Origin of the sequence: Ralstonia insidiosa (assembly GCF_008801405.1) — a bacterium.
In the GTDB taxonomy this organism is placed as follows: Bacteria; Pseudomonadota; Gammaproteobacteria; order Burkholderiales; family Burkholderiaceae; genus Ralstonia; species Ralstonia insidiosa.
In genome coordinates, this window is the sequence record NZ_VZPV01000005.1 from 1 (window position 1) to 57,671 (window position 57,671).

The window sequence follows — 57,671 nt, forward strand, 5'->3', positions numbered from 1 at the left end:
GGCAACGAGATCGCGCACGATGTCCTGCCTTCACAACTCGTCAAGCGTAGCGGCGAGCCGATCCTGGGGCGGGTCTATGGCCTCCTGCTCAAGACCGGCGAGTTGGTCTGGATTCGCGAGAACATCATTCCGATCCGCCGCCATGGCGAGCCGGTGCCCAGCAGCATCATGCTGTCGTTCGCCGATATCACCGACATCAAGCGCGCCGAGCAGCGCCTGCGCCATCTTGCTGCGCACGATGCGCTCACCGGCCTGACCAACCGCAGCTTTTTCATCGCCCACCTGGATGCCGCCATCGAGCGGGCGCGTGACGAAAGCCGCGAGCTTGGGTTGTTCTTCCTGGATCTGGACCGCTTCAAGAGCGTGAACGACACCGCCGGCCATGCCTGCGGCGACACGCTGCTGCAGAGCGCCGCCGCGCGGTTGACGGACTGCATTGGCCCCGGCGACGTGATCGCCCGCCTGGGCGGCGACGAGTTTGTGATCCTGATTGAGCAGCGCGTTGAGGGTAAGCGCATCGCGCTGCTGGCCGAACGTTTGCTGCTGACCATGCGCGAGCCGTTTGATACCGTCAACGGGCGCTACTACCTGGGCGTGTCGATTGGTGTGGCGCTGTATCCGCACGATGGGATTTCGGGCTCCGACCTGCTGCGTTCGGCCGATGCTGCCATGTACCGCGCCAAGCAGAATGGCCGCAACCGTGCGCAGTTCTACACGGCCGAGCTCAACGCCCGCTTGCAGCGCCGTTACCTGCTGGAAAACGCGCTGCGCGACGCGCTCGAGAACAACGAGTTGCAGCTCGTCTACCAGCCCAAGTACGACCTGGCCAGCCACCGCATCGTTGGTGCAGAGGCGCTGCTGCGCTGGAACAGCACCAAGCTGGGCGCCATCTCGCCGGTCGAGTTCATTCCGGTGGCCGAGGAAACTGGCCTGATCGTGCCGATCGGCGAATGGGTGCTACGCCGCGCGTGCGAACAGGCGGTGACGTGGTACGAGGCACTGGGTTATGACTTCCGTATGGCGGTCAACTTGTCAGCGCGCCAGTTCCAGGCCGGTGATGTGGTGCCGATGATCGAGCAGACGCTGGCTGAGGTCGGCTTGCCGCCCACTGCGCTGGAAGTGGAAATTACCGAAAGCCTGCTGATGGGAGGCGCCGATGAAGTCCGCCCGATGTTCGACGCGCTCACCGCGCAGGGCATCCGTATTTCCATCGACGATTTCGGCACGGGGTATTCGTCGCTGTCGTATCTGCAGCGCTTCCCGATCAGCAACGTGAAGATCGACCGCTCGTTCATCACGGGCATTCCGCATGACCCGGATTCGGTGGCGCTGACCGAGGCCATCGTCGCCATGGCGCGCGCCCTGGGCATGACCGTCACGGCCGAAGGTGTGGAAGATGCCGACCAGGTGGAGTTTCTCGCCAAGGCCGGCTGCCAGGAAATCCAGGGCTACTACATCGGCAAGCCCGTGACGGCGGAAGGCTTCGACCGGCTGCTGCGGGCACACCTCTCGGTGGTGGATGCCGGGGTGCGCGCGGCCCGTGGCTGAGTACGCGGTCGACGGTTCGGGCTGACTGTTCGCGCCAGCCTTCCTGCCATTCGTCGCAAACCGCTCCCGTGTGCGGAATGCGGCGCCTAAGCTGGCGTCATTCCAACAGGGAGACCGCCATGCTCGAATCGATCACCTCCATCGTGTCGCATACGCCCACCTGGGTGTTCGTGGTGTTTGCCTTGCTGATTGCGCTTGGCCTGCGCCAGACGCAGCCACGCGTGGTGTCGCGCCGGCGGCTAATCGTGCTGCCGCTGGTGGTGGCTGCGTACTCGTTCTACGGTGTGGTGATGGCGAGCCACGGCAGCGCGCTCGCGCTGGCGGCATGGCTGGCCGCGATTGCAGCGGCCTTCCTGTTGACGCGCGTGATGCCGCCCAGCGGCGCCGTCTCCGAATCAGCTGCCACCGTGCGCGTGCCCGGTAGCTGGGTGCCAATGGTGGTGATCCTGGGCCTGTTCACTGCGCGTTACGCTTACAACGTGATGCTGGCGATGCATCCGGATGTGCTGCAATCGGCCAGCTTCATGGCGCTGTTCAGCGCGCTGTTCGGATTTCTGGGTGGGCTGCTGCTCTCGCGCTCGGTGCTGATGCATGTACGTACGCCGCGATTGATGGCGGCTTGAGCTCGCCTTGCCTGACGATGCGCCGATCGACCCCTGATCGGCGTGACCCGAGCCCAATCGGCGTTAACATCCGCATGTTGCAATCTCCATCCAATACGAGACGACATGCTGGAACTCGACGGCACCATCTGGCTGCGCGCCGGTGAAGACAACTGGGGCGGACACGGCCGCATCGAACTGCTGTCCGCCATTGGGCAGACAGGTTCCATCACGGCGGGTGCCAAGGCCGTGGGCCTTTCCTACAAGGCTGCCTGGGACGCCATCGACACCATGAACAACCTGGCCGGCGAGCCGCTGGTGGTGCGTACCACGGGCGGCAAGGGCGGTGGCGGCAGCGTGCTGACGCCGCGTGCGCAACGGCTGATCGATAGCTTCCGCGTGCTGGAAGCGGAGCACCGCCGCTTTGTCGAGCGCCTGGATGCTGCCGCCCATGCCGCCAGCGAAGACCTGAACGTGCTACGCCGCCTGATGCTGCGCACGAGTGCGCGCAATACGCTGTTCGGCACGGTGGAGTCCGTGGCCTCCGGTGCCGTCAATGATGCCGTCACGCTGCGCTTGCCCGGCGGTCAGGCCGTGGTGGCCACCATCACGCAGGAAAGCACGCAAACGCTGGGGCTGGCCCCGGGCGTGCAGGCTGTTGCGCTCATCAAGGCACCGGCCGTGATGCTGTTGCGCCGAATGGGCGATAGAACGGGCGACGGTATGGGCGAGTGGCGGCTCTCTGCAGAAAACCAGTTGCCGTGCGTGGTGACGGAAATCCGTGATGGCGCGGTGCAGGCTGAGGTGCGCTTGCGCCTGCTGGATGCGAACGCGACGTCTGCGGGGGAAACCGTGCTGGTGGCCATGCTGTCGCGCACCGCTGTTGAAACGCTGGCCCTGGCTGAAGGTGTGGAAGCCGTGGCCGTGTTCGAGGCGTCAAGCGTGATCCTGGGCTTGGCTTGAGCCAGAGTCTGAACCCCATGGCCGCGCCCAAAACACTGCTGATCGTCTATCACTCGATGACGGGCGGCACGCGGCAGATGGCCGAAGCCGCACAGGCCGGCGCCGCCGCAGAGGGCAGCGTTGCCGTGCGCCTGCTCCAAGCCGCGCAGGCGGGCCCCGGCGACGTGCTGGCCGCCGATGGCTACCTGTTCGCGACGCCGGAAAACCTGGCCGCCATTGGCGGGCAGCTCAAGGATTTCTTCGACCGCAGCTACTACCCCGCGCTCGACCGCATCAACGGTCGCCCTTACGCCTGCCTCGTTTGTGCTGGCAGCGATGGGCAGAATGCCGTGCGGCAGATCGAACGCATCGCCACGGGCTGGCGGCTGCGGTCTGTGGCTGAGCCGATCATTGTCTGCACCCATGCGCAGACGCCAGAGGCCATCCTGGCGCTCAAGCAGATCGGTGAGGAAGACCTGGAGCGTTGCCGCGCACTGGGTGAAGCCCTTGCGACAGGGCTGGCGCTGGGCGTGTTCTAGGCCAGGCGGTTCGCAACCGCCGTCAGGTGCGGGTGCGGTGACAGTGGCGCCGCCTCGGGCGTACGTACCGCATCGGCCACGACACGGCCATCGCGCAGTTCGAACACGTGGTCACCGAAGATCTCCACGTCCGCCGGATCGTGCGTGATCATCAGCATCGGTACATCCAGCCGCCGCTGCAATGCCGACAATTCCGAGCGCATGCGTGTGCGCAATGCCGGGTCCAGTGCGGCAAAGGGCTCGTCGAGCAACAGCATGGAGGGCTCGGCGATCAGCGCCCGGGCAAGCGCCACGCGTTGCCGCTGTCCACCGGAGATCTGCGTTGGGTAGTTGGCGGCCACCGCGTCCAGTTCGAAGGTGTCGATCCACTGCTGCACGCGTGCGTCGTGTTGTCCGTTCAGACGACGAGGTGGATTGAACCACCCGCGCTTGAGCCCAAAGCCGATGTTCTGCGCCACCGTCAGGTAGTTGAAGAGGGCGTAGTCCTGGAAAAGGTAACCGACGCGGCGCTCCTGCGTGCTGAGGTTGACGCCATCTGCATGGTTGAACAGCGTGCGGCCATTCAGCACGATGCGGCCCCGGTCGGGCGTCATCAGGCCGGCGATGGCGCGCATGGCGAGGCTTTTGCCGGCGCCAGACGGGCCGTAGAGCACCACGCGTCGGCTATCGGAGCGCACGGCAATGTCCAGCGAGAACACGCGCGCAGCGCTCGTCAGCGTTTTCTGTACGACGAGATCCACCATCGCAGCGGGATGGGCGCTCATGCCGGTTGCTCCTGCAGGTTGGGTGCGCGCCCTTGCAGCAGGCGGCTAGCCACCACCAGCACCACGATGCACGTGAGCGAGGTGATCAGCACCAGCGTGTTGGCCGTGGCGTCGTCACCGGCCTGCACAGCTTCGTAGATGGCGACGGACAGCGTCTGCGTGCGGCCGGGCAGGTTGCCGGCAATCATGAGCGTGGCACCAAATTCACCCAGTGCGCGTGCAAACGCCAGGAGCACCCCGGCGGCGATGCCTCGCGCAGCCAGCGGCAGGGTCACGCGAAAGAAGACGGCGGCTTCCGGCAGGCCGAGCACACGCGCAGCGTTTTCCAACTGGTGATCCACACCTTCAAATGCGGCGCGCGCTGACTTCATGACCAGCGGAAACGCCACGACGGTCGAGGCAACGACCGCCCCTTGCCAGGTGAAGACAAGCTGGATGCCCATGCTGTCCAGCCACCCGCCGATCGTGCCGCGCCGGCCCAGCAACACCAGCAGGTAGTAGCCCAGCACCGTGGGCGGCAGCACCAGCGGCAGGGTCAGGGCGGCATCGATCAGGTCACGCAGGCGGCTGCGCGTGCGCGCCAGCCCGTAGGCTGCGCCTACACCCAGGATGAGGTTGAGGGCGGTCGCCCAGCCGGCCACTTTGAGCGAGAGCAGCAGGGGCGTCCAAACGGAATCGGTCATGCGGATGCGTGGTGTGCCAGCGGGCGCCCACTGGCGGGCGAAGGGGCAAGCGTGTGCTTCTAGCGCAATATAGGGTTGGTTATAACGGATGGTCAATCCGTTGCGCTTGATACCGCACATGAAACCCGAGAAATGCGCCTGGCCAGAGCTGTGGGTGGGGCGAAGGCGCGCGGGTTGGCGTCAGATAGACAGATGCGCCCTCGTCCATGCGGCTCTGGCCGGGCTGTGACCGAATGGAATGTCGTATTGGGGTTGTCCGGGGTTGCGTGGCGCCCCGGTATACGGGTGGCTTATCAGCGTATTGCTCTGCAGCTGCGGTTTGCCAGCGCGAGATGACGTTCTATCAAAACAAATTGTCGTTCAATCAAAGGTATTTGAATTGGGACCCCCCGAACGGGTGGGGGTGACAGGCTGATATCGCTTTTGCATTCCTGTAAAATTCAATCGGTACAACTGCATTTGAAATCGAAAAAGAATGCGCGTGGGCCTTCTTTGGTAGTGCTGTGTGAGCCACTTCGCTAATCCTGCTGTGGCAAGAAATTCAGATGCATTCGCCGTTTTATGATGGATGAATTTTTTTAAATATTAAATGCGCTTCGTGAAGCAGGCTAGGTAGTCCTTCGGGGCGCTCTATTTGAAAAAGAGCATGGTGGTGGGGCGTAATTCCGTACCACGATAATTGGCGCTGTTTTCCGATAGTGGATGATGAAGGTGCCGGTATTGACCGGGCTGAGCGCGCATGCGGGTTGCCTCAAGGCGCTGGAGGTGGCGCGCAGTCAGGAATGGCGCGCGGTGCTGTCGCTGTTTTGCCGGGTATTCGGCGTGTATTGCGTCAAAATGCCGCGCATGACGGCCGGGGGCGTAAGAACGCAGCGGTGCATAGGGTTGTGCTTCATTGGTCGTTGCTTTCAAACAGATATTTCTGGTGGGTGCTCAAGGCGTGCTCATTTCATGATCGGACCAGTATCCAGAGGCTGTGAAGCAGTGCTGGTTGAATAATCAACAATTGTTGGAAAACCAATGTTCCCTGCCGGTTGGCGAAGACGTGGCGGGAAATCTTGGGCTAGTATGCGCATCGCTGTACTCACCGAGACGCGCTGGTGCGCGGGCATCGGGGGGTATGAAAACAAGAAAGATAAGTAATCCAATAAATAAAAAGGTTTAAGCCTTGAGTTGGTGGTCGGACGATGTTGGTCTGGATCTATTGGTGACGGGGAAGGTTATGAAACAACGCACGACGGTGATGCGCCGCGAATCCCAGCAAGGGATTGCGGCGCTCACTTCCATCACACGGAAAGGGACGACGTCCCATTTACCGACACACCCGTGCCGCTACGGCACGCGGGTCGACTTTCTGTTCGGCCCGAGCTGATTCTCCGCTGACGTTTTCCTGGCCCCGGGCGTGCTGTGCTCCCGGGTTGACTTGACGCGTGTCGCTGCGCGCCCGGTGTGGTGTTGCTGCTCCGGGGCGTCGTACGGCGGGCTGTACGTGAACAAGTCAACCGATCGATTGGCGATTGGGCCAAGCGCGATTGGGCCAAGCATTTCGGATAGGTGTTTAGCGCTAAATGCGCTCGCGGATGAGTTCTGCACGCCCGCGCTCAACCTTTCTGCTGAAGTCGTCGTGAGCCGGGTGATGGCCGCTGGCGTTGCATACGAACGCTGGTGCCCTGTAATGTCGCGCCCCGCTTGGATTGAGAACCGTGTCTGTTTCGCTTCGTGGCCAATGTCGGCCGCAGCGACGCATTTGTAAGAGAACGAATCCTGATGCCAACCAAGATCCTTTCCATCTTCGGTACGCGGCCCGAGGCCATCAAGATGGCGCCGGTCGTCAAGCAACTTGAGCTGACGCCGGGCGTGGAGTCCATCGTCTGCGTGACGGGGCAACACCGCACCATGCTGTCGCAAGTGCTCGACCTGTTCGGTGTTCGGCCGCATCACGACCTCGCGCTGATGACCGGCAACCAGACACTCAACGGGCTGGCGTCACGGCTGATTGCTTCGATTGATGAAGTACTCGCCATTGAGAAGCCGGACCGCGTGCTGGTGCACGGCGATACCACCACGGCCTGCGCCGCCGCGCTGGCTGCGTTCCATCGGCAAATCCCGATCGGGCACGTGGAAGCCGGCCTGCGCACCGGAAACCTCGCGCAGCCGTGGCCCGAAGAGATGAACCGCCGCGTGATCGACGTGATGAGCGACCTGATGTTCGCGCCAACGGAGAGCTCCCGGATCAACCTGCTGGCCGAGTCGCTGGGGGGGCGCATCATCGTGACGGGCAACACCGTGATCGACGCGCTCTATCTGAGTGCCGCGCGCATCGACACCGATGCCGCGCTGCGCGTGCAGTTGGATCAGACGCTGGCGTTTCTCGATCCGCAGCAACCCGTGGTGCTGGTGACCGGTCACCGTCGCGAGAACTTCGGTGCGGGCTTTGCCGAGATCATCGCCGCGCTGGGCGATCTTGCACGCAGCAACGTCGCGCAGATCGTCTATCCGGTGCACCTCAACCCCAACGTCAGCGGGCCGGTGCGGCAGGCGCTCAGCAGCGAGCCCAACGTGCACCTGATCGAGCCGCTGGACTACCTGACCTTTGTGCGCCTGATGCAGCGATCTGCCGTCATCCTGACCGACTCGGGTGGCATCCAGGAAGAGGCCCCGGCGCTGGGCAAACCGGTACTGGTGATGCGCGACGTGACCGAGCGCCCCGAGGCGATCGCAGCCGGCACGGTGCGCCTGGTCGGCACCCAGCGCGAAACGATCGTGCGGGAGACGCGCACGGTGCTGGAGTACCTGGCAATCGGCGAGACCTTCGCTGGCCGCTCCAACCCGTACGGCGACGGCCAGGCATCGGCCCGCATCGTAGCGGCGCTGATGGGGCAGCCGTTCAATGAGTTCAATCCTGACGGGCCCGGCCGCACCTCTGTTGGTGCCGCCGTCCGCGAGCCTTTGCTGCGGTAAGGCGCTCTCCATCATTGCGAGACTATCGACGTGAATTCTGAACGTTCTCCTCGCCGCATGACACGCGCTTGCGTCGCGACGTTTGCGGTTGCCCTGCTGGTTGCGGGCCGTGTCCAGGCGGCTCCCGATGAGCTTGGTGCGGCATTGGCCCAGCTTTCGCAAGGGCGTGTCGTGACGCGCAGCTTGTCGCTGGCAGACGTGGGCGTGCGCGAACCGCTGGTGCTGCAGGCGCCGGATGCCATTCGCGAGCTGTACCTGCCGGTGCCCGCCAACCTGCCGATCTCCGATGCGACGCTCCAGTTGGATGGCGGCTACATGCGTGCAGACGGTGGCCGCACCACCATGCTGGTGTCGCTGGATGGGGCGCCGGTGCTGGCGCGCGGCTTTACCCAGTTTCAGGGCGATGCTGCGGCCAGCCTGGGTGTGGACGGCGGCCCGCGCCCCACAGGTTTTGTCCGTCTGGGGCTGCAGTGGTCGTCCATCATCAACGACACCATCTGCACCGACCAGACGGCCATTGGCAACGTGCTGCGTATCGCGCCCACGTCGCGGCTGACGTACCGCTTCGATCCGGCTGCGGTCAAGGACCTGCGCACCGCGTGGAGTGCATTGCCGACGGCACCGACGGTGGCGCTGAGCGCAAACAAGGTCGGTGCCCCTGCGTATGACGTGAGCTGGCGGACGATCGCGCTGCTCCAGGCGGAGAACAAGCGCCCCGCAGTGCGTGCATGGCCCGTTGTGGGCGATACGGTTGACCTGACCGGCGTGAGCGTGCCCAAGGCACTGCAGGCCGCGCCTGCATTTGCGGCGCTGGCGGCTGGCGGTCAGCGCAAGCTGGCCAACCCGGCGGAGGTGGGCGCGTTCGTGCTGCTGGCCTCGCGCTCGGCATTCGCACCCGACATCGTGGTGGCGGATGACGCGTTGCGCGGGAGCCTGAAGGCATCGCTGGATGCACTGCGCGCGCAGGTTGCCGCGGTCTCCACGTCGGGTGCGGAGGCCTTTGACCAATGGCGTGCACAGACTTGGGCACCCATCACCGAGCCGCTGGCAGCAGGTGAGGTTCGGCTTGCGCATCTGCCCGGGCAGGTCGTGATCGTGACGGGCGACGTAGGCGGGGTGGCGGCGCTGGCGGCGGCATGGCGTCCGATCGATGCGTCCAACCAGATCGTGGTGCACCAGTTGGAGGGCGCACCGCATGCCTACGGTGACAAGGTTGCGCTGGCGCTGCTGGGCGGCGAGCCGCGGACGATGGAGGTGCTGGGCCGTGCAACGTGGGATGCCAGCTTTGACCTGAGCACCGTCTCCGGCCAGGGCAAGCTGCCGGGCGAAGTGGTGCTCGACGTTGCGGCGGCACCGTCGGCCAGCGTGAGCGGCCAGGTGGCGTCGGTCTATTTCAACGGCATGCTGATCGGCTCGGAGCTGCTCAAGCAGGATGGCCGCGTACAGCGCATCACGGCGCGCATTCCGCGCTACGCGCTGGGCGCATCCAACCTGCTGCGCGTGCTGTTCCAGCGCCCGCCCGAAGACGGCTGCCGTGCGCGTCTGCAAGGCTATCCGGTGGCCGTGCTGCCGAGCAGCCACGTGACGCTGGAAACCGCCAGCCTCGACCCCGATTTCACCGGCATGGTGGCGCGCTTTGCCTCGCAGGCCAACGTGATCGTGCCGACGGCCTATCTGGGCGATGCAGCGGCGACGCTGCCGCGTGTCGCACGCCTGGCCAACGCCGCTGGGATCGCGCCCACGCGCAGCCAGCTCACCGCCGTGGCGGATAACGAGGCGGCTGCGCCCAAAGACACCTTCCTGGCAATCGACGTGCCCCTGCGCGACGAGACCGGCCGCGCCGTGCTGTCGAAAGACCGCCTGACACTGACGACGGCCTCCGACAAGCTGTTGGCCGATGTTTCGGGCCTGACCAATCTCGGCATCGTTCAGGTGGCGAAGGCGGGCAGTGCGACGGGGGTGGTCTACCGCACGGTGGGGCCGGTGGCGCCGGTATTGCCGGCCACGCTGCGCCTGTCGCGCGGCGACGTGGCGGTGGTGGCCAGCGACGGCATCGCCCGCGTGTTCGACACGCTGCACCCCGGTGAAGTGCTGCCCAGCGATGTCGACCGTCCGCGCCTGACCAAGAGCTTCTGGTCGTGGGCAGGGCCGGGCATCGTGGTGGTGGTGTTCCTGATCCTGTTGGCGGTGGCGGGCTACGCACGCCGGCGTCGTCAGTCCAAGTCGTGACGTTCGACGTTATCCAATGGTATGCGGGCCACTTGCTGGCCCAGTACTACCACGGGCTGGAGTTGCTGGCCATCGTGGTGGCGGTGCTCATCCTGATTTCGAGCCTCGACGATCTGTTCATCGACGTGTGGTACTGGGTGCGCGAGGTCTACCGCTTCTTCACGGTCAAGCGCGTGTACACGCCGCTGACGGCTGAGCAGCTCAAGGCCCGCGCCGAACAGCCGATCGCCATCATGGTGCCGGCATGGCTGGAGTACGACGTGATCGCGGCCATGATCGAGAACATGGTCAGCGTGATGGACTACCGCAGCTACATGGTGTTTGTCGGCACGTATCAGAACGATGCGCAAACGATCAATGAAGTGGAGCGCATGCGCCGCCGCTACAAGCAGTTGCGCCGCGTGGAAGTGCCGCACGATGGCCCGACCTGCAAGGCCGACTGCCTGAACTGGGTCATCCAGGCCATCTTCAAGCACGAGCGCGATCACAACATCGAGTTTGCCGGCGTGGTGCTGCACGACAGCGAGGATGTGCTGCATCCCCTGGAGCTGCGTTTCTATAACTACCTGCTGCCGCGCAAGGACATGATCCAGCTGCCGGTGGCCTCGCTCGAGCGCAACTGGTTCGAGCTGGTAGCCGGCACCTACATGGACGAGTTTGCCGAGTGGCATGGCAAGGACCTCGTCGTGCGCGAAAGCCTGGCCGGCACGGTGCCGTCGGCCGGTGTCGGGACGTGCTTCTCGCGACGTGCGCTGCTGGCGCTTGCGGCTGAGACCGACAACCAGCCCTTCAATACCGAAAGTCTGACCGAGGACTACGACGTGGGTGCGCGGCTGGGCAAGATGGGCATGCAGTCCATCTTTGCGCGCTTTCCCGTGCAGTTCAGCATGCGGCGCAAATCGTGGTTCGGGCTCGGGCCGGAGCGTGACTTCACGCTCACCATGCCGCTGTGCGTGCGCGAGTTCTTCCCGGATACCTTCCGCACGGCTTACCGCCAGCGGGCGCGCTGGGCACTGGGCATCGGGCTGCAAGGCTGGAAGCAGACCGGCTGGACCGGCGGCCCGGCCAACCGTTATCTGCTCGCGCGTGATCGCAAGGGCATCGTCACCGCGTTCGTCGGCATTCTGGCGTATGTGCTGATCGTGCAGTTTCTGCTGTTTGCGCTGGTTGACCAGTTTGGATGGATGCCCGAGCTGATCGCCTCGCCGCTGTCGAAGTACGAATGGCTGGGCACGCTGCTGTGGTTCAACGCCATCGCGCTGACGCTGCGCGTGGTGCAGCGGGTGTACTTCGTCACCCAGCTGTATGGGTGGGAGCACGGGGTGCTGTCGGTGCCGCGCATGATCGTCGGCAACTTCATCAACTTCATGGCGGTATCGCGGGCGTGGAAGATGTTCCTCACCCACCTCATTACCGGCAAGCGGCTGGCATGGGACAAGACCATGCACGACTTCCCTTCGGAGGACGGCTTTACCGGCGAGCGCCCCCGGTTGGGCGAGCTGCTGGTGACGTGGCAGGCGATCGGGCAGGAGACCCTGGACCAAGCGCTGCAAGATGCGCATGCCCGTCAGGCGCCCCTGGGCCGTGTGCTGATGGCCAAAGGCTGGCTGGACGACGAAACGTTGGCCGAGGCGATCGCCTTCCAGGCCGATCTTGAGCGCGGTGCGCTCGACCTGGCGCAGCTGCGCGCGCATGCAGACCTGCTGCCGCTTGACACCGTGATCCGCCACCGCGTGCTGCCGCAAGGTGAAGACGCTGCGGGGCACGTGGTGCTGTTGGTGGCCAGCCCACTGCCGGACGCGGAGCTTGCGCAGGTGTCTGCCGAACTGCAGCGCGATGTGGTGCAGCGGATCGTGCGGGAAGGTGAAATTGCCATGGGCCTGCGCCAGTTGCGCGGTATGACCGTGGCCGACGTTGGCGCATTGGCGGCCAATGCACCGCAGGTGGGCCACGTGGACGGCCCGACTGCTGCGCGTGGCGTGCCATTGCTGGGCGATCTGCTGATCGAGCGCGGCCATGTTCTGCGCGAAACATTTGACGCCACGCTGCGCGACTACAGCCCCCACCGCGATGGCCGCATTGGCGACTACATGGTGAGCCGCGGCGTGATCTCGCACGAGGCACTGGATGACGTGATCAAGGAGCAGCACCGCCTGGGCGGCGTGCTGGCGGCAGCGGCATGAAGCAACGGAAGACAACCCTCGCACGCCCTGCACGCAACTTGCGGCCGCGCTGGTCGGCACGACTGGCCATGACCGCACTGGCGGGCGCACTGTGTGCGCCGGCACTGCTGCATGCGCAGACGAACGGCACCAAGCCGCTGCCATTGGCCGGTGCTGCCTACCGCGTCGCGCAGCAGGCCTACGATGCGTGCAAGCGCCATGCGTATTCCAGTTGCGTTGCACTGGCGCGCGAGGCGATTCGCCAGCGGCCCGACGTCATGTCGCTCCATCTGCTGCTGGCGGATGCGCTGGCGGCGCAACGGCAGTATGCGGAGGCAGGGCGCGTACTCAATGGCGCCACCGCACGTTTTGGCCCGGACCGGCAGCTTGCCGAACAGCGCAGGCGCGTTGCAGCCTTGCGGGCGCCCGCCAATGCGGCCGGGCACGTGCAGGCCAAGGACGAGGAGGGCGGCGCCCTGCTGACAGGCGCAGCACTGGACGCCGCCCAGAACGCCTACAAGGCGTACAACGCCAAGGATTTTGCCGGCGCCGCGCGCTACGCCAACGAGGTGATTGCGCTGCGCCCCGACCTGAAGCGTTTTCGCCTGTTGCTGATCGACGCCTCCAGCGCCGCCGGCGATGACGCCGCCGCCTGGGACGCCGACATGGCCACCGTCCAGCAATTTGGCGACAGCGAACCACTGCGCATCCGCCGCGAGTTCATCGGCGTCGGCCTGGGCATGAAGGTGGCGGAGGACGCGCTCAACGCGCGTCAGTCGGGCGACACAACGCGCGCCATCGCGCTGGCACGCCAGGCAGTGGTCTATGCACCGGCGCGTTTCGACTACCGCTTGCAACTCATCGACGGGCTGCTCGCCACGGGCGATCTGGCGGGCGTCGAGCGCGCCATGGACGATGCCATCGCCTACGACGATACCGAGATCATGGCGTGGACGTTGCGCGGCTACGCGCGCGCGGCACAAGGCAAGTCGGAGGCAGCAAACACCGACCTGGCACAGGCGCTCAAGCAGGCCGATGCCACGGCTGCGGTGCGGCGTTCGATGCAAACCATTGCTGCCGACATCTGGCTGGCCCAGGGCGAGCCGCAGCGCGTGATTGACGTGCTTGGCGATCTCAAGCCGATCGACGACGACACGGATTCGCTCATCACCATGCGCGTACACAGCGCGCGCCGGCAATTGGCAACTGCGTCGGCAACGGCGTCGGCAACTGCGCAGGCAGCAGCGGCCACTCCGGCATCGTCAGCCGAGGAGACCGCACAACGCGTGGCTGTGGCAGCGCGTCCGGTGATCGACTGTGCCGCCAGCGAGTTCGGGTCGGACTGCGATCTGTATCCGGCCGATCCGGGCTTTGCGCCGGCACAGGCCTCCGCCCGGGCCGCCGAAGCGAAAGACACCAAGGCGGCGCTTGAGTTCGCCCGTCAGGCCGTGCAGGCGGCACCGCAAGACGCGCAGCACCGCGTTGATCTGGTCAATGCGCTCATCGACGCCAAGCAGGAGCGGGCGGCGACGAGCGAATCGAAGGCGATCGTTGAGGACGGGCTGCTCGATGCCTTGCCACCGCTTTCTGCGGCATACATCGCGCAGCGGGCAGGCGAAGACCAGACTGCTTCCGATTTGTTCGAACGCGCGGACAAGATCACGCCGCTGTCCATTGACGAGCGCACCGATGCCGCCTATTCGGCCCTGGCAGCGCGCCGCAACCAGCTTGCCATTGCGCATCTGGAGCGCGCCATCGATGCCGGCCTGGAGCCGCCAGAGGGCGACGATCCGCCGCCCACGCCCCAGGCCATGCTCGACATGCGCGAGGCCCATGCCGACGCCACGCGCAACTGGGGCTTTGACGCGACGCTCAGCTACCGTGGCGGCGGCATGCCGTCAGGCCCGCTGCTGACCACCACGCCCGGCGATGCCAACGCCTGGCAGGCGGGCGTGGAGGCATACTGGCGCCCGTTCGGGCCGCTGGGTGACCGGATGTTTGAAGTCTATGCACGCGCTTTCGAGAGCTTCGGCGTCAAGGGTGGCGAATCCAGCGGTGCCCAGACGCTGCAGGCTTCCGTGGGCGCGCGCGTCAAGCCGTTCAGCGATCTGAATGTGATCTTCGCCCTTGAGCGCGTGATCCCGATCGGCTCGGCCGCCAATGGGGATTGGCTGGCGCGCACCGCCTACTCCGATGGCTTTGGCACCGAACGCCGCATTGACGTCCCATCGTGGTGGACCGGCCGCGTTTACGCAGAGGCCGGGCGCTACCTGCAGGCCGGCACCAACTACGCCACCGCCAACGCCGAGTTCGGCCGCACCTACCGCATCGACAGTGTCAGCTCGCGCTGGACGGTGTTCCCGTACGTGGTTGTCGGTGCCGACTATGACAGCAGCATCAACAGCAGCGTGCCGATCGGCGCGGGCGTGGGGGTGTCCACACGCTATGTCTTCCGAGAGAGCAAGTACAACGCACCGCAGTCGTACGTCGATGTGTCCTTGCAATACCGCTTCAAGCTGGCCGGCGACGACCGTGCCCGCGGAGTGTTCTTCAACGCCATCTATTCCTACTGATCCTATGCAACGTCGCATGACATTGACCGATTTGATGCGCGCGCTGGGCACGGTGCTCGTGCTGGGCGTGCCCGCCGCCGCGCACGCCGCCGCGCAGGATGTTGCCAGCCTGTACGGCCCGCAGCCGCCCGCCAACGCCACGTATGTGCGCGTGGTCAACCTGGCCACGCAATCCGCCCGCGTGACGTTGCCGGGCAGCGAAGCCGCGCAAACGCTGGCAGCCGGCGCATCGACGCGCCTGAGCGTCGTGACCCCAGGTACGCCGCTGCGCGTGACGGTCGATGGGCGCGAGCCCGTGCAGGCAACCGCCGCGGATGCCGCAGGCGCAGTGTCGGCCAGTGACGCCACTGCCGGCCAGGCCATTACCGTGATGCTCACGCGGGAGTCGCAAGGCTGGCGCGCCACGCGTGTGGCCAACCCGCAGGAGCGTCTGGATGCCATGCGCGCCACGCTGCGCGTCTACAACGTTGCGGGCGGCGCCTGCGCGGGGAAGATCGCCGTGGCCGACAACGGCCCGACGGTGTTTGCGCAGGTGCCCGCAGGCACGCAACAGGCCCGCGCCATCAACCCGATTGCCGCCCGCCTGACGGGCAGTTGCGGCAATGCCACGACGGCGCCGCTGCAACTGCCCACGCTGGCCGCGGGTGACAGCTACAGCCTGTTCCTGGCCGGCGATGCTGCCAAGCCTGTACTCACCGGCGTGCGCGATGACATCGCCTGGCCGCCCGCCAAGAAGTGAATCTCACCACCGAATTTGAAGGCCACTCTATGACCGTATCGCTTCGTTCACCGCTCGGCTCCGACAGCCAATCCATCGATGCCCGCCGCCGCCGCGTGCTGTTCTCGCTGGGCGCCGCACCGTTGGCCGGTGCACTGGCCGGGTTGCCGAGCCTCGCCCTGGCCGTGCAGGGTGCACAAGCGCCTGCCACCAAGGCCCAGACCATCATCGAAGGCCGCGACCGCTGGCTGTTCCCCGGTTGGGAAAGCCTGACCGAAGACGATACCGCCGGTTGCCTGCAAGCGCTCGATCTCATCCGCAAGGCGGCGGACAAGCTCAGCGCCGCCGATATCCGCACGGTGATCGTCATCGCGCCGCTCAAGGCCCGTGCCTATGCCGACAAGCTGCCCGATGGCATGACGCTGTCACCGGCGGTGAAGGGCCGCTACGCCGCACTGGCGGCCCACGCCGGCAAGATCGGGCTCGACATGGTCGACGCAGAGGCGGCCATTGCCACCGTCAACCCGACCGACGACACCACGTTCATCCGCGCCGACTATCACTGGTCCGCGCGTGCCGCCGAGGCCAACGCCGCCGCAACGGCCAAGCTGCTGCAAGCGCGCGGCTTGTTTACGGAGCGCACCGGTGGAGGCACGCGGCTCGGCAAATGGACGGAAGAGATCAGCTACGGCGATCTGGCCGACCTGCTGCCGCCGGAAAAGAAGAAGGCGGTCGGCAAGGACCACTTCTTCGTTCGCCAGGCCGGCAACAACAAGGATTTGCTCGATAGCGCACCCTCCCAGGTGCAGGTGGTCGGCAACAGCATGGTGCAGCCATACCTCGGTTTTCCGCAGAAGCTCTCGAACGCCATCGACAGCCTCGTCGGCCTGACCTGGACGTTCGGCAACGTTGGCCCGTGGAAGACGCTGCTGAACTATCTGGAGTCGCCTGCGTTCAAGTCCGCCAAGATCAAGGCGCTGGTCTGGCAGTTCAATGAAGGCCAGATGATGAACGGCCCGAATGCGGCAACGCAGTGGGATGCCGCTTCGATCATGGCGGAAGACGCGTGGCTGGCCCGCCTGGACAAGGCACTCGCGCGATGAGCGACGGGCTCGCACGTTCTTCTGCAACCGCACTGCCCGGCCAGGAGCCGGCAGAGGCTGCGCCGCCGGATCGGTCTGCGTTCTGGCACCGGGCGTTGGCTTGGGCTGTGGCGGTGCTTCTGATCACCGGCCTTGGCATGGCGGTGGTTGCACTGGTCCGACAAACTGACAACGGCGAGCCGTTCAAATGGGCCGGGTGGCGTGACGGCACCCTGGGCCACCAGATTGAAGGTGCCATCGACGTGCCGTACGCGCGCACGCTGCACCGCTGGCAGGCTGCGCTGCGCTATCGCGTGCTGGGCGATCTCGGCCAGCAGGTGCGCGAGGGCTGCCCTGGCTGGCTCTTCTACGCCGATGGATTGCGCCCGCCCCCCGCTGCGGCCGGGCAGGTGCGGCAGGTGGGCGTGCCGGGTGCCGATGCATTGCTCGATGCCCGCATCGCGACGCTGCACCGCTACGCCGACGCCCTGCGCAAGGACGGCATCCGCTTGGTGGTTGTGACGGTGCCCGACAAGGCGCGCGTTGAAGCGCAGGCCCTCTGCGGCTTGCATCAGGACGCTCGCATGACGCAGCGCCTTGCCGGATGGCAGCAGGCGCTGGACGCCGCTGGTGTCGCGCGTGTGGAACTGCTGCCCGCATTGCAGCAGGCAAGCCCCGCGTACTTTCGCACCGATGTGCACTGGAACGCGAGCGGTGCGCAGGCGGCCGCCAACGTGATCGGCGCGGCCGTGCTGCCGTTGCTGGGTGGGCGGGGCGAGGCACGCTTTGAGCACCAACAGGCAGCAGCAGAGCCCCGCGTTGGCGACCTGCTCACGCTCAGTGGTCTGGGCGATGTGCCCGACGCATGGCGCCCGGCGCCCGATCTGGTGGCCGCGCAGACCATCAGCGCGGTGCATTCGGGCGGCCTGCTTGATGACGCACCGCCGGTCGAGGTCATGCTGGCGGGCAGCTCGTTCTCACGGCGCAGCGAGTTTGCGGGCCGCCTGGGCGAACAGCTTGGCCGCGAGGTCTGGAACGTGAGCCTGGACGACGGCCAGTTCGACCGTGCCATGCAAGCCATGTGGGACAAGCGCGCAACGTGGCCCAAGAGTGTGCGTGTGCTGGTGTGGGAGATGTCGGAAGACGCGCTGCACCTGCCGGTCAAGACCCTCCCCAACGGCGCCAGCCATTGAGGCCGAGATGCTATTCAACTCGTTCATTTTCCTGACGCTGTTCCTGCCGGTTTCGATTGCCGGCTACTACCTGCTGGGTGCGCGCTCGCCGCGTGCGGCGTCAGTCTGGCTGTGCGTGGCGTCGTTCCTGTTCTACGGATGGTGGAACCCGTCGTTCGTGCTGCTGCTCACGTTGTCGATCGCGTTCAACTTTGCGATGAGCTGGCTGATCCTCAGCAACCCGGCGGGGTCGCGCGCGCGACGCGCTTGGCTGGCCTTCGCCATCGTGGTCGATCTGGCAGTGCTGGTGCGCTACAAGTACCTGGCGGCGTTGATTGGAGTCGTGGTGAACGCGGCCGACATCATGCCCGCTGGCTGGGTTGCCGTGGCGATGGAAGATGTGGCGCTGCCGCTGGGCGTGTCGTTCTTCACCTTCACGCAGATCGGCTATCTGCTTGACTGCAATGCAGGCATCGTCAAGGAGCGCGATCCGCTGGGCTTTATCCAGTTCGTCACGTTCTTCCCGCACCTGATTGCCGGGCCGATCCTGCACCACAAGGAAATGATGACGCAGTTCGCGCGCCCCGAGACGTATCGGCTGCGTGCGGAGAACCTGTCCATCGGCCTGACCATGTTCACCTGCGGGCTGGCCAAGAAGCTGCTGCTGGCAGATGCAATTGCGCCGTACGCCGACCATGGCTTTGCCGCGCCGCACGAGCTGCAGATGCTGGCCGCCTGGGGCGCTTGCCTGGCCTATGCGATGCAGCTGTACTTCGACTTCTCGGGCTACTCCGACATGGCGATGGGGCTGGCGAAGATGTTCGGGGTGCGCTTCCCGCTCAACTTCAATTCGCCGTTCAAGGCCGGCAGCATCATTGAGTTCTGGCAGCGCTGGCACATGACGCTCACGCGCTACCTGACCAGCTACCTCTACTACCCGATGGCGATGCGCATCAACCGTGCGCGCATGACCAGCGGCAAGTCGACCGGGCGCTTGGCGCAGCGCTCGATGGGCGGTTTTGCGGCCACCGTGGCGGTGCCGACCTTCTACACCATGGGGCTGGCTGGGGTGTGGCATGGGGCAGGGCTGCAGTACCTCATCTACGGCTTGCTGCATGCGGGCTTCCTGAGCGTCAACCATGGCTGGCGGGCGTGGCAGGCTGCGCGTGCGCCGGCTGGTGCACCGGCGCAGCCAGCACCGCCGACGCCGCTGCGGCATGCGGCCAATGTGCTGCTGACCTTCTTTGCGGCGCTCGTGGCGTTCATCTTCTTCCGTGCCCACGGCGTGCATGACGCGCTGCAGATGCTGGGCGGCATGGTTGGCCTGCGCGGCATCGAGCCGCTGGGCTGGCCCGCCTGGGGCGAGGCCGGCATGAGCGGCCTGGAGTGGCTGCGCATCGTGCTGGGCCGCTCCATGCTGGCGCTGCAGATCGTGCTGATGCTGGCCATCGTCTGGTGCCTGCCCAACGTGCACCAATGGATGGGCCGTTTCTCGCCCGCGCTGGAGCGTCCTGCCAATGCAGCGGCTGCGCGCTTTGGCTGGCGCCCCTCGCTGCGCTGGAGCGTGGTCATCGTCGCTCTGTTGCTGTTCTGCATGGCGCAGCTGCACGGTGAAGTGCGCTTCCTCTATTTCCAATTCTGACCGCGCTTAGTCGCAACCATGACCATGACTCAAACCGAAACCCTGCTGGCCGATGTAAAGGCGCTTGTCGAGAACGTCGTACTCCGCACGGTCGAACCCGACACGCCGCTGATCGAAATGGGGCTGGTCGATTCCGTACTGGCGGTCGAAATCGTGATGGCTGTCGAAATGCAGTTTGGCGTGCGTGTGCCGCCCACGGAGATTGCCGAGCATCTGGCCTCGGTCAACGCGCTGGCGGCGTATATCCAATCCAACAGATAGGAGAGGGCGATGCGGTTCGATCTCAATACGGGTACGTTCGTCGATACCGGGCTGCGGCCCGACCAGGATGCGGTGATCGGTGCCGATCGCACGCTCACCTGGCAGGCGCTTGCCGAAGAGGCGGCTGCGTGGTGCGCACAGGCACGCGAGGCCGGTTTTGCTGCCGACGTGCCGGTCATCGTGCGCGGGCACAAGGAAGCCGCCTTCTTTGTGGCGATTGCCGGCGCGCTGATGCTGGGTGCGCCCTTCGTGCCGCTCGACACGATCTACCCCGATGAGCGCATGGACCGCATCGCGCGCACGCTGGGCGCGCATGCCTACTACGATGCGCGCACCGCTACGTTCGAGCGCCTGCCGTATGCCAGCCATCCGCAGCCGCTGCAGGAGAAGGGCCTGGCCTACGTGCTGTTCACCTCGGGCACCACGGGCGAACCCAAGGGCGTGCAGATCGGCCGCGAAAGCGTGCATACCCTGGTTGACTGGATGGCGTACGACTTTGCGCTGGGGGCGTCGCCGGTGTTCCTGAATCAGGCGCCGTTCAGCTTCGACCTGTCGATGTACGAGGTGATGGCCACACTCGCGCTGGGCGGCACCGTCGTGCTGGCCTCGCGCGAGGCCATTACCCAGGGCGATGCATTCCTGAAGATGCTGGCTGCGCACGGCGTGACGACGTGGGTGTCGACCCCGTCGTTTGCGCAACAGCAGTTGCTGCAGCCGGATTTCTCGGGGCAAGGCCTGCCGACGCTCGACACCTTCCTGTTCTGCGGCGAGGTGCTCCCGGTCACACTGGCACGTCACTTGCGCCAGCGTTTTCCAAAGGCGCGCATCATCAACACCTACGGCCCCACCGAGGCCACCGTGGCCACCACCTGGATCGTGGTGGACGATGCGATGCTTGCCGGCGCAGATAAATTGCCCATCGGCTATCCCAAGCGCGGCAGCGAGGTCTTCGTGCAGGACGGTGAGCTGTGCATTGCCGGCCCGCACGTGATGCGGGGTTATCTCAATCGGGAAGACCTCAACGCCACACGCATGTTTTCGCACAATGGCACGCGCGGTTTCCGCACAGGCGACCTGGGGGCGGTGGATGAACTCGGCCGCCTGTTCTGTCATGGCCGGATTGACGACCAGGTCAAGGTGGGCGGCTACCGTATCGAGTTGCTGGAGATCGATGCCGCGCTGGGCAAGCTGCCCGGTGTGCAGAGTGCAGCAGCGGTGCCGTTGCGGCGGCCCGATGGGTCGGTGGCGCGCATTGTCGGTTTTGTGCAGCCTGCCTCAGGTGATGCGCACGCGCCGTTTTTACCGCAAGACTGGAAGGCATCGTTGGGTGAGGCGCTGCCGCCGTATATGATTCCGTCGGAGTTGATTCCGCGGCAAACGTTGCCGGTGTCCGTCAACTTCAAGATTGATCGCGCCAAGCTGGCGCAGGATTACCGTGACATGCAACTCAACCCGAGCCGCCCAACCGAGGGCAAGCACAATGGCTGAACGCCGTCCTTCCTGGCGATGCGCCGCGCTGGTCGTGGCGCTGGCCCTGTCCAGGTCGTTGACGGGCGGGGCGGTCGCGCAGGAGCTTGCCGGCGAGCCGCTCGCACAGGGCGTCGTCTGGCAGCCGGATGCCCTGCACAAGAACCCGAGGGGCACCTGGGACAGGCTCGGTGTCAGCAACCTGCTGGTGCAATGGACGGCCGTGGACGATGCCACCTTCGTGTCTGGCGCCCGGCCGTCGGCGGTGGCACATGCACCAGACTGGTCGCGCATTGCCGCCGAGCCCTGGGCACGCAACGTCATCGTCGGGCTGGCTGGGGCATTTGATGAAACCTGGGCACGCGCCCACGTTGAAGAGCTTGCCGAGCGCTCGCGAAACCTGGTGTCGGTGCGCCCGCCCGTCAATGTCGAGGGCTGGTACTTCCCGGTGGAAGTCGATCCCACCTGGAAAGACATGGCGCGGCTCAAGCGCGCGCTGGACCGGCTGCCGCGCCCGCTGTGGATCAGCGTGTACGACCATAGCGAGCTTGGCGCCCAGCAATTTGCCGACTGGGTTGCACGCTGGCTGCCTGCCGACGTGGGCGTGTTCTGGCAGGACGGTTGCGGTGCATTCAAGCGTGACCCGGCCACTGCGCGCGCCTACGCCAATGCATTGGCTGGGCGCTTCGGCACCGAGCGCGTACGCGTGATTGCCGAGGCGTTTCGCCCCAAGCGCCGCGGCGGTTTCCGTCCCGCCACCGCGTATGAGTTGGCGCCACAACTGGCGCACTACCAAGGCTTCAAGGTCTACCTGTTCGACGGGCCGCACTACGTGTCGCCAACGCTCGTCGATGGGCTGCTCAAGCACCCGCTGCGCAATACGCCGGGATTGGCCCTAGAGGTGCCGCAACCACCTGCGAAGATCGGTTCGGGGCAGGATTCGTAAGCGCTCGGGATCTCGTGGCGACGCTCTCGCTGGGGCCGGTGGGCTTGGGCGAGGGCTGAGTGTCTGGAAACGGCGGCAATCAAGCACAGAAGCGTTCGGAAAAAAAAGCGCGGCCGAAGCCGCGCAGAGTCTCGCTTTCCAGAGAGAGAGGAAACGAATCCTTACTGTTGCGCCACCGTTGCCGGCTGCGCCTGTTCTGTCGGCAAGTCACCCCAGCCACCACCCAGCGCCTTGATCAGCCCCACCGTCGCATTCACGCGGCTGCCGGCGAGCTGCACGCCGATGCGTTGGGCAGACAGCATATTGCGCTCGGCATCGATCACATCCAGGTAGTTGACCGAGCCCGCGTTGTAGCGCGTGCGCGAGAGCTGCGCGGCGCGCGAGGAGGCGCGCACGGCATCGTCCTGGGCTTTCGATTGATCAGCCAGCAGGCGCAGTTCCGACAGGTTGTCTTCCACCTCGCGGAAGGCGACCAGTACGCTTTCCCGATAGTTGGCGACGTTCTCTTCGTACGCGGCACGCGCCTGCTTCACACCCGCACTGCGTGCACCGCCGTCAAAGATCGGCAGCGACAGCGCGGTGCCGACCAGCGGCCCGAGAATCCACGTGCGGCTGCCCCACTTGAGCAGATCACCGATGTCGTGCGACTCATAGCCGAAGCCGCCCGTGAGCTGCAGCTGCGGGAAGAACGCCGCACGCGCCGCACCGATGCGTGCGTTGGCCGCAGCCATCGAACGTTCTGCCGCGGCCACATCGGGGCGGCGCTCCAGCAGGGCAGAAGGCAGGCCAGCTGGCACGCGCACTTCAGCGGCCTGCAGCGGGTCAGTGCCCATCGTGAAGTCGGCCGGTGCCTTGCCCAGCAGGGTTGCCAGCGCGTGTTCGAGCACGGCGCGACGGCGCTGCACGCCGATGCGGTCGGAACGTGCCGTGGCCAGTTCGGCGTCGGCACGCGCAACATCCAGCTCGCCGATGTCACCGGTGTTGAAGCGGCGCTGCACGAGCTTGAGCGCTTCTTCGCGGCCGACCAGGGTACGGGCGAGCAGCGCCTCTTCCGCATCGAGCGTGCGCAGGCTGAAATACGTCTGTGCCACGTCGGCTTGCAGTGATAGCCGGGCGGCGCGGTACAGCGCTTCGACACGCTCGGCATCTGCACCGGCCGCGTCGATGTTGTTGCGCACGCGGCCGAACAGGTCCACCTCATACGCTACCGTGGCCTGCGCACGCCAGTACGTCTGCGGCTGGACGGGCGCGCCCACCGGCAAGCCCGCCGATGCAGCGGAACCCCGCTGGCGCGTCGGGCCGAAGCCTGCATCCAGTTCTGGGAACAGCGATGCACGGTTGGCTTGCACGAAGGCGCGCGCCTGGTTCACGCGCGCCGCTGCCGCGGCCAGCGTGGGGCTGGCTTCCCCGGCCTGCGCTTCGAGCTTGTCGAGCGTCGAGTCGTTGAAGACCTTCCACCACGCACCGTCGGCGGGCAGGGAGGGCTCGGCGGTCTTCCACTTGCCTTGTTCGCCGGCGGCCAGCGGTGCATCTGCTGGTTGTGCAGCTTCCTTGAAAGCCGTGGGCGTGCCCACATCCGGCTTCTCGTAGGTCGGCGCCAGCGAGCAGGCCGCGAGGAACAGCGCGGCAGCCAGTGCCAGCGGGGTCCAGCGGCCAGGCCGCGTGGCCTGACCTGTGTGTTGTTTGAACGCGTTCATAGCGATGTCTTGATTAGTGTTGACCTTAGTGCTGACCTGAGGGCACGGGCAATGCGCCATCCAGGTCCAGATCACGATCGGGTGCATCTTCCGCACGCTGGCCGCGGCGCGTGGCCAGCGTGCGCAGCAGCACATAGAACACCGGCGTGAGGAACAGGCCGAACAGCGTCACCCCCAGCATCCCCGCGAACACGGCCACACCCATGGCATGACGCATTTCCGCACCGGCGCCGGTCGACACCACCAGGGGCACCACACCCATGATGAAGGCGATGGACGTCATCAGAATCGGGCGCAGACGCAGGCGGCAGGCCTCGATGGCGGCTTCCACGATGGAGCGTCCTTGCAGTTCAAGCTCGCGGGCAAATTCGACAATCAGGATCGCGTTCTTGCACGCCAGCCCCACCAGCACCACCAAACCGATCTGCGTGAAGATGTTGTTGTCGCCATGCGAGAGCCACACACCCAGCATGGCGGCAAACAGGCTCATCGGCACGATCAGGATCACGGCCAGCGGCAGCGTCAGGCTTTCGTACTGCGCAGCCAGCACCAGGAACACCAGCAGCACGCAGATCGGGAAGATCCACACGGCGGAGTTACCGGCCAGGATTTGCTGATACGTCAGGTCCGTCCACTCGAAGCGCACGCCCTTGGGCAGCGTTTCATGCGCAATGCGTTCCACAGCCGCCTGTGCCTGGCCCGACGAGAAGCCCGGTGCCGGACCACCGTTGATGTCAGCCGAGGTGTAGCCGTTGTAGCGCACCACCATGTCGGGGCCAAAGCCTTGCGACACACGCAGCAGGGAAGACAGCGGCACCATGTCGCCAGCGGCGTTACGCGTCTTCAGTTGCAGGATGTCTTCTGCATGGGCGCGGAACGGCGCGTCTGCCTGCACCTTCACCTGATACGTGCGGCCGAAGCGGTTGAAGTCGTTCACGTACAGCGAGCCCAGATACACCTGCATGGTGTCGAACACGTCCGTCACCGGCACACCCAACTGCTTGGCCTTCACGCGGTCCAGGTCGGCATTCAACTGCGGCACGTTGATCTGGTAGCTCGAGAACGACGGGCCCAGCTCAGGCGTCTGACGTGCCTTCGCCATGAAAGCCTGCGTGGCGGCAAAGAGCTGTTCGTAGCCGACCGAACCACGGTCTTCCAGTTGCAGCTTGAAGCCACCCACCGTGCCGAGGCCTTGCACCGGCGGCGGTGGAAACACTGCTATGAACGCATCCTTGATGGCGCCGTACTGCTTGTTCAACTGGCCCGCAATCGCACCGCCCGACAGGTCGGCGCTTTTGCGCTGGTCAAACGGCTTGAGTGTGACGAACACAATGCCGGCGCTCGGGCTGTTGGTGAAGCCGTTGATCGACAGGCCCGGGAACGCCACAGCGCTTTCCACGCCGGGGTGCTTCAGGGCGATGTCCGACATGCGGCGGATCACGTCTTCCGTGCGGTCCAGCGAGGCGCCGTCCGGCAGTTGCGCAAAGCTCACCAGGTACTGCTTATCCTGCATCGGCACGAAGCCGCCCGGCACCTTGTTGAACAGCACGGCGGTCAGTCCGATCAGTGCCAGATAGATACCGAGCATGACGGCCTTGCGACCGATCACGCGCGACGTGCTGCGGCCATACGATTCCGAAGCCGCACCAAACACGCGGTTGAACGGGCGGAAGATCCAGCCAAGGCCCTTGTCCATCACACGCGCCAGCCAATCTTTCGGCGCGTCATGGCCCTTGAGCAGCAAGGCAGCCAGTGCCGGCGATAGCGTGAGCGAGTTGAATGCCGAGATAACGGTCGAAATTGCGATCGTCAGCGCGAATTGCTTGTAGAACTGACCGGTCAGGCCCGTCATGAAGGCCAGCGGCACGAACACGGCAATCAGCGTCAGGGCGATGGCGATGATCGGGCCGCTCACCTCACGCATGGCCTTGTAGGTGGCCTCGCGTGGTGATAACCCTTCGGCGATGTTCCGCTCGACGTTTTCCACCACCACGATGGCATCGTCCACCACGATCCCGATCGCCAGCACCAGCCCGAAGAGGGACAGCGCGTTGATCGAGAAGCCGAACATCAGCATCAGGCCAAACGTACCGATGATGGACACCGGCACCGCCAGCAGCGGAATGATCGATGCACGCCACGTCTGCAGGAACAGGATCACCACGAGCACCACAAGCGCCACCGCTTCCAGCAATGTATGTGTGACCGCTTCGATACTCGATCGGACGAACTGCGTCGGGTCATAGACGATGCGGTAGTCGACGCCTTCGGGAAAGTCCTGCTTCAGTTCCTCCATCGTCTTGCGCACGTCATCCGAAATCTGCAGCGCGTTGGAGCCTGGCGCCTGGAAGATCGGAATGGCCACCGCCTGCTTGTTGTCCAGCAGCGAGCGCAGGCCGTACTCCGATGCGGCCAGCTCAATGCGGGCCACGTCACGCAGGTACGTCACTGCGCCATTGGGCGAGCTCTTGAGGATGATGTCGCCGAATTCCTGCTCGGTCTTCAGACGGCCCTGTGCGTTGACGGACAGTTGCAGGTCGGTGCCCGGCACCGACGGCGAACCGCCGATCACACCGGCAGCCACCTGCACGTTCTGGTCACGGATGGCACGTACGACTTCGTTGGCGGTCAGACCGCGCTCGGCCACCTTGTTCGGGTCGAGCCACACACGCATCGAGTAGTCACCCGAGCCGAACAGTTGCACCTGGCCGACGCCGCTGATGCGTGCCAAGCGATCCTTGACGTTGAGCACCGCGTAGTTACGCAGGTACGTCATGTCGTAGCGGTCATTGGGCGACAGCAAGTGCACCACCATCGTCAGGTCGGGGCTGCTCTTGATGGTGGTCACGCCCAGGCGCTGCACAACATCTGGCAGGCGCGGCAGCGCTTGCGACACGCGGTTCTGCACGAGCTGCTGTGCCTTGTCCGGATCGGTGCCCAGCTTGAAGGTGACCGTGGTGGTCATGTTGCCGTCGCTGTTGGCCTGCGACTGCATGTACAGCATGTTCTCGACGCCGTTGATCTGTTCTTCGAGCGGCGAGGCGACGGTCTCGGCAATCACCTTGGGGTTGGCGCCCGGAAACTGCGCGCGCACCACCACCGAAGGCGGCACGACCTCGGGGTATTCCGAGATCGGCAATCGCCAGATCGAGATGATCCCGATCAACAGGATCAGCGTGGAGAGCACGCCCGCAAAGATCGGGCGGTCCACGAAAAATTTAGAGAAGTTCATGGCTGTGAGCGATGAGTGTCAGTCGCAATCAGGCGCGGTCGGCCGGAAGGCGTTGTGCGTTGGCTGCAGTCTTGGCGTTCGCGGGCTTGGTTTCAGCCTTGGCGGCAGGCGCAGTGGATGTGTCGGCTTTGGCCTCGGCGGGTGCGGCAGGCGCTTCAGGTTGCGCACCCGGCAGCACCACGCGCTTGGTGACCAGGCTATCCATGGTCACCGAATTGGGTGCCACGGCATCACCCGGGCGCACGCGCTGGATGCCGTTGACGACGATGCGATCACCCGCCTTCAGACCCGACTTCACCACGCGCAGGCCGTCGATGGAGGCACCCAGCACAACCGGGCGATAGCTTGTCTTATTGGCTGCATCCACCACCAGGACGAACTTCTTGTCCTGGTCCGTGCCGATGGCCTTGTCGCTGATGAGGATGGCGTCGTGCGGCGCGCCGGTGCTCATGCGTACGCGGGCGTACAGGCCCGGCGTGAGGCGGCCGTCGGCGTTGTCCAGCGTGGCGCGCACGCGGATCGTGCCCGAGCGCACATCCAGGCGGTTGTCGACGGACTGGATGGCGCCTTGGCGCGTGTAGCCGTCTTCATTGGCCAGGCCGATATAGACCGGTGTCTTGGTGCCCTGCGCGGCCTTGGCCGAGTACCGCAGGTAGCTCTGCTCGTCGGCATCAAACGCCACGTACATCGGCGACACCGACACCAGCGTCGTCAGCACCGGCGCAGCACCACCGCTGGAGACCACGTTGCCCACGGTGATTTCTGCACGCGACACACGGCCTGCGACCGGCGCCACGATGTGCGTGTATTCCAGGTTCAGCTTGGCAGCATCCAGTGCGGCAGCGGCGCCTTGCAGGTTGGCCTGCGCCTCGCGTGCGGCGTTTTCTTTCTCTTCAAACTCGCGGCGGGCGATGGCGTTGTCGGCCACCAGCTTCTGCGCGCGATCGAGTTCCGATGTGGTGTAGGCCACGCGCGATTTGGCGGCGGTCAGCGCGGCTTGCGTGCGGGCGACTTCAGCCGCGTAGGGGCGCGGGTCGATGGTGAACAGCGGGTCGCCCTTCTTGACGATGCTGCCGTCCTTGAAGTGGACCGCCGTGACGGTGCCGCCCACCAGCGGACGGATCTCGACGCGCTCAACGGCTTCAATGCGGCCGGAGAATTCATCCCACTCCGCCACGTTGCGCGCGACGACGGGTGCCACATCCACTGGCGTGGCGGCGGGCGCGGCCGGTTGTTGCGAGGCGCCGGCACTGGAAACAAGGCCGTAGGTGCCCACGGCGGCAACGCCAAGCACTGCTGCAGCCGAAATGGCGATGGTGCGTTTGGACAGGCTCATGATGTCTCTCGATTTCGTTGGGTCAGCAAAGAGGAAAGGTTGGAAAGCGTTTGGGCCGCAGCGTAGAAACACGCGCGCGGCCTCGCACTCCGTTTCTTGTTGTTGTGGGTTCAGCCAGGCGTCTCCCCGGTTGCGTCAATGGAGGTTGGGGTTTTGCGATCCGCACGTGCGCGGCGTTTGCGAGGCGTCGCCGCCTGACGCGTCATGCCCAGGTGCCAGCGCAGGAAACAGGTCATCTCGTCTTGCGCGACGGCGCTCATGGCAATCGAGTCATGACAGACCTCGCTCACGCGTACGACCTGCGTGACCACGCCTGCTTCGATAAGGGCGCCGGCGTAGCGCTCGGCTTCCGTGCGCAGCAAGTCTTGCGGGGCCGTCAGCAGCAGGGCAGGGGGCAGGCCCTGCAGGCGGCGCGATTCCACCGGCGCGGCATACGGATGCACGCGCTCGGTCGGTCGGGGCAGGTACTGGCGATAGCAATCAGCGCAGACTTCGGCCGAGTTGGTGGCGTTGGCCAGGTGATCGGGGCGCACGCGCGCCATGGTCGGGTCCAGCATGGGGGCGATCAGCACCTGCGCACGCAGGTTGGGGCCGCCACGGTCACGCGCGATCATCGTCAACGCGGCCGACAGGTTGCCGCCCGCATCGTGACCGGCCACGGCCATGCGACGGCGGTCGATGCCCCAGGCGGCGGCATGCTCCGCCATGCAGCACAGCGCGGCGTACACATCTTCGGGCGCAGCAGGGAAGGGCGCCGCCGGTGCCAGCGAGTAGCCGACCGTCACCACCACCGCAGGTAGCGTGGCCGCAAGGTGGCGCGCAGGGGCATCCGCATCGTCAATCGAACCATTCACGAAGCCGCCGCCATGCAGATACAGCACGGCTGGCTGGCGCAGCGGGGCAGCCTCGTCGGCGTGCATTTCTGGGTGGAATACGCGCAGCCGGATGCGGTTGGCGTAGCCCTGCGTCCAATAATCCTCGGCCCGCACCTCGCGTGGCAGGGCATCCCCCGGTTTTCCGGCGGGCAGTCGCTGCTCAGGCAATGCGCATGCTGCGCTGCGCAAATGGTGATCCCGTGCAACATTGGTGGCGCCATTGGCGGAGAGCGAACGCTCCGCACGAACATCGGCTGAAGCCGGCGAGGTGGCGAGCGAGCGATCCGAAACAACCAGACGCGGTGGAGAAGAACCCATGATGTCAGGCGGGGCTTACCTTTGCGGATAACCCGGATGTCGATGGGCTGAATGATGGTGATTAGACGATCGCGGATAAATGCCTATAATCAGACATCACTATTAGTCACAGCCGAACAATCAAAATCCACGGTTGTGCTACAAAGTGGCATTGCTCGAGGCCGATCTTATTGCGCTGCAAAATCCCTGCGCGCAGCAATGTTGATTAATCGAGCCAACCGGGTGCACCCCTTCAGATTCCACAGGTCCAGCGCATTGCCGTTCTGATTCCGGCAGTGCGCCCGCCCCGTGGAGTCCGACCCTCAGGAGCCGCAGATGGATCGATTGCAGGCCATGCAGGTTTTCACGCGCGTTGTGGAAGCCAGCAGTTTCACCAAGGCTGCCGACAGCCTTCAGTTACCCCGCGCCACAGTGACAAACCTGGTGCAAAGCCTTGAGGCGCACCTGGGCGTGCGCCTGCTGCACCGGACCACACGCCGTGTGAATGTCACTGCTGATGGTGCGGCTTATTACGAGCGCTGCGTGCGGCTGCTCGGTGACTTGGAAGAGACCGAAGCCGCCTTCTCACAAAGCGCATCGGGTGCACGCGGCACGCTGCGTATCGACGTGCCCGGCTCGATTGGCAAACGGTTGCTGGTGCCGCGTATCCGTGATTTTCACGACGCGTACCCTGATCTTCAGCTCGAGATCGGTATGAGCGACCGCACCGTCGACCTGGTGCAGGAAGGCGTGGATTGCGCCGTGCGTGTGGGTGAGTTGCAGGATTCCAGCCTGGTGGCGCGCCGCATCGGCCAGCTGTCGATGGTGAACTGCGCTTCGCCGGAATACCTCGCGCGGCACGGCACGCCCACGACGCTGGAGGATCTGCAAGATCACACGGCGGTGAACTACTTCTCGCCGCGCAACGGGCGCCGCATGGATTGGGATTTCGTTATCGACGGCCAGAAGCAGATCCACAAGGTGCGCGGCATGGTGTCCGTCAACGATGCGGAATCCGCCGTGGCGTGCGGGTTGCATGGCCTGGGCCTGATGCAGACGGCGCGCTTCCTGGTGTACGAGCACCTGATGTCGGGCGCGCTGGTGGAAGTGCTGCCGGACTACGTCTCAGAGGCATTGCCGGTGTCGGTCATCTACCCGCACAACCGCCATCTCTCGCCCAAGGTGCGGGTGTTTGTGGACTGGGTGGCGACGCTGTTTGCCGACCATCCGTGCCTGCAGTTGAAAGAAAACCCGCGGCTTCAGATTGTTAGCGCCGCCTGAACAGTCTTTTTTCGGAAGTCACATTTATCAATCGGGAGCAACGATCTATTCTGGGTTCCAAGCGCAACACAACGAGCGCAACCGAACAAGGAAACGATCATGAACTCCCGCCTCTCATCCCTCTTCTCCCGCCGCGCTGCATTGGCCCTGGTGGCTACGCTGTCGGCTTCCGCAACCCTGCTGTCGGCCCAACCGGCCGCCGCTGCAGAGCAACCCAACTTCGATGCTCCCGCTGCCACGCAGGCTGGCCGCTTCGATCCGTACACCCAAGGCGCCGACCGCCAGGCAGACACCTACGGCTATCTGTCGCGCGCCGGTGACCGCTTCGACCCGTACAGCCAAGGTGCAGGCCGCCAAGCCGACACGTACGGCTATCTGTCGCGCGCTGGTGACCGTTTCGACCCGTACAGCCAAGGCGCTGACCGCCAAGCCGATACCTACGGCTACGTAGCGTGGAAGAGCGATCGCTTTGACCCGTACAGCCAAGGCGCCGACCGCCAGGCCGATACCTACGGCTACCTGGCCTGGAATGGCGACACCAGCTACCCGAATGGCAGCACCGCATCGCGCGCTTAAACCGCACCCCTGATTTCTCCTCCCTTGTTGTGGCGTGACTGAATAGGTCACGCCTTTTTTTTTGCGCGAGCGTCGAGCTCAACAGTCCAAGCGTCGCGAAAAAAAAACTCGGAACGCCGAGCTCAGAACTCCAAGCACCGAACCCGGAATCTGGAAGTCACAGAGCTCAGGACTCTGGACATGACATTCCAGGCTTCACGCGTGGAGCTCAAAGCCCGGCGTGCGGTGTTCGGAGGGTGGCGCGCAGGGCTTGGCCCTCCAGTCGCCACGCAGCGATCTCCGTGTGAGGGCAGGCGGGCTGCGCTGTCAGGGCGGCAATGCCGGGTTGAGAGTATCGTGGCAGTCATGCAGACCATCGCTTTCACGTTCGATGCCGACCTGACGCCGCTTTTGCCGTCGGCCTTGCGCGGGCACACCATTGCGCGTGCCTGGGCATCGGGCGCCACGCTCAAGCACGCCATTGAGGCGCTCGGTGTGCCGCATACGGAAATCGGCCAGGTGTTCGTCGATGGCCGTGTGGAGGTGCTCGAAACCATGCTGCCGGTGCATGGGCACGTTGTGGTGTCCGCCGTGGAACCCACGCTGCCGAGTGAGCCGCTGCACTTTCTGTGCGACGCGCACCTGGGCGCCACCGCCCGCCTGCTGCGCATGGCTGGTTTCGATACCGCTTACGACAACAACTACGCCGACGCCGCCATCGAAGCCCTGGCGCAGGAGGAAGACTGGATCATCCTGTCGCGCGATCGCGAATTGCTCAAGCGGCGGGGTATCCGGCGTGGTGCATTTATTCGTGCGCAAGTGCCGCAAGAGCAGATGCGTGAGATCGTGGCGCGCTTCCAACTGGCTGGTGCCGCCAAGCCGTTTTCGCGCTGCCTGGAGTGCAACGTGCCGCTGCGCATGCTGAGCGTGGAAGAGGCCGCCGCCAGCGTGCCCCCGCGTGTGCGCGAACGGCAGCGCCTGTTCAGCACCTGCGATGTCTGCCGGCGTGTCTACTGGCCGGGCTCGCACTGGATGCGCATGAATGCCGTGCTGGCCGGCATGCTGGCGCCGCAGGACGACGAGGCGCCGAACATCGAGCACATCCTGCGCAGCGGCAGCGCTGGCGCTTGAATGCAAAACGCCCGCCGTGTGTTATCACCGGCGGGCGTTTTTACACCACGCAATCGCTCAAACCATCAGACCAGGTTCAGGCGCACGTCGATGTTGCCGCGCGTGGCGTTCGAGTACGGGCAGACGATGTGAGCGCGTTCGACCAGCGTTTGCGCTTCGGCGCGGTCCATACCGGGCAGGCTGATGGCCAGTTCGACTTCGATGCCAAAGCCATTGGGGATCGGGCCGATGCCCACGGTGCCTTGCACGCTTGCATCCGCCGGAATGCGCAGCTTGTCGCGTGCCGCGACGAACTTCATCGCACCGATGAAGCAGGCGCTATAGCCGGCAGCAAACAGCTGCTCGGGGTTGGTGCCTTGACCGCCGGCACCGCCAAGCTCACGGGGCGTGGACAGGCTCAGATCCAGGCGGCCATCGGCAGTGGTGGCGCGGCCATCACGGCCACCGGTGACGTTGGCTTGGGCACGGTAGACGACGTTTTCGATCGACATGGCAGTTCTCCTGATGAAGGTTGGGAGCGAAGTGCAACGACTGTCGGAGCCGAAGCACTGGGGTGAATTAGTTTGCTATTAAATAGCGTGCTATATATTTACTTCAAAAAAACGGGCGCATTGCGGCACCCGCGGGGTCGTGCTCTTGCTTCAGGCGGCGTGTTTGAAGAGCCGCCCGCGCAAGTCATTCAACTGTGTGCGCAAGGATTCGATCTCCTCCGGCGCGCATTCTGCGGCGGCACCGATGCAGTTCGGCACGTCCTTGGCGCGTTCCTGCAGCTGCCAGCCTGCGTCCGTCAGCGAGATGATCACTTGCCGCTCATCCGCCTCCGAACGCTGACGCTCGACCAGGCCCGCCGCCTCCAGCCGCTTGAGCATGGGGGTGAGGGTGGCGGAATCGAGAAACAGCCGCTCGCCGATAGCTGATACGGTTTGCGCGTCGTTCTCCCACAGCACCAGCATGACAAGGTATTGCGGATACGTCAGGCCCAGGGGCTTGAGCAGCGTCCGGTATACCTTGTTCAACCCGATCATGGTCGAGTACAACGCGAAGCACAGCTGCACATCCAGCGTCAGGTTCGGGTACGGAGAGGAGGTCTTGCGTGTGTCCATGTCGAGCATATTAGATCGTGTGCTATCTAATAGCAAGCTAAATTTATGTAACAGCCTCATGTGAGGCGACGTGCACATCGCTCGCCACGTTGCGAAGGTCGGCCACGAAGCGCTCGCGCCAGACCGTCAGGTTGGCTGTGCGTAGCCGATCCATCATGTGGGCGTAGCGTGCCTTGCGCTCTTCCAGCGGCATCGTCAGTGCACGGTTGAGTGCCTCGGCCATGCCGCGTGTGTCGTACGGGTTGACGATGAGTGCCGCATCCAGCTCGCGCGCCGCACCGGCAAAACGTGAGAGCACCAGCACGCCCGGGTCCTCAGGGTCCTGCGCGGCCACGTATTCCTTGGCAACCAGGTTCATGCCATCGCGCAGCGGCGTGACGTAGCCGACGTGCGAGGTGCGGAACAGCGCCATCAGCACGCGCCGCTCGTATTGCTTGTTGATGTAGCGGATGGGTGTCCAGTCCAGCTCCGAATGCTTGCCGTTGATGCGCCCCGATTCGGCCTCCAGGCGTTGGCGAATCTGCTGGTAGCTCTGCACGTCCTGGCGCGAGGTCGGCGCGATCTGGATGAAGGTCACGTGCCGGCGGTGGTCCGGAAAATCATCAAGCAGTTGCTCGAATGCGTGGAAGCGCTCAGGCAGCCCTTTTGAATAGTCCAGGCGGTCCACGCTCATGATGAGCTTGGGTTGGCTCGCCAGGCTGTTCGTCTGTTCACCGCGAGGGTTGGTGTGCCGCATGAACGGACTGAGCGGATTACGCCGCGCCAGCGACGACACCGCCTGCTGTGCGATCTCATCGGGGTGCACGCCGATGGGGTAGACCTCTGCGCGCAGCGTGTGGCCGAACGCATGCACCGGGCCGTTCTGTTCCTTGTTCTCGATGTAGCCGCGCGCCTCGCGCTCGATGTAGTCGTAGAAGGCGACGCGGTCGGTTTCGGTCTGGAATCCGACCAGGTCGTAGGCACACAGCGCGCGCATCAGCTCTTCGTGCGGCGGGATCGTCGTCAGGATTTCCGGCGCCGGAAACGGGATGTGCAGAAAGAACCCGATGCGGTTGGTCAGCCCCAGCGCGCGGCATTCGGCAGCAAATGGAATCAGGTGATAGTCGTGCACCCAGAGGATGTCGTCGGGCTCGACCAGCGCCTTGAGCTGATGCGCGAACTGCGAGTTGACGCGTCGATAGCCGTGATACTCCTGCCGCTGGAAGCGCGCGAGATCGACGCGGTAGTGAAAGATCGGCCACAGCGTCGCGTTGGCAAAGCCGCGGTAGTACTGGTCGTAGTCGCGCCGGCTCAAGCCGACGGTGGCATAGGTGATGTTGCCCTTGGAAACGATGGCGGGCTCGCTGGATACGGTGGTTGCGCTCTGTGTCGTCACCTCGCCGCTCCAGCCGAACCACACGCCGCCGGTTTCGCGCAGCGCATCGAACACGCCGACGGCCAGTCCGCCCGCCGTCCCCTGGCCTTCGGTCATGGGCGCAACGCGGTTGGAGATCACAATGAGCCGGCTCATATGCGATCTCGCTGATCTGGAAGCATCGCAGCCAACCACGCGCGCAGCGCTGAGGGATCGTGCACGCGCCACCGTGCCTGGCTCGGGCCCGTGCCGATCTTGACCGACCAGCCGTTGAGCGTGTTCACCGCGTCGAAGGCGCTTTCGTCCGTCAGGTCATCGCCGGCAAACAATGGCGTGCGCCCCAGGAAGGGGGGCTCGGTCATCAGGGTGTGTACGGCATCGCCCTTACTTGCACCACGCGGCTTGAGCTCGACGACCATCTTGCCAGCCTGCAGGCGGATGTGTTCTGCGTAGCGATGCGCGAGGCGATTGGCCAAGGCGAGCACGGTGTTCTCTGCGTCCGGCGTGTGACGGTAGTGCAGCGCGAAGGCAATGCCCTTGCTCTCCAGCATGACGCCCGGCAGTTGTACGAGTACGGCGCGCAGTTCACGCTCCAATTCGGCGATGACATCTGCGTCGGTGTTCAGGCGGACAACGTTGCCATCGGCACAGCGGCGTTCCGCGCCGTGCACGCCGGCAATCACCAGGCCGGGCAGGGCGAGCAGGGATTCGAGGTCATGCACTGTGCGCCCGCTGACGATGGCCAGCGCACCGCCGCAGGCCGCATGCAAGGCAGCGAGGGTTTTGCGCAGCGGCGCAGAGACACGCACGGCATCGGGGTGCGGGGCGATGTCGACAAGCGTGCCGTCAAAGTCCAGCAGGAAGGCCGTGTGAGCAACATCGACCTCGGGTAGAGGCGACGCGCTGGTGGAATGTGGTGATTGATCGCTCTTGGGCAAACCGGTTCATGTGAATGTGCGTGATGCGATGTTTCACGCAAGAACCGGACCGACCACGCCAGGCGCTGTCGATTCGCCATCTGCGGCCGGTTTGAATGGGGATGGGCTTGTAAAAACGGGTGCGAGGTGCAAATCCTTCACCGCACACGTGTAGCAAGCGTCACAGCGATGCGGCCAGTCGTGTGCCTTGATCGATGGCGCGTTTGGCGTCGAGTTCGCGCGCTTCATCCGCGCCGCCAATCACATGCACCTTGGCGCCGCCGGCCTGCAGGGGTTCGACCAACTCGCGCAGCGGTTCCTGCCCAGCGCACAGCACGATGGAGTCGACTGCGAGCCATTCAGCAGCTTCGCGTTTTTCGCCATAGCTCACTAGGAGGCCTTCGTCGCCGATGCGCTCGTAGTTGACGCCGCCCACCATGCGCACGCCCATGTTCTTCAGGCTCGTGCGATGGATCCAGCCGGTCGTCTTGCCCAGGCCCGCACCCAGCTTGCCGGCGCGCCGCTGCAACAACATGATGTCGCGCGCTGGCGCTTCGGGCAGCGGGCGGATGCCATCCACGCCGCCGCGCACCTGGGTCGGATCGCCGACGCCCCATTCGGTGCGCCACGTCTGCAGGTCCAGCGTGGGCGAGTGGCCATCGAGCGCGAGGAATTCGGCCACGTCAAAGCCGATGCCGCCCGCGCCGACAATCGCCACGCGCTTGCCCACCGGCTTGCGATGGCGCAGCACGTCGATGTATGACAGCACGCTCGGATGGTCTTGCCCCGGAATCTTCGGATTGCGCGGCGACACCCCTGTCGCAACGATGATCCCGTCGTACTTGCCCGCCAGCAACTGCTGCGCATCCACGCGCGCGCCCAGGCGCAGCGTCACGCCGGTGGCCTCTACGCGGCGCGTGAAGTAGCGCACCATCTCGTGAAACTCTTCCTTGCCCGGAATCGTCTTGGCCATGTTCAACTGGCCGCCGATTTCCGTTGCGGCATCGAACAGGTCCACCGCATGGCCGCGCTCCGCCAGCGTGATCGATGCCGACAGGCCCGCAGGCCCCGCACCCACCACCGCAAAGCGGCGCTTCGCGGGCGTCTGGCGGATGACCAGCTCGGTCTCGTGGCATGCGCGCGGGTTGACCAGGCAGCTCGCAATCTTTGCCTTGAACGCGTGGTCCAGGCATGCCTGATTGCAGGCGATGCAGGTGTTGATGTCCTGCGCGCGATTCGTCGACGCCTTGCGTACGAACTCAGGGTCGGCCAGCAGCGGGCGCGCCATCGACACCATATCGGCGCAGCCATCGGCCAGCACGCTCTCGGCCACTTCCGGTGTGTTGATGCGGTTGGACGTGACCAGCGGAATGCCGACCTCGCCCTTCATCTTCTTCGTCACCCAGGCGAAGGCGGCGCGCGGCACGCTCGTCGCGATGGTGGGGATGCGCGCCTCGTGCCAGCCGATGCCGGTGTTGATGATGGTGGCGCCTGCCTGCTCCACGGCCTTGGCGAGTTGCACGACCTCTTCCCACGAGCTGCCGTCGGGAATCAGGTCGATCATCGAGAGGCGGTAGATGATGATGAAGTCGCGGCCGACGGCTTCACGCGTGCGGCGCACGATCTCGACGGCCAGGCGCATGCGATTGGCGTAGCTGCCGCCCCAGTCGTCGGTGCGCTTGTTGGTGTGGGTGACGAGGAACTGGTTGATGAAGTAGCCCTCGGAACCCATGATCTCGACGCCGTCGTAACCGGCCTCGCGGGCCAGTTGGGCGCAGCGCACGAAGGCGCGGATCTGGCGCTCGATGCCGCGTGCTGACAGTTCACGCGGCGTGAACGGGCTGATGGGGGAGCGCAGCGCGGTGGGCGCCACGGCAAACGGGTGATAGCCGTAGCGGCCGGTATGCAGGATCTGCAGCGCGATCTTGCCGCCTTCCTGGTGTACGGCGTCGGTCACGATGCGGTGACGGCGTGCGGCGCCATGCGTGGCCAGGCGCCCGGCAAACGGCTTGGTCCACCCGGCAATGTTGGGCGCAAAGCCGCCCGTGACGATCAGGCCAACATCACCGCGCGCGCGTTCGGCAAAGTAGGCGGCCAGGCGGTCGAAGTGGTTGCCGTCTTCCAGCCCGGTGTGCATCGAGCCCATCAACACGCGGTTCTTGAGCGTGGTGAAGCCGAGATCAAGCGGGGCAAGCAGGCGAGGGTACGGCGAGGAGGGCGTGGAGGAGGACATGTCCGGCGCATCACGTGATGTGGAAACGCGCCGGACGGTAGCACCCAAGCGCCCGTTGGAACAACAGGGCGGGGTTCTAGATGTGGGGGGCGCGCGTCAGGATTTTTTCGGGTCGTCTTCGGCGGGCTTGCCGAGCAGCGCCTTCAGCAGTTTGTTCTGAGGAATTGCCTTGCCGGTGCCTTGGCCTGGCTTGCCGGTCCGCTGGCTGTCGCGCTTGAGGTTATTGGCGATCTTGAGGCCCTTGAGTTTTTCGAGGTCGGTTTTCTTCACGATGGGGTCTGCTAGGAAGCTGATGACGGCATGTTACGCTCGGCAGGATACGCGAATTGCCAAACACTCGGCTCGCCCCCGCCCGTTTTTCCTGCATGTCAGTCAATCCAACGCCGCCTGCCACGCCTGTTTCCGACCTGTTTCAGCCCACCCTGCAGGACTGGGCGGAGCAGCCAGCGCAGGCCTTCGAGCATTGGCTTGCCGCGCGCGGCTATCGCGAATCGTCGGCGACGGTATACCGCGCGATGTGGCGCAAATGGCTGCGCTGGGTGGAATCGCACCAGCGCGCGCTGGCGGACTGGAGCGCTGGCGATATCGCCGCGTTCTTGGATGAGTCGGGCCTGACCAAGCTGCATCGGTATCGGTATGCGCGCCTGATCGAGCGTGTCTTCCACCAGCTCGAATTGCTGCGCACGGGCACGCACAACCCGGCCAGTGCTGCCGTGCAGCAAAAGCTGGCCGACGGTGAGAACGATCCGACCACCTTTCTTTCGACGATCGAACGAGTCGCCATCGAAGCCTCGCTGGAGGTGGGCGCGCGGGCAAGCGAGGCGGCAGCGAACGCCAGCGCGTTCAAGCTGGCGCGCGACAGGGCTTTGGTGGCGGTGTGCCACGGCGCCGGGCTGAAGGTCGCGCAGGTGCAGTCCTTGTTGCTGCGCCAGGTGGATGCGGCGCTGCAGAGCATCACTGTCGAACCGTCGCGCGGCCCGTCCTACCACGCTCCGCTGCTGGCGAGCGCACGCCCTGCACTGGCGGCCTGGCTGGCTGTGCGCGGCCATGCCGAGGTGCCAGGCGAGCGCGTCTTCGTGGCCGATGCGGGTGGGCGCGTCATGCACGCAGCCTCGGTATACCGCCGCGTTGAGGCTTGGCTGGCCGCGCTGCCGGCTTTGATGCACCGCAGCGAACGGCTCTCGCCGCAGACGCTGCGTAACGGCTATGCCGCGGCGCTGTTCGATGCGGGTGCCGCCCCCGCCGAGGTGGGGTACGCGTTGGGCTTGCGGGACCAGGCCTCGGCCTGGCGGCTGCGCTCGGCGTATGCCGACTGGCAGGCGGCAGCCCATCCGGATGGGCGCGAGGGCACCGTTTTGTAGCACGGTTTTTTTGCGCAACATCGCATGCAAACTGCCCGCAAACCAGCACTGGGCTTGCTATGATCGCGCTGTTCCGCTGCGCCGGTTGCATCGATGCGGTGAACCCGATGCCGCGCTCGAATCGGCACGCCATGATCTCTTTCTCGATACCTCGCACCCAATGACAGAAACCATTCTGCTGACCGGCGCCACCGGCTACATTGCTTCGCATACCTGGGTTGAACTGCTGGATGCGGGCTATCAGGTGATCGGCCTCGACAATCTGTGCAACAGCAACTCGGCCGTGCTCTCGCGCATCGAGCAGATCACCGCCAAGACCCCCAAGTTTGTACAGGGCGATGTGCGTGACCGCCGCCTGCTCGACGATCTTTTTGCCAGCACGCGCATCTCGGCCGTCATCCACTTCGCGGCGCTCAAATCAGTGGGTGAGTCTGTGCAGAAGCCGCTGGCCTACTACGACAACAACATCGGCGGGCTGGTCACGCTGTGCGCGTCGATGGCGCATGCCAACGTGCGCCAGCTGGTGTTCAGCTCGTCGGCCACCGTGTATGGCAATCCGCATACGGTGCCGATTACCGAGTCGTTTCCGCTGTCGGCCACCAACCCGTACGGCCAGACCAAGCTGATGGGCGAGCAGGTACTGCGCGATCTGGAGATATCCAACGCCGCCTGGCAGATTGCCTACCTGCGCTACTTCAATCCGGTGGGCGCGCACCACAGCGGCCTGATCGGCGAAGACCCGCGCGGCATCCCGAACAACCTGATGCCCTACGTGGCCCAGGTGGCGATCGGCAAGCGCGAGAAGCTTTCCGTCTACGGCGGCGATTGGCCCACGCCCGATGGCACGGGCGTACGCGACTACATCCACGTGGTCGACCTGGCGCGCGGGCATCTATCGGCGCTTGATGTGCTGCGCCGCGATGGTCGTGGCTTTACGGTCAACCTGGGCACAGGGCGCGGCTACTCGGTGCTGGAAGTCGTTGAAGCCTACAAGCGTGCGAGTGGCCGCCCGGTTCCGTACCAGATCGTGGACCGCCGCCCCGGCGACATTGCCGCGTGCTACGCCGATCCGGCACTCGCTGCATCCATGCTGGGCTGGCGCGCGCAGTACGGCATCGAGCGCATGTGCGAAGACTCGTGGCGCTGGCAAAGCATGAACCCGGACGGCTTTCAGTCCCGCTGACTCACGACATACAACGCCGTTTGACCCCCGTAGAACTGGAACCACCCCGCAGTGGATGACGTCGCTCACCTAGTTGCGCAACTGACCAGCAGGCTTGCCGGCGCATTGCTGCCATTGATCGTGGCATGCGGCGCGGGCAGTTTGCTGCTGCGTTTGCTGGACGATCTGCGCAGTGCCGGCGCCACGCGGGCCCGACTGCCGCTGGCGATGACGGCGCTGTTCTGCGCGATTGCGCTGTGGACGGTACCGCTGCTGCCGCTGGTTGCGCGCTGGCCGATGCATGAGGGCGCCGCGCTGCTGGTGATGACGCCGGCATCGTTCTGCTGGAGTCTGGCGGTGGCCGCGCTGTGGTGCATCCTGGGTGGCCAGGCGGGCACCGTACGCGCGGTGCTGCTGGGTGTGTTGCTGAGTATCAGCGGCCCTGTGGCCGTGTTGTTGCTGGTGGGTGTCACCAGCTTCGATGCGCTGGCGTGGGCAGATGCCGGTGTGCTTGGCATCGTCATGCTGCTGTCGGCGGCAGCCTGTGCGGCAGCGTTGCAGTTTGCGCTGTCGGCGCAATCAGGTGCCACGGGGGTGGCGGTCCGTCGCCCCATCGTGAGCTTGTTCGTGAGTGTGCTGTTTGGCATCGGTCTGGCTATCAATGCGGTGTATGCGGCTTCGCTGGTGGATTCGCCAGCGGCTCCCGTCGGCAGTGTGCCGGCCTGGCTGCAATTGCTGTTGGCAGGCGGGGCAATGGCGACGGTGCTTGCCGGCTTCCTGCTCGGTTACCGTGACCGGGCATCGGGTGACGCCTCTGCTGCGATTGCCACCCGCGAGATCCGCCGCCGCAAGGAAACGATGCAGGCGCTCAACGACCTGGAGCAGAGCTATCGGCAACGCGAGGCTGAGCTGGCCGCGCGGCATCAACTGCTGCTCGATGGTGCGGATGTCGGCTTGTGGGAATTCGATCTGATCACGCGCAGCGCGCAGTTCTCCACGCGCTTTGCCGCCATGCTCGGCTACTCGCTCAAGGAGATCGGCCCGAGTACCAGCGAGTACCTGCGCCTCGTGCACCCGGATGACTTGCCGCTCGTGCTCAACCGTATCCAGGCGCACGTTGACGGCAATGCGCCCGCCTACACAGGGGAATTCCGCATGCGGCACAAGGATGGCAGCTATCGTCAGATCATCGCGCACGGTGTCGCTTTACGTGACGCGGGTGGTCGTGCCACACGCATGGCCGGCTCGCATGTCGAACTGGTGCCGAAAGCAGCTGCAGCAAATACTGCCTTGCCAGAAATTGCCACGTCTGCGGCGCAGCCCGAGACGCTTCGTCGCCAGGGGCTGTGGGAGTCGTGGTCGCCGCTGGACAATGCGTCCGATACCTCGGGCACACCAGCCACAGCGACTGCGCCGACCGAGCCTGCGCCCGCGCCGGCCAGTAACGGCACGTTGCCCAGCATCAATCCCAACGCGCTGCGTTGAGGTCGTTTCATCTTTACGGAAGTTGATCACGCCTAGTACTCAAGTTTTCTTCCGGCTTGCCCGTTAGCCCATGTAGAGCGCGTGCAATCGCGCCGGGGAGCGCCGCTAGCATCACGCGGACAAGAAGAAACGCTTGGAGGAAGGAAGATGAACCGACTCACGCTTCGACAGAAGCTGTGGCTGCCGCTCGTCCTGAGCTGGCTGTGCCTGCTTGTCATCACATTGTGGAGTGCATGGAGCGCACGCACCGTGCGCATGGAGGAGCGGCAACGCGATCTCCAGAACGTCAGTGCCACCGCATTCAGCGTCATCAAGGAATACGGCCAACTGGCGCAAGACGGCAAGATGCCGGTAGAAGAGGCCAAGGCCCAGGCCATCGCACGTTTGAAAGACATGCGCTACGGCACCGACGGTTATTTCTCGCTGTCGAGAACCGATACCGTTTCGGTCATGCACCCGTTCAAGCCTGAGATGGTCGGCAAGAACATGTCTGCTGCGACCGACCCTGAGGGTAAGCACCTGTTCGTGGACATCGCGCAGACGGCCAAGGCGGGCGGCGGGTTTGTACGCTACCTGTGGCCCAAGCCTGGCAGCGACAAGGCGGAGCCCAAGCTGACCTACGTCTCGTATTACGAGCCCTGGGATTGGTCGATGACGACAGGGCTCTATATCGATGACGTTGATGCAGCGTTTCGTACCTCGCTCATGCAATCGCTCGGCCTGTTGCTGGGTGTTGGCCTGCTGATGACCGTGGTTGTCGTGGCCGTCACGCGCGGTTTGCAGCGTCAGCTGGGCGGTGAACCGGCGTATGCCGCAGACGTTGCCGCACGTATTGCAGGAGGCGATCTGGCGGTGCGTGTGCAGACGCGCCCAGGCGATCGCGACAGCATGCTCTTTGCCATGGCGCAGATGCAGCAGCAACTGACGGGCACGATCAGCGACATCAAGAACTCGGCCGATTCCATTGCCAGCGCAACCAAGCAGATTGCGGCCGGCAATGCCGATCTGTCACAGCGGACGGAGCAGCAGGCATCGTCGCTGGAAGAGACAGCATCGAGCATGGAAGAGCTGACATCGATCGTGAAGCAGAACGCCGACAACGCGCGTCAGGCCAGCACGCTGGCAGTCAACGCGTCGGATATTGCCGTCAAGGGCGGCGAAGTGGTCGGGCGCGTTGTCGAGACCATGTCGGGCATCAACGAGAGCAGCAAGAAGATTGCCGACATCATTGGCGTGATCGAGGGCATTGCGTTCCAGACCAACATCCTGGCACTCAACGCCGCGGTGGAAGCCGCGCGTGCCGGCGAGCAGGGCCGCGGCTTTGCGGTGGTGGCGGGCGAGGTGCGCAGCCTGGCACAGCGCTCGGCCAGTGCCGCCAAGGAGATCAAGGAGTTGATTGGCGACTCGGTGGGGCGTGTGCAGAACGGTTCTGCGCTGGTGCAGGAAGCGGGAACCGTGATTGACGAAGTGGTGGTCGCGGTCAAGCGCGTGACCGACATCATGGGAGAGATTTCTGCCGCGTCCGACGAGCAAAGCTCGGGCATTGAGCAGGTCAATCAGGCGGTGAATCAGATGGATGAGGTGACGCAGCAGAACGCTGCGCTGGTGGAGCAGGCTGCGGCAGCTGCGCTTTCGCTGGAAGAGCAGGCGCAATTGCTGCGCTCAGCGGTGGGACGCTTCCAGGTATAACGCGCCGAAGCGCAAGAAAAAACAAGGCCGGCAATATCGCCGGCCTTGTTTTTTGTGGTTTCCGGTTGCCTCTTTGTGCAGACTCGGATGTGGTGCTTTTCTACGTGGGTCAGGCGACCAGAAAATCTTCCATCTTGCGGCCCGACGACAGTTCCTTCACCAGCCAGCCCGGACGCTTGCCGCGGCCCGTCCAGGTATTGCCGCTGCTGTCGCGGTAACGCACCGGTACCTTGCGGCCGGCCTTTTTCGAAGCCACTGCACCCTTGGCACCAAAACCGAGGTCGTCGGCGGTCAGGCCATATTCCACGATCTTCTGCTTGATTTCAGCGATCACCGTCGCCTGTTCGTTTGCCCGGAGTTCATCGGCCTGGCGCTGCAGTTCAGAGATCTTCTGAACGATTTCTTTGTAAGTCGGCATTATGGATTCCTCAGCTTTGCAATTGAAACATGGGCACGCTCCCCGTGGCCCATCGCATTATAACGGCTTTGACCGAGTGAAATGAATTTCGTTAAGACCTCATGTCAACGGCGTGGATTTTGTGCTGCAGTTTGTGTTGCGCAAACCGGCATGGCGCGGCCATTTGTCCGGAAAACCGGAAATTGTGAACATATGAAGAAGTGAGGAGCCGCGCTACGGTATGTGTGCAATGTCAACGAGAAGCATTGAGCGTGGACGGCACACTTTCTTTTTATGTGATTGCTTCATTGCTTCGGCAGCCATACCAGGAGCCGATTTGATGAAAAACTTTCGAGCGTGCGTTGAAAGGTTATCGAAAGGGGAATGAAAAAATGCATCAAAATGGCGCATTTTCACAATTGCTTCAGGCGAACTGCACGCCTTCAAGCAAGCCCTGAAAATCCTTTGCCGGTAACGGGCGCGCCAACAGATAGCCTTGAACCTGATCGCATTGCAGGCTCACCAAGGCCTCCATCTGCGCCTCGGTTTCCACGCCTTCCGCCACCACCGTCATATCCAGCGAATGCGCCATCGCGCAGATGGCACGGATGATTGCGGCCGCCTCGAGCGGGTTGTCATCAAGCGCAGAGACGAATGCCCGGTCGATCTTGATCTGCTGGGCGCGGAAGCGCTGCAGATAACTCAGGCTGGAATAACCGGTGCCGAAATCGTCGATGGCGACTTCAATGCCAAGCGCCTGGATCTGGCGGATCGCTGCAATGCTCTGGCTGGCATCGCGCATGGCGGCTGTCTCGGTAATCTCAAACATCAGGCGGTGTGCGCTCACCTGATAGCGGTGCAGGATCTGCGACAGGCGCTGCACGAGGTCGGGTTGCTGAAACTGGCGCGGCGAGAGATTGACCGCGATTCGTTGCGGGGCCATGCCGGCCGCATCCCAATGCATGATCTGGCGGCAGACTTCTTCGACCACCCAATCGCCCAACTCGACGATGGTGCCGGTGCGCTCCGCCAGCGGGATGAACTCGGCGGGTGACACGGGGCCAAGCTCTGGGTGATTCCAGCGCAGCAGCGCCTCTGCGCCGCTCATAGCCTGCGTGAGCGCATCGAACTTTGGCTGGTAGTACACCGACAGTTGCCCATTGAGCGCCGCATGCGAAAGCGCGCGCTGGATCTGCAGCACGCGATGCGCAGTCGTGTTCAGGCGCGGCTCGTAGAAGCGGTAGGCATTGCCGGTGGACTGCTTGCAATCGAACATGGCGGCGTCCGCATGCTCCAGAAGCGTGTCGGCCGTTGCGCCATTGTGCGGATGGATCACCACGCCGATGCTGGCCGTCGCGCGCAGGCGGCGGCCGTCCACTTCTACCAGTTCGCGCAGGCGGAACAGGAGCTTGTCGCCAACGGTGGCGGCCGCCTCGGGCAGGGTGAGGCCCTCGACCAGAATGGCGAACTCGTCGCCGCCCAGCCGGGCAACCATGTCTTCGCCGCGCATGGTCTGGCGCAGGCGCTCGGCGATGATCTGCAAAACGCGGTCGCCGGTGGCGCGGCCGTATTGCTCGTTGATCTGGCCAAAGTTGTCCAGGTCGAGGCAGAAGAGGGCGAAAGGACGCCCGCGCCGCGTTGTCGAGAGGATCGCGCTATCCAGCGATTGCCGAAGCTGAAGCCGATTCGGCAAGCCGGTTAGCGCATCGTGATGCTGTGGCGTAGGTGGCTGAGTCGCGACACGTGCCAGAGATGCGGTCAGATGGGCCTGTGCGGAATCGACTCGCGTCTCCAGCATGATCAGCACCGCGTGCAGTCCAAGCGCAAGCAGCACACCGCCGGCACTCAGCATGATGACGGGCACCACGTGCAACGTGGTTGCCTCGTCTGCGGGCCAGGCGCTGGCCGACGGCCATGCCGCCAGCGATAGCACTACGGATGTCGCCAACACTGCCGCTGCCCGTGCACGCAAGCCGACGGCGGCTCGGCGCTGTACCGGCGGTAGATGAAAGGCCATGCACATCGCCAGGCATGTCCCCGCACCGAGCACAAGGGTGCTGCCCCCCCAGCCAACGAGCGTGCGCTGCAGCGAGAGGGCGTCGTCATGCACCCATGGGCGCGCCAGATACAGCTCTGCCATCAACAGCCCGATACCGAGTGCGATAGCGCCCATGGCAATGCGATGGCGGTGCGGAGGCTGCGCGGCGATGGCGGTCGACGTATCGCCCAATACCACCAGGAATGCGGCGAGCGAGGCCGCCAACACGGTCATGAGCGTGGCGGAAATGGGGGCTGTGAGCGGTGTCGCCAATGGGCGGTGCAGGCCGACCTGAGCGAGCCAAAGCCCCGACCATAGCCCGATGCCGAGAATGACGGCACAGGCAATGCGCCAGTTGCGGCGTTTTGCGACCGTCGACCCCCCCGGCAGACGTGTCGCAGCGTCTAGTGCGGCAAACGTGGTTAAGCCCGTGCTTACCCACGCAAACAGCAGCAGCGCAATATGGAAATCGTTATGCATGCGAGCGCTTTGGCGCGGCCCCGATCCACGCTTGTCTGTGTTTTGCGGCGAGGATAGCGCAAGAGCCTGGTGTTTCAGGCGCTGAAAAAGCCCGCTTGTTGCGCGCTATTCACAGAATGCGTCGGGATAATCCGCCGCTATTGCATTGCATCAAGCAATTGCGGCGGCTCCACGCCTGTCTTCATGCATCGGCAAAAAACCGGGCCGCATGACCCGGGTATACGCGAATGGCTGCACGCCCGCGATTGCGGGCGGAGATTCAGGCGTTCAGGCGAGTGCGCCGGCGGGATGCGGGGGTGGCGGCTCCGGCGCGCTCCAGATCAACGCTGGGCAGCAGATGCAGCAGGCGCACGAGCTCGGATTGGCGGTGCGTGCCGGTCTTGCGCAGGATGTCGCGGATGTGCACGCGCACGGTGTGCAGCGACAGGAATTCACGGTCGGCGATTTCCTGCAGGGTCTCTCCTGCGGCCAGTCGCGCAGCGACGATGCATTCTTTGTTCGTCAGCCCGAAAAGCGAGGCGAGCACGCCCGCATCCATGACCGACCGTGCCTCAGAGTTACCCACCAGTACCAAGGCGAGCGGCGCCGCCCAGGTCGAGCGCATGGCATCAGAGGGTGCCAGCGGCGTGGCGATGAAGGGAACGGGCCGCCCATCGCGTGCCAGATACATCCACGAGCCGGCGGCGCCTTGCACGCCCATCGAGCCAGCCGCGTGTTCGATCAGGTTGCGCAGTGCCGCATTGTGAGTGTGATCAGCGGAGTGCAACATGCTGCCATCAAGCGACAAACGATCGTCTTCTGTGGCCATCGTGCGCGCCCATGCGTTGGCGTATTTCACACGCATGCTGCGTTCGATCACCATCACGCCAAAGTCGAGCGTATCCAACCCGGCCATGCCGAGCGCGGCGAGTTCGTTCAGTTCTTGATTGCGTTGCTGCATGCGTGCCGCACGCTGCAGGTGAGGTAGGACGCGTTGCAGGCGCTCTTCGCGTTCGGCGGCACTCACTTCCGAGATGCCGTCCCGTGTGCGCAGGCGCATGGTGATGCAGAGGTCCGGGGTGTCCATCAACGTTACGCCACGCGCAGGTGTGTCTTCAGCCTGTGGGGCATGTAGCAATTGAGGGTCTTGGCAGAACGTGTTGCAGTCGCCCGGTTGCGGGCAGTGTTGGCACCAGCCCGACGAAACGCCCTGGCGTGGCGCGTCGGCTTGCTTGTCCCATACAAAATAATGTGCGCTTTCGGCCCCGGCGTAGATAGAGAGCAGGGCTAGGGCAGTCGGCATCTGCGCGGGGTCGAGCACCGCCTCGTAGATGGTATCGACGAGTCGATGAAACTCTGCGTCATCCGATAGACGTTGCAGCATGGTGGCCCCCGGTGCGTATTGCGATGACTGAGAGGACTGTCCCTCGCCATCGGCGTGTTGCGGCCTGACGTACTGTTGGCCGCTGTCGCTGTGTTGGTTGTTGTTCTTCTGCGCGACTTCCTTGGTAATCGGCAACTCTTTGGAAAAACTTAACATTCCGCTCCTGATGCTCCCAAATTCCGGTGATGCTGTATCCCCCCCTTTGGAAGGGAGTATGGGCGACTTTCAGCGCTGAAAATATAAAAAATATACAAAATTCCTTAACCTGTTCAGTGCCTTGTCCGCCGCCTAGTTGAACTGGTAGGTATAGGCCGCGGTGAAGCGCAGGCTGCGAGAGCTCGTGTTGATCGGCTTGTCGCCCACCGGGCGGGCAATGGCCAAGTCCAGCGTGTAGTACTTGCGGTCGGAGAAGCGCACCCCCAGCGCAATGGAGCCAAGCTGGTCATGCACCAGCGTGCCGGCGTTTGAATACACCTTGGCCGTGTCGTATAGCACGTAGGGTTGCACGGTCTTCAAGTATTCCATCGACACCGGAAAGACCCGGTTGAGTTCTACCGATGCGCCCCAGCCGCGGTCGCCGGCCACTTCGCCCGCCGGATAGGCCAAGCCGAAGAAACGCCCGCCAAAGCTGATCTGCTCCGACGACGGCAGCACCGCGCCGCTGTACTGCGCTGCGCCCGAAACCACGATGCCGAAGCCGAGCGGCAAGTCGTGTGCCTCGCTTGCGGTAATGCGCGTGCGCAGGAAGCTCAGGTCAACATTGTTGTTGGCAGACTTGCCGGCCCCGAGGCTGTTGATGCCCTGGTACAGGCCGAACGACGCGCGACGTGTCTCGCCCGGGTTGACCTCGGTATACAGCACTTCGGCGCCGGCCACGCGTGCCTTGGCGCTCAACTCGGTTTGCGGGATGGCGATGTTCTGCGGCGAGTACTGCTGCTTGTCGTCGTTGCCATAAAACGTGCCGGTGACTGTCAGGCTGCGCGTGTTCGACAACAGCAACGGATAGCTGAGCGAAAGCCCCAGCCGCTGCGTGTCGGTCAGATAGCGCGACTGATAGCCGAGCTGCTCAAGCGGCAGGTTCTCGGGCATGCCGCGATAGTGCGACCACGTGAGCTTAGCCAGCAGCCCGTCGGTGCCGATCGGTTGCGCCCAGGTGGCCGAGTAGAACGTTTCGTGATCGGGCCCGCGTGGTTGCAGTGTCGACACCGTGATCTGCTCGCCCAGCGGCGTCACGCTGTTGAGCGTGCCCGTGATGACGGCACGCACACCAGGCGAGCGGTATTCGACGCCGGTACCGATGGTGTACGGCTGGCGCTTGACGTTGAGCACCAGCTCGCTCGCGCCATCGGTGGTGGTGGGCGGCTGCACGGTCGCGGTGATCTGCACGCCGGGTTGCAGCGCCAGCACGCCGGTTACACGTTCGAAGGTTTCCTTGCGCAGCGGTTTCTCATCCATCATCCGCTGCGAGATCTCGCGCAACCGACCTTCCAGTGGCCCGGGTGTACCCTCGATGCGCATGCGCGCCACGTAGCCTTCCACCACGGTGATGCGGACCACGCCACCCTCAAAGGTCTGCGCCGGCACGAATGCGAAGGAGAGCGGAAAGCCGCGATCGGCATACAGCTTGGTGACATCGTTGGCCGCCTGCAGCAACTGCGCGACGGTGACGTCGTGCCCGGCCAGCGGCGCGAAGTACGCAGCAATCTCGGGAAACGGTAGCGTCTTGACGCCCTCGATCTGGAACTTGGTCGGCGTGAGGTGCGTGGCGAGCAGGTTTTCCAGGGCCGGATTCGGCCGCTGCACTTGCACCTGGATCTTCTGCTCGGGCGGGCGGGAGGTATCGACCTTGGGCAGCGTGTCGATCGGGTTGCCTTGCGTGGGGCTGCTCTGTGCCCAGCTCAGTGCCGGGCTGGTCAATGCAACGCCTGTGGCCAGCGCTAACCGCATCGTGGTGCTCCGCACGCGTGTCTCCTCCGTGGTGTTTGTTCTGCAGTGAAGCGATTCGCCGGTCCGGGCCGGTCGACGCTGCGCATGGTTGCGCACTGCATGGAACGATAACCGCGAGACATGGTGCTTTACAACAAAACACATAGAAGCAACGTTCACGCGACGCAACGCCATGGTTCATACCAATGGTGTGTGACTTCGTGCCCGTTGGCCCAGCAATCATGCTGCTTCGCGCGGCATCATCGCGTTTGAAACGCAACAGCGGACCGGCTGGTCAGGCCGATCCGCCGCGCGTTGTACTGCGCGTTGCTTAGTGACGCGTGCCGCCCAGTACGCCGCCCACCGTGCCCAGCAGGCCGCCCACCGTACCGGTTACCGGTGCCAGCGGCGTTGCTGCGCCGGCTGAAGTCAGGCCGCTGCCCACGGTGGTGACAACCGTGCCCACCGGTGCCGTGATCGAGCTGACCGGGTTGCTGCCGCCAGCAGCACCGCCGAGGCCGCCGAGTGCACCGGTAATCGGTGCGAGCGGGTTGGAGCCACCAGCCGCGCCACCCGTCAAGCCACCCAACACACCAGTGATCGGTGCCAGCGGATTACTACCACCTGCACCACCCAAGCCACCGAGCGCGCCGGTAATCGGTGCGAGCGGGTTGGCGCCACCAGCCGCGCCACCCGTCAAGCCGCCCAACAGGCCAGTGACGGGCGCCAGCGGATTGCTACCACCCGCACCACCCAAGCCGCCGAGCGCACCGGTAATTGGCGCAAGCGGGTTGGAGCCACCCGTCGCCCCGCCCAGGCCGCCGAGCAGGCCGGTAATCGGAGCCAGCGGGTTGCCGCCTGGCGACGTCGTCGGCGAGTACACCGCGCCGCCCAGCGCGCCAACCGTATTGCCGACCGCCGTCACCACACCGCCCAGGTTGCCAACGACCGGTGCATGGGTTGCGGTGATGGCGCTACCGCCGTTGGCGACCGCACCGCCCAACTGGCCCAGCAGCGTGTTGACCGGTGAACCCAGGCCGGTGGTTGCCCCCAGCGTTTGCGTTGCGCTGGTGAGCTGCGAAGTAATCGGCACGATAGCCGTGCTGAGTTGCTGCGTGAGCTGCTGCACAGGGCCGGTCGACAGCGCCGTGCCCAGGGTGCCGCCACCGTTGGCAACGGCTTGGCCGACTTGCGTGACCACGCCAGCCAGCGGCGTCGTCACAGGGGCCAGCGGCGCCAGCGGGCCAGTGCCCAGATTGTTGACCAGCGTACCGGCGCTGGTGACTGTGTTGCCTGCGTCCGTGACCACGTTACCAAGGCTCGACACCGTGGTGCCAACAGGATCCGGATTGCGCCCGATGCTGCCGAGGCCATTTTGTACGCCAGCGCCCAGCGCCGAAACGGTCGTGCCAACGTTATCCACCACACCACCCAGGCCGCTCTGCACGCCGCTCAACTGCGAGGGCAGTGGTGCGTTCTTGATGTCCGAGCCGATACCGCTGACCGCCGAGCCAGTGGCTGACACGACATTGCCCGTTTTGTTGAGGATCGTGCCAGCCGGCGTAAGAGGCGCCGGTGCGGGCGTCGGCGAGGGCGACGGGGACGGAGAGGGCGAAGGTGACGGCGACGGAGAGGGCGAAGGCGAAGGTGACGGCGTTGAGCCGCCCGTATTGTTGTTCGAGCCGCCGCCTCCGTTTGAGCCACCCAGCGCACCACCCATATCACCCGAACCCGAGCTGGCGCAACCGCCCAAGACCAACAGGCTTGCCATCGTAGCTGCCAGGCACTTGATGTTCTTATTCATGATCGTTCTCCCGTTTTAAAAGTCCGCTTCTATCAGCTGGAAAATGGTCCCAATGTCGATTTGGGTGGCGGGACTCTGCAAACGGTGTGCCATGTCTCGATTATTTCGCTATGCGTAATCGATTATCAAAATTCGGTGTGATTTTCTCTTTGAGAATGGAGGAATCGTGGAAATTAACTCAAATGTGGGATTTACCCTGCCCTACGAATGAGGGGAGGAAACGTTTGCTATGGGGGTTATGTTTGGGTCGAATATGTTCCGTGTCACGTTACAACGTAACACCGGGAACACGTGTTTTCTGACCGTAACACCTATCCGCCGTATTCGGGTAATGCCGGATGTGCTGTCTGCAAAGCCTGTTGTGACGCCGTTCTTCAGCAGTCGACGTTTCTTTCTAATGAGGCTGGCATGGCAATTGCTGAATCTGGCCCGCAGTTCGCAGTACAGAGCTCAGAGACAACAGGTAAGGCTTAAGACAAATCCTTGAGAAGGGGACGGGACATGAAACAGATCCAGAAAACCATTCGCACCATCCACGTCATGCCGCTGGCGTGCGCCGTTGCTGCTCTCATGCTGGCAGCGTGCTCTTCGGGTGGTGGCGGTTCCGGCAGCTCGCCGAACCCCAGCCCGAACGACCTGACGGGTGTGACGCCTGTCGGCAAGGTCGCCAACGGCACCGGCAACACGGTTGTAGCGACGGGGCAGGCTATCAGCAGCCTCGGCACGACCCTGCAGAACGCGAATATTCCGGGCCTTTCCGACCAAGCCAAGGCTGGCCTGGGCGGTACGGTCAGCAACGTCGGCAAGGCCGTCAGCGATCTGGGCCTGGGTGTACAAACCGGTCTGGGCAAGATGGGCCAGAACCCGAATCCGATCGGCACGACCGTGGCCAGCACCGGCAACGTCGTGACAGACCTCGGCCAAACCACGGTTAGCGCCGGTACGCTCGTGCAGGGCCTGGGCCAAGGCTCGGGCGCGCCGCTTGCACCGATCACCCAGCCGGTCGGCGGTGGCGTGCAGCAGGTTGGCCAAGCGCTGATTGGCGGCGGCACGTTGCTGGGCAGCGCGCTGTCGTCTGGCGCGGTGCAGCAAGTCACGCAGCAGGCCAGCTCGGCCATCGTGCCGGTCACCACGCAAGTGACTAATGCAACGCAAATGCTGGGTGATGCGACTGGCCTGGGTGGCGGTCTCAATACCTTGCTGGGTGCGGTTGGCGGTGGCGTGGCTGGTGCCGGTAACACCATCACCGGGACTGGCGTGCCGGTAGTTTCAACCCTGGGCCCGGTGGTTTCCTCTGTTGGGGTTACGGTGGCCGCCCTGGGTGGCGTAGGCACTGCAGGCGGCTCGTCTGGCGGCAATCCGCTGAGTGGCTTGCTCGGCGGCGTGGGTGGTGCCGCGGGCGGCGGCAATCCGCTGGCACCGTTGACCGGCTTGCTGGGCGGCGCGGCCGGTGGCTCCAACCCCTTGGCGCCCATTGCCGGCCTGCTGAGCGGCGCCGCTGGCGGCAGCAACCCGCTTGCGCCCGTTACCGGCTTGCTGGGCGGTGCCGCTGGCGGCTCCAACCCCCTGGCGCCTATCACTGGCCTGTTGGGCGGCGTGACCAGCGCCGCCGGCGGTGCATCGGGCGGCAATCCGTTGGCGCCTGTTACGAACTTGCTGGGCGGCGTAAGCAGCCTGGCGCACTGAGCAGTACCTGTCTGTGCTCTTGAAGGTGCGCGGGCGTGTTCCCGTCGCTCGCGCATCCTTTTTTTGCCAGGACAGAGAATGGGGAGCGTTCAGATCAGCCCTTAGATTAATGGAGAACCCGTCCACTTAATGGATGTAATCTGCGGATCATTAAGGGATTTCCATTAGTTTTCAGGGGGTTGGCGAGGCTTTAATAAAATTAAATAGAGACTTCACTCTAATTGAGTGCAAGTACCTCACTTGAGTTATTTTGTTTGCGGCGCCGCACGCCTATAAAACCGTTACGGGATGTTACGTGACATACGTGACATTCTGATGGCAGGGTAACGGGTTGGGGGTGTGCGGTGGTCATTGGGCGTTTTTTGCGGGACCGAGATCACCTGATGGCTTGTCATCTTTGTTTTATTGATAAAACGAAGGTGGCGCGGCGAAAAGATTTTGTTTCGATCGTGTCATCGCTATAAATCCCCAAGCGTTTTATCCGTTATTAGCCAATATGAACTGGTCGCGGCCGGAGCACCGCAGGCTGGTCAAGATCAACAACATCCGCGGGCGAGTGCAAACAGGAGAGCAATCATGAAAAACGCCGTTTTGAAATTTCTTCGCGACGAACAAGGTGCTACGGCCATCGAGTACGGCATGATCGCCGGCTTGATCGCGGCGGCCATCGTGACGGTTGTCAGCGCTCTTGGCACACAGATTACGGCCAAATTTCAGACGATCTGTACGAGCCTGAAAGGCTCGGCGTGCTAGTGACTTGCCTTGACTAGCCAAGCAGAAATCGCTGGCTGGGCGAGCGTAACGTTACTCGCACTCATCACCATCGCATACGACTTTCGCTCGCGGCGCGTGCCTAACTGGCTCGTCGCCGCAGGACTGGTGCTGTCTGTCGTGCTCGTGACATGCGGGCCGATCTGGGCGCTGGCTTACGACTGGCGTGATGTCTTGCTGGGCGGTTCCATTGCGTTTGCTTGCTTCTTGCCGCTCTATGTCGTGGGCTGGATGGGTGCGGGCGACGTCAAGTTCTTTGCCGTAGCGGGCATGTTGGCGGGTTGGCATGGCTTGGTAGCGGTCTGGCTGATCAGCAGCCTGCTGGCTGGGGTCCATGCGTTGGTGATCCTGCTATTGCGTCGGATGGATGCGTCAGAACCATTCGCCTGGGTCGTCATGCGAATGGCACCTGCGTTGACGCGTTGGCAGACCGGACAAGCGGGGCGGCGCGGGATTCCCTATGCAGCGTACATGGCGATTGGCTTGCTATGCCTGCAGTGGGTGCCATCGGAGATGCGCATGCCTTGGCTGCCGGGCATGTAGCACCGGTGCCTGTTGTGCTGTAGTCGACGACGAGATCCGCCCAAGCGGACTGTTTGAGTGTTGAAAAGGGAAGGAGTCGGCCATGCCGGCATTAGAACGGGACAGTGTGCGTATCCTGGCGCGCAGAGGGGGATCGTTTGCCCCCTACAGAGGGCGCTTCCACGGTGGGGCGGCATCGATTGAGTTTGCCATCGCTTTGCCGGTCTTGATGCTGCTGATGCTCGGCATCACCTACTACGGCCTACTCTTCGGCATCCAGCAGGCACTGACATTGGCAGCCGAAGAGGGCGCCCGCGCAGCGCTGCGCTACCAGCCTTCCAATTCTCAGCGCGTGGCTGCGGCTTATACCGCTGCCAATGCCTCGCTGCCGGCTTTCATCAGTTCGCAGGTCACCACCAACCAGAGCGGTGCGCCACTGGTGACGTGTCCGACCATCGCCAGCATGCAATGCCTGAGCGTTGTGCTCACGCTGCCTGTTACCACGGGTAACAACCCGCTGCTGCCTGCCATTCCGCTGCTGCCGGTGCCAACCTCGCTTACGGGGTCGGCGGTTGTGCAGCTCGTGCCCAGCAGCTGATGCCACGCAGCCCGCAAATTCTTCTTATTGATTGCATCGACAGACGGCCCCGATGACTAGCAAACACCTCCAGATGTTCGCCGCTGCGCTGCTGTTGCTTGCTGCGATCCTAGGCGCTGTCGCCTGGCGCAGCGCGCACAAGCCGCCTGCGCCGGTTGCGGTGCACGAAAACGGCAAGACGTTGTATCCGGTGGTCGTGACGACCAAGCCGGTGGAAGCCGGAAAGCCGATTGGTGCCGATGCCGTGGCCGTCGAGATGCTGCCGGTCAACCCAGACGATGGGTTTTCCGAGGTGAGCAAGGTGGTTGGGCGCGAGCCGATTGTGACGTTGGGCATAGGCGTGCCGCTGATCGGCTCGCAGTTGTCGTCAGGCTTGGCGCTGCAGGTCATTCCCGGCCAACGCGCAGTGGCCGTTATGGTCGATGAGGTGATCGGCGTGGGCAACCGTGTGCAGCCGGGAGACTATGTCGATGTCTTCCTGATCATGCGCAAGGATGGCCAGGAGGTCGACGGCAGTCGAGCCAATCTGCTCTTGCCGCATTTGCGCGTGCTGGCTTTTGGCGCCGTAGCGGTGAATGAAGGCCCTCAAAAAGCACAGGATGGCGCCGCTGCCGCGCGCAAGACAGAGCCGGCCAGGACGGCAGTGCTGTCGGTACCGGTGGAAGCCGTTAGCCGGTTGGCGATGGCGCACCAATCCGGCCGTCTGCTGCTGGCGTTGCGCAACCCCTCTGATGATGCCGAGCCGACCGTCAAGCCGCAGGATGCCGCCCTGCTGGCGGCTGCAAACCGTAACCCCATGGACGTTGCACAAGTGGGCGTGTCGCTCAACAGCTTGACCAGTTCGGCTCACGAGCGTGGTCCCGCCGTGCTGCAAACGCAACCACTACCACCGGCCATTGTCGCGCGCAGCACCGTACGCAGCAGCAACGCCGGTAGTGGCGTCGAGATCATCCGCGCAGGTAAACGTGAGGAGCAACATGACTGATGCCGCCGTGGTTCGCGGTTGGGTGGGCGCGCTTGCATTGGCGGTCATCGGATCGACAGCCTTCGTATCGACGGCTTTCGCCGAAGCGGCACCAGCAGGGCAGATCTTGCATTTGCTTACGGGTAGCCAGCGCGAGATCCGCTTGGGCAAACCGCTTGAGCGCATCGCGATCGGTAACCCGGACATTGCTGACGCGCTGCTGCTCAAGGGGCGCGGCGCTGCCAACAGCCTGCTGATCATCGCCAAGAAGCCGGGGGCGGCCAGCGTGATGGTCTGGACGCAGGGTGGCACGGCGGTGACTTACAACGTGCAGGTGGATGCTGGGGCGCCCATCCCCGGGGACCCGACGGTCGATGTACAGGGCGATACCGCTGTGGTGTCCGGTCAGGCCAAGGATGTCTACGCCCTGGCGCGCGCGCGCCGCGCGGGCGGGGCGGCCACGGGCGCTGAAAGGCCAAAGGGCGGCAATGTGGTCGACACCACTGCTCTCGGGGTGCCGGGCACGGTGCAGGTTGATGTGCGGGTGGTGGAGTTCAGCAAAACGGTACTCAAGCAGGTTGGTTTCTCGTTGAGTTCGGGTTTTACGTTTGGCCGCACCACCGGCGGTATCTCATCTGGCGGCAGCGGTAGCCCGGTCAGTGCGGCGTTTAGCCTGCTGGCCAACTGGAGTCATAGCTGGGCGCACTGGAATCTGGGCGCCACGCTCGGCTTGATGGAGTCAAACGGTCTGGCGCGCGTGCTGGCCGAGCCCAGCCTTGTTGCTTTGTCGGGCCAGAGCGCCAATTTCCTGGCCGGTGGCGAGATCCCGATTCCGGTGCCGCAGGCGCTTGGCACCACCACGATTGAATACAAGCCGTTCGGTATCGGGCTGACGGTCTCGCCCACCATTCTTTCGGAAAATCGCATTGCCCTGAAGGTGGCCCCCGAGGCAAGTGACCTGGACTTCAGCCGCGGTATCACGCTCAACGGCGCAACCGTGCCGGCCATCATTACGCGCCGCGCCGACACGACTGTCGAGCTTGGTGATGGCGAGAGCTTCATCATCGGTGGGCTGGTCAGCCGCTCAACGCAGTCCAACCTCAACAAGGTGCCGTTCCTGGGC

46 protein-coding genes (1 of these 46 running past the window's edge) are annotated in these 57,671 nt (G+C 64.3%); 29 read left to right on the forward strand and 17 right to left on the reverse strand.

Going from position 1 to position 57,671, the window contains the following annotated elements:
* From F7R11_RS25535 to F7R11_RS25550, 4 genes are all read left to right on the forward strand, one after another.
* Nucleotides 1-1,548, forward strand: a 1,548-nt coding sequence (locus F7R11_RS25535; RefSeq protein WP_151180574.1) for a putative bifunctional diguanylate cyclase/phosphodiesterase, incomplete at its 5' end; no start/stop codon positions are given.
* A 119-nt stretch (nucleotides 1,549-1,667) separates the two neighbouring features.
* Entirely contained in the window at nucleotides 1,668-2,171 is a 504-nt protein-coding gene (locus tag F7R11_RS25540; protein WP_064806882.1) for a DUF6622 family protein, read from the forward strand.
* Nucleotides 2,172-2,276: 105 nt separating this feature from the next.
* Nucleotides 2,277-3,113: a TOBE domain-containing protein gene (locus F7R11_RS25545; RefSeq protein WP_064806884.1), complete on the forward strand. Its 837-nt coding sequence runs from the start codon at nucleotides 2,277-2,279 to the stop codon at nucleotides 3,111-3,113.
* Nucleotides 3,114-3,130: 17 nt separating this feature from the next.
* Complete coding sequence (locus tag F7R11_RS25550) at nucleotides 3,131-3,631, forward strand: flavodoxin family protein (RefSeq protein WP_064806886.1); 501 nt, start codon at nucleotides 3,131-3,133, stop codon at nucleotides 3,629-3,631.
* On the opposite strand, the gene F7R11_RS25555 is transcribed toward F7R11_RS25550, so the two are convergent.
* Both F7R11_RS25555 and modB read right to left on the reverse strand, forming a co-directional pair.
* The gene (locus tag F7R11_RS25555) at nucleotides 3,628-4,395 is read right to left on the reverse strand and encodes a sulfate/molybdate ABC transporter ATP-binding protein (RefSeq protein ID WP_231973353.1); all 768 of its coding nucleotides are present in this window, start codon (nucleotides 4,393-4,395) and stop codon (nucleotides 3,628-3,630) included. The genes F7R11_RS25550 and F7R11_RS25555 overlap by 4 nt on opposite strands.
* The gene (gene modB / locus F7R11_RS25560) at nucleotides 4,392-5,078 is read right to left on the reverse strand and encodes a molybdate ABC transporter permease subunit (RefSeq protein ID WP_064806888.1); all 687 of its coding nucleotides are present in this window, start codon (nucleotides 5,076-5,078) and stop codon (nucleotides 4,392-4,394) included. The genes F7R11_RS25555 and modB overlap by 4 nt, the downstream gene beginning before the upstream one ends.
* Before the next feature lie 702 nt (nucleotides 5,079-5,780).
* Between modB and F7R11_RS25565 the strand changes: the two genes are divergently transcribed.
* From F7R11_RS25565 to F7R11_RS25620, 12 genes are all read left to right on the forward strand, one after another.
* Entirely contained in the window at nucleotides 5,781-6,077 is a 297-nt protein-coding gene (locus F7R11_RS25565; RefSeq protein WP_151180575.1) for a hypothetical protein, read from the forward strand.
* Between the two features lie 768 nt (nucleotides 6,078-6,845).
* Complete coding sequence (gene wecB / locus F7R11_RS25570; protein WP_064806890.1) at nucleotides 6,846-8,039, forward strand: non-hydrolyzing UDP-N-acetylglucosamine 2-epimerase; 1,194 nt, start codon at nucleotides 6,846-6,848, stop codon at nucleotides 8,037-8,039.
* Nucleotides 8,040-8,096: 57 nt separating this feature from the next.
* Entirely contained in the window at nucleotides 8,097-10,268 is a 2,172-nt protein-coding gene (locus F7R11_RS25575; protein WP_104577584.1) for a cellulose biosynthesis cyclic di-GMP-binding regulatory protein BcsB, read from the forward strand.
* Entirely contained in the window at nucleotides 10,265-12,451 is a 2,187-nt protein-coding gene (locus tag F7R11_RS25580) for a glycosyl transferase family protein (RefSeq protein WP_064806891.1), read from the forward strand. Before F7R11_RS25575 ends, F7R11_RS25580 begins: the two co-directional genes overlap by 4 nt.
* 68 nt (nucleotides 12,452-12,519) lie before the next feature.
* The gene (locus tag F7R11_RS25585; protein ID WP_064809019.1) at nucleotides 12,520-15,003 is read left to right on the forward strand and encodes an NfrA family protein; all 2,484 of its coding nucleotides are present in this window, start codon (nucleotides 12,520-12,522) and stop codon (nucleotides 15,001-15,003) included.
* A gap of 16 nt (nucleotides 15,004-15,019) precedes the next feature.
* Nucleotides 15,020-15,742, forward strand: a complete 723-nt coding sequence (locus tag F7R11_RS25590; RefSeq protein ID WP_064806893.1) for an alginate O-acetyltransferase AlgF — start codon at nucleotides 15,020-15,022, stop codon at nucleotides 15,740-15,742.
* A 29-nt stretch (nucleotides 15,743-15,771) separates the two neighbouring features.
* Nucleotides 15,772-16,824, forward strand: coding sequence for an alginate O-acetyltransferase AlgX-related protein (locus F7R11_RS25595; RefSeq protein ID WP_082932909.1), 1,053 nt, complete (start codon nucleotides 15,772-15,774; stop codon nucleotides 16,822-16,824).
* Nucleotides 16,821-17,996: an alginate O-acetyltransferase AlgX-related protein gene (locus tag F7R11_RS25600; RefSeq protein WP_064806895.1), complete on the forward strand. Its 1,176-nt coding sequence runs from the start codon at nucleotides 16,821-16,823 to the stop codon at nucleotides 17,994-17,996. Before F7R11_RS25595 ends, F7R11_RS25600 begins: the two co-directional genes overlap by 4 nt.
* A gap of 7 nt (nucleotides 17,997-18,003) precedes the next feature.
* The gene (locus F7R11_RS25605; protein WP_064806897.1) at nucleotides 18,004-19,617 is read left to right on the forward strand and encodes an MBOAT family O-acyltransferase; all 1,614 of its coding nucleotides are present in this window, start codon (nucleotides 18,004-18,006) and stop codon (nucleotides 19,615-19,617) included.
* 24 nt (nucleotides 19,618-19,641) lie between these two features.
* Nucleotides 19,642-19,878 (forward strand): acyl carrier protein, encoded by a 237-nt coding sequence (locus tag F7R11_RS25610; RefSeq protein ID WP_031328656.1) that lies wholly within the window; start codon nucleotides 19,642-19,644, stop codon nucleotides 19,876-19,878.
* A 9-nt stretch (nucleotides 19,879-19,887) separates the two neighbouring features.
* Entirely contained in the window at nucleotides 19,888-21,366 is a 1,479-nt protein-coding gene (locus tag F7R11_RS25615; protein WP_064806899.1) for a D-alanine--poly(phosphoribitol) ligase, read from the forward strand.
* On the forward strand, nucleotides 21,359-22,291 hold the full coding sequence (locus F7R11_RS25620) for an alpha-amylase family protein (protein ID WP_064806902.1): 933 nt from the start codon (nucleotides 21,359-21,361) through the stop codon (nucleotides 22,289-22,291). Before F7R11_RS25615 ends, F7R11_RS25620 begins: the two co-directional genes overlap by 8 nt.
* 161 nt (nucleotides 22,292-22,452) lie before the next feature.
* Here F7R11_RS25620 and F7R11_RS25625 read toward each other — a convergent pair whose 3' ends face one another.
* From F7R11_RS25625 to F7R11_RS25640, 4 genes are all read right to left on the reverse strand, one after another.
* The gene (locus F7R11_RS25625; protein ID WP_064806904.1) at nucleotides 22,453-23,988 is read right to left on the reverse strand and encodes an efflux transporter outer membrane subunit; all 1,536 of its coding nucleotides are present in this window, start codon (nucleotides 23,986-23,988) and stop codon (nucleotides 22,453-22,455) included.
* Between the two features lie 25 nt (nucleotides 23,989-24,013).
* The gene (locus F7R11_RS25630; protein WP_064806906.1) at nucleotides 24,014-27,220 is read right to left on the reverse strand and encodes an efflux RND transporter permease subunit; all 3,207 of its coding nucleotides are present in this window, start codon (nucleotides 27,218-27,220) and stop codon (nucleotides 24,014-24,016) included.
* Between the two features lie 28 nt (nucleotides 27,221-27,248).
* The gene (locus F7R11_RS25635) at nucleotides 27,249-28,556 is read right to left on the reverse strand and encodes an efflux RND transporter periplasmic adaptor subunit (protein WP_064806907.1); all 1,308 of its coding nucleotides are present in this window, start codon (nucleotides 28,554-28,556) and stop codon (nucleotides 27,249-27,251) included.
* Between the two features lie 110 nt (nucleotides 28,557-28,666).
* The gene (locus tag F7R11_RS25640; RefSeq protein WP_064806908.1) at nucleotides 28,667-29,749 is read right to left on the reverse strand and encodes an alpha/beta hydrolase; all 1,083 of its coding nucleotides are present in this window, start codon (nucleotides 29,747-29,749) and stop codon (nucleotides 28,667-28,669) included.
* Nucleotides 29,750-30,064: 315 nt separating this feature from the next.
* Here F7R11_RS25640 and F7R11_RS25645 point away from each other — a divergent pair, with 315 nt between their 5' ends.
* From F7R11_RS25645 to F7R11_RS25655, 3 genes are all read left to right on the forward strand, one after another.
* Nucleotides 30,065-31,009, forward strand: coding sequence for a LysR family transcriptional regulator (locus F7R11_RS25645; RefSeq protein ID WP_021192603.1), 945 nt, complete (start codon nucleotides 30,065-30,067; stop codon nucleotides 31,007-31,009).
* 99 nt (nucleotides 31,010-31,108) lie between these two features.
* On the forward strand, nucleotides 31,109-31,585 hold the full coding sequence (locus F7R11_RS25650; protein WP_064806913.1) for a hypothetical protein: 477 nt from the start codon (nucleotides 31,109-31,111) through the stop codon (nucleotides 31,583-31,585).
* Nucleotides 31,586-31,930: 345 nt separating this feature from the next.
* Nucleotides 31,931-32,695 (forward strand): Mut7-C RNAse domain-containing protein, encoded by a 765-nt coding sequence (locus F7R11_RS25655; protein WP_064806915.1) that lies wholly within the window; start codon nucleotides 31,931-31,933, stop codon nucleotides 32,693-32,695.
* A 65-nt stretch (nucleotides 32,696-32,760) separates the two neighbouring features.
* Here the strand turns inward: F7R11_RS25655 and F7R11_RS25660 are convergent, their stop codons facing one another.
* The 6 genes from F7R11_RS25660 to F7R11_RS25685 form a co-directional block, all read right to left on the reverse strand.
* Nucleotides 32,761-33,186, reverse strand: a complete 426-nt coding sequence (locus F7R11_RS25660) for an organic hydroperoxide resistance protein (RefSeq protein WP_021192600.1) — start codon at nucleotides 33,184-33,186, stop codon at nucleotides 32,761-32,763.
* A 150-nt stretch (nucleotides 33,187-33,336) separates the two neighbouring features.
* On the reverse strand, nucleotides 33,337-33,798 hold the full coding sequence (locus F7R11_RS25665) for a MarR family winged helix-turn-helix transcriptional regulator (RefSeq protein ID WP_031328651.1): 462 nt from the start codon (nucleotides 33,796-33,798) through the stop codon (nucleotides 33,337-33,339).
* 43 nt (nucleotides 33,799-33,841) lie between these two features.
* Nucleotides 33,842-35,308 (reverse strand): alpha,alpha-trehalose-phosphate synthase (UDP-forming), encoded by a 1,467-nt coding sequence (otsA, locus tag F7R11_RS25670; RefSeq protein WP_064806916.1) that lies wholly within the window; start codon nucleotides 35,306-35,308, stop codon nucleotides 33,842-33,844.
* Nucleotides 35,305-36,090 carry a trehalose-phosphatase gene (gene otsB / locus F7R11_RS25675; RefSeq protein ID WP_064806918.1) on the reverse strand — a complete coding sequence of 262 codons (786 nt, stop codon included), beginning with the start codon at nucleotides 36,088-36,090 and terminating at the stop codon, nucleotides 35,305-35,307. The genes otsA and otsB overlap by 4 nt, the downstream gene beginning before the upstream one ends.
* Before the next feature lie 160 nt (nucleotides 36,091-36,250).
* Nucleotides 36,251-38,302, reverse strand: coding sequence for an NADPH-dependent 2,4-dienoyl-CoA reductase (locus tag F7R11_RS25680; protein WP_064806920.1), 2,052 nt, complete (start codon nucleotides 38,300-38,302; stop codon nucleotides 36,251-36,253).
* 96 nt (nucleotides 38,303-38,398) lie between these two features.
* A complete protein-coding gene (locus F7R11_RS25685) occupies nucleotides 38,399-38,572 on the reverse strand; it encodes a hypothetical protein (protein ID WP_021192595.1) in 174 nt (57 codons plus the stop codon).
* Between the two features lie 95 nt (nucleotides 38,573-38,667).
* Here F7R11_RS25685 and F7R11_RS25690 point away from each other — a divergent pair, with 95 nt between their 5' ends.
* The 4 genes from F7R11_RS25690 to F7R11_RS25705 all read left to right on the forward strand — a co-directional run bounded on the left by F7R11_RS25690 (nucleotide 38,668) and on the right by F7R11_RS25705 (nucleotide 43,999).
* Entirely contained in the window at nucleotides 38,668-39,663 is a 996-nt protein-coding gene (locus F7R11_RS25690; protein ID WP_021192594.1) for a tyrosine-type recombinase/integrase, read from the forward strand.
* Between the two features lie 160 nt (nucleotides 39,664-39,823).
* A complete protein-coding gene (galE, locus tag F7R11_RS25695; RefSeq protein WP_064809021.1) occupies nucleotides 39,824-40,846 on the forward strand; it encodes a UDP-glucose 4-epimerase GalE in 1,023 nt (340 codons plus the stop codon).
* A 51-nt stretch (nucleotides 40,847-40,897) separates the two neighbouring features.
* Nucleotides 40,898-42,310 (forward strand): PAS domain-containing protein, encoded by a 1,413-nt coding sequence (locus F7R11_RS25700; protein WP_064806922.1) that lies wholly within the window; start codon nucleotides 40,898-40,900, stop codon nucleotides 42,308-42,310.
* Nucleotides 42,311-42,457: 147 nt separating this feature from the next.
* The gene (locus F7R11_RS25705) at nucleotides 42,458-43,999 is read left to right on the forward strand and encodes a methyl-accepting chemotaxis protein (RefSeq protein WP_064806927.1); all 1,542 of its coding nucleotides are present in this window, start codon (nucleotides 42,458-42,460) and stop codon (nucleotides 43,997-43,999) included.
* Between the two features lie 109 nt (nucleotides 44,000-44,108).
* On the opposite strand, the gene F7R11_RS25710 is transcribed toward F7R11_RS25705, so the two are convergent.
* The 5 genes from F7R11_RS25710 to F7R11_RS25730 form a co-directional block, all read right to left on the reverse strand.
* Nucleotides 44,109-44,417, reverse strand: coding sequence for an H-NS histone family protein (locus F7R11_RS25710; protein WP_021192590.1), 309 nt, complete (start codon nucleotides 44,415-44,417; stop codon nucleotides 44,109-44,111).
* A gap of 403 nt (nucleotides 44,418-44,820) precedes the next feature.
* Nucleotides 44,821-46,914 carry a putative bifunctional diguanylate cyclase/phosphodiesterase gene (locus F7R11_RS25715; protein ID WP_064806928.1) on the reverse strand — a complete coding sequence of 698 codons (2,094 nt, stop codon included), beginning with the start codon at nucleotides 46,912-46,914 and terminating at the stop codon, nucleotides 44,821-44,823.
* Between the two features lie 259 nt (nucleotides 46,915-47,173).
* The gene (locus F7R11_RS25720) at nucleotides 47,174-48,433 is read right to left on the reverse strand and encodes a helix-turn-helix transcriptional regulator (protein WP_064806929.1); all 1,260 of its coding nucleotides are present in this window, start codon (nucleotides 48,431-48,433) and stop codon (nucleotides 47,174-47,176) included.
* Between the two features lie 132 nt (nucleotides 48,434-48,565).
* Nucleotides 48,566-50,239, reverse strand: a complete 1,674-nt coding sequence (locus tag F7R11_RS25725) for a ShlB/FhaC/HecB family hemolysin secretion/activation protein (RefSeq protein WP_064806930.1) — start codon at nucleotides 50,237-50,239, stop codon at nucleotides 48,566-48,568.
* 295 nt (nucleotides 50,240-50,534) lie between these two features.
* Entirely contained in the window at nucleotides 50,535-52,007 is a 1,473-nt protein-coding gene (locus F7R11_RS25730) for a collagen-like triple helix repeat-containing protein (protein WP_064806932.1), read from the reverse strand.
* Nucleotides 52,008-52,577: 570 nt separating this feature from the next.
* Here F7R11_RS25730 and F7R11_RS25735 point away from each other — a divergent pair.
* From F7R11_RS25735 to F7R11_RS25760, 6 genes are all read left to right on the forward strand, one after another.
* Complete coding sequence (locus F7R11_RS25735) at nucleotides 52,578-53,693, forward strand: collagen-like triple helix repeat-containing protein (RefSeq protein WP_390624410.1); 1,116 nt, start codon at nucleotides 52,578-52,580, stop codon at nucleotides 53,691-53,693.
* A gap of 576 nt (nucleotides 53,694-54,269) precedes the next feature.
* Complete coding sequence (locus tag F7R11_RS25740) at nucleotides 54,270-54,446, forward strand: Flp family type IVb pilin (protein ID WP_064806934.1); 177 nt, start codon at nucleotides 54,270-54,272, stop codon at nucleotides 54,444-54,446.
* Between the two features lie 96 nt (nucleotides 54,447-54,542).
* Nucleotides 54,543-55,007 carry an A24 family peptidase gene (locus tag F7R11_RS25745; protein WP_315854005.1) on the forward strand — a complete coding sequence of 155 codons (465 nt, stop codon included), beginning with the start codon at nucleotides 54,543-54,545 and terminating at the stop codon, nucleotides 55,005-55,007.
* 82 nt (nucleotides 55,008-55,089) lie between these two features.
* On the forward strand, nucleotides 55,090-55,584 hold the full coding sequence (locus F7R11_RS25750) for a TadE/TadG family type IV pilus assembly protein (RefSeq protein WP_082932910.1): 495 nt from the start codon (nucleotides 55,090-55,092) through the stop codon (nucleotides 55,582-55,584).
* A 52-nt stretch (nucleotides 55,585-55,636) separates the two neighbouring features.
* A complete protein-coding gene (gene cpaB / locus F7R11_RS25755) occupies nucleotides 55,637-56,569 on the forward strand; it encodes a Flp pilus assembly protein CpaB (RefSeq protein ID WP_064806940.1) in 933 nt (310 codons plus the stop codon).
* Nucleotides 56,562-57,671: the 5' portion of a type II and III secretion system protein family protein gene (locus F7R11_RS25760; protein ID WP_064806941.1), read on the forward strand. The gene runs 237 nt beyond the window's last position; 1,110 of the gene's 1,347 nt are visible here — the first part of the coding sequence; it begins with the start codon at nucleotides 56,562-56,564; its stop codon lies beyond the right edge, outside the window. Before cpaB ends, F7R11_RS25760 begins: the two co-directional genes overlap by 8 nt.

What these genes read in the sequence shown, in the direction of transcription:
- F7R11_RS25540 (WP_064806882.1), top strand. Translation starts at nt 1,668, where the DNA reads ATGCTCGAATCGATCACCTCCATCGTGTCGCATACGCCCACCTGGGTG.
- F7R11_RS25545 (WP_064806884.1), top strand. Translation starts at nt 2,277, where the DNA reads ATGCTGGAACTCGACGGCACCATCTGGCTGCGCGCCGGTGAAGACAAC.
- F7R11_RS25550 (WP_064806886.1), top strand. Translation starts at nt 3,131, where the DNA reads ATGGCCGCGCCCAAAACACTGCTGATCGTCTATCACTCGATGACGGGC.
- F7R11_RS25555 (WP_231973353.1), bottom strand. Translation starts at nt 4,395, where the DNA reads ATGAGCGCCCATCCCGCTGCGATGGTGGATCTCGTCGTACAGAAAACG.
- modB (WP_064806888.1), bottom strand. Translation starts at nt 5,078, where the DNA reads ATGACCGATTCCGTTTGGACGCCCCTGCTGCTCTCGCTCAAAGTGGCC.
- F7R11_RS25565 (WP_151180575.1), top strand. Translation starts at nt 5,781, where the DNA reads ATGATGAAGGTGCCGGTATTGACCGGGCTGAGCGCGCATGCGGGTTGC.
- wecB (WP_064806890.1), top strand. Translation starts at nt 6,846, where the DNA reads ATGCCAACCAAGATCCTTTCCATCTTCGGTACGCGGCCCGAGGCCATC.
- F7R11_RS25575 (WP_104577584.1), top strand. Translation starts at nt 8,097, where the DNA reads ATGACACGCGCTTGCGTCGCGACGTTTGCGGTTGCCCTGCTGGTTGCG.
- F7R11_RS25585 (WP_064809019.1), top strand. Translation starts at nt 12,520, where the DNA reads ATGACCGCACTGGCGGGCGCACTGTGTGCGCCGGCACTGCTGCATGCG.
- F7R11_RS25590 (WP_064806893.1), top strand. Translation starts at nt 15,020, where the DNA reads ATGACATTGACCGATTTGATGCGCGCGCTGGGCACGGTGCTCGTGCTG.
- F7R11_RS25595 (WP_082932909.1), top strand. Translation starts at nt 15,772, where the DNA reads ATGACCGTATCGCTTCGTTCACCGCTCGGCTCCGACAGCCAATCCATC.
- F7R11_RS25600 (WP_064806895.1), top strand. Translation starts at nt 16,821, where the DNA reads ATGAGCGACGGGCTCGCACGTTCTTCTGCAACCGCACTGCCCGGCCAG.
- F7R11_RS25605 (WP_064806897.1), top strand. Translation starts at nt 18,004, where the DNA reads ATGCTATTCAACTCGTTCATTTTCCTGACGCTGTTCCTGCCGGTTTCG.
- F7R11_RS25610 (WP_031328656.1), top strand. Translation starts at nt 19,642, where the DNA reads ATGACTCAAACCGAAACCCTGCTGGCCGATGTAAAGGCGCTTGTCGAG.
- F7R11_RS25615 (WP_064806899.1), top strand. Translation starts at nt 19,888, where the DNA reads ATGCGGTTCGATCTCAATACGGGTACGTTCGTCGATACCGGGCTGCGG.
- F7R11_RS25620 (WP_064806902.1), top strand. Translation starts at nt 21,359, where the DNA reads ATGGCTGAACGCCGTCCTTCCTGGCGATGCGCCGCGCTGGTCGTGGCG.
- F7R11_RS25625 (WP_064806904.1), bottom strand. Translation starts at nt 23,988, where the DNA reads ATGAACGCGTTCAAACAACACACAGGTCAGGCCACGCGGCCTGGCCGC.
- F7R11_RS25630 (WP_064806906.1), bottom strand. Translation starts at nt 27,220, where the DNA reads ATGAACTTCTCTAAATTTTTCGTGGACCGCCCGATCTTTGCGGGCGTG.
- F7R11_RS25635 (WP_064806907.1), bottom strand. Translation starts at nt 28,556, where the DNA reads ATGAGCCTGTCCAAACGCACCATCGCCATTTCGGCTGCAGCAGTGCTT.
- F7R11_RS25640 (WP_064806908.1), bottom strand. Translation starts at nt 29,749, where the DNA reads ATGGGTTCTTCTCCACCGCGTCTGGTTGTTTCGGATCGCTCGCTCGCC.
- F7R11_RS25645 (WP_021192603.1), top strand. Translation starts at nt 30,065, where the DNA reads ATGGATCGATTGCAGGCCATGCAGGTTTTCACGCGCGTTGTGGAAGCC.
- F7R11_RS25650 (WP_064806913.1), top strand. Translation starts at nt 31,109, where the DNA reads ATGAACTCCCGCCTCTCATCCCTCTTCTCCCGCCGCGCTGCATTGGCC.
- F7R11_RS25655 (WP_064806915.1), top strand. Translation starts at nt 31,931, where the DNA reads ATGCAGACCATCGCTTTCACGTTCGATGCCGACCTGACGCCGCTTTTG.
- F7R11_RS25660 (WP_021192600.1), bottom strand. Translation starts at nt 33,186, where the DNA reads ATGTCGATCGAAAACGTCGTCTACCGTGCCCAAGCCAACGTCACCGGT.
- F7R11_RS25665 (WP_031328651.1), bottom strand. Translation starts at nt 33,798, where the DNA reads ATGGACACACGCAAGACCTCCTCTCCGTACCCGAACCTGACGCTGGAT.
- otsA (WP_064806916.1), bottom strand. Translation starts at nt 35,308, where the DNA reads ATGAGCCGGCTCATTGTGATCTCCAACCGCGTTGCGCCCATGACCGAA.
- F7R11_RS25680 (WP_064806920.1), bottom strand. Translation starts at nt 38,302, where the DNA reads ATGTCCTCCTCCACGCCCTCCTCGCCGTACCCTCGCCTGCTTGCCCCG.
- F7R11_RS25690 (WP_021192594.1), top strand. Translation starts at nt 38,668, where the DNA reads ATGTCAGTCAATCCAACGCCGCCTGCCACGCCTGTTTCCGACCTGTTT.
- galE (WP_064809021.1), top strand. Translation starts at nt 39,824, where the DNA reads ATGACAGAAACCATTCTGCTGACCGGCGCCACCGGCTACATTGCTTCG.
- F7R11_RS25705 (WP_064806927.1), top strand. Translation starts at nt 42,458, where the DNA reads ATGAACCGACTCACGCTTCGACAGAAGCTGTGGCTGCCGCTCGTCCTG.
- F7R11_RS25710 (WP_021192590.1), bottom strand. Translation starts at nt 44,417, where the DNA reads ATGCCGACTTACAAAGAAATCGTTCAGAAGATCTCTGAACTGCAGCGC.
- F7R11_RS25715 (WP_064806928.1), bottom strand. Translation starts at nt 46,914, where the DNA reads ATGCATAACGATTTCCATATTGCGCTGCTGCTGTTTGCGTGGGTAAGC.
- F7R11_RS25720 (WP_064806929.1), bottom strand. Translation starts at nt 48,433, where the DNA reads ATGTTAAGTTTTTCCAAAGAGTTGCCGATTACCAAGGAAGTCGCGCAG.
- F7R11_RS25730 (WP_064806932.1), bottom strand. Translation starts at nt 52,007, where the DNA reads ATGAATAAGAACATCAAGTGCCTGGCAGCTACGATGGCAAGCCTGTTG.
- F7R11_RS25735 (WP_390624410.1), top strand. Translation starts at nt 52,578, where the DNA reads ATGCTGGCAGCGTGCTCTTCGGGTGGTGGCGGTTCCGGCAGCTCGCCG.
- F7R11_RS25740 (WP_064806934.1), top strand. Translation starts at nt 54,270, where the DNA reads ATGAAAAACGCCGTTTTGAAATTTCTTCGCGACGAACAAGGTGCTACG.
- F7R11_RS25750 (WP_082932910.1), top strand. Translation starts at nt 55,090, where the DNA reads ATGCCGGCATTAGAACGGGACAGTGTGCGTATCCTGGCGCGCAGAGGG.
- cpaB (WP_064806940.1), top strand. Translation starts at nt 55,637, where the DNA reads ATGACTAGCAAACACCTCCAGATGTTCGCCGCTGCGCTGCTGTTGCTT.